61 protein-coding genes, 5 tRNA genes and 1 pseudogene (2 of these 67 only partly in view) are annotated in these 54,452 nt (G+C 59.1%); 26 read left to right on the top strand and 41 right to left on the bottom strand.

What is annotated here, in order from left to right:
• A protein-coding gene (locus AC19YS_RS18995; RefSeq protein WP_200625321.1) for a GNAT family N-acetyltransferase crosses the window boundary here: on the top strand, positions 1 to 480 show its 3' portion. Its footprint begins 42 nt before the window's first position; only the last 480 of its 522 coding nucleotides appear in the window; its start codon lies off the left edge, out of view; it ends in the stop codon at positions 478 to 480.
• 187 nt (positions 481 to 667) lie between these two features.
• Positions 668 to 931, top strand: coding sequence for a hypothetical protein (locus AC19YS_RS18990; protein WP_179677586.1), 264 nt, complete (start codon positions 668 to 670; stop codon positions 929 to 931).
• Positions 932 to 969: 38 nt separating this feature from the next.
• On the opposite strand, the gene AC19YS_RS18985 is transcribed toward AC19YS_RS18990, so the two are convergent.
• Positions 970 to 1,224, bottom strand: a complete 255-nt coding sequence (locus AC19YS_RS18985; RefSeq protein WP_200625322.1) for a hypothetical protein — start codon at positions 1,222 to 1,224, stop codon at positions 970 to 972.
• 118 nt (positions 1,225 to 1,342) lie between these two features.
• Here AC19YS_RS18985 and AC19YS_RS18980 point away from each other — a divergent pair.
• From AC19YS_RS18980 to AC19YS_RS18955, 6 genes and pseudogenes are all read left to right on the top strand, one after another.
• Positions 1,343 to 1,870 (top strand): annotated as a pseudogene (locus AC19YS_RS18980) (DNA cytosine methyltransferase); the annotation flags it as partial.
• A 249-nt stretch (positions 1,871 to 2,119) separates the two neighbouring features.
• A complete protein-coding gene (locus tag AC19YS_RS18975; protein ID WP_500602386.1) occupies positions 2,120 to 2,431 on the top strand; it encodes a hypothetical protein in 312 nt (103 codons plus the stop codon).
• Between the two features lie 3 nt (positions 2,432 to 2,434).
• Entirely contained in the window at positions 2,435 to 2,839 is a 405-nt protein-coding gene (locus tag AC19YS_RS18970) for a hypothetical protein (protein WP_500602385.1), read from the top strand.
• Between the two features lie 49 nt (positions 2,840 to 2,888).
• Positions 2,889 to 3,743 carry a DNA-methyltransferase gene (locus AC19YS_RS18965; protein ID WP_500602384.1) on the top strand — a complete coding sequence of 285 codons (855 nt, stop codon included), beginning with the start codon at positions 2,889 to 2,891 and terminating at the stop codon, positions 3,741 to 3,743.
• Between the two features lie 49 nt (positions 3,744 to 3,792).
• Complete coding sequence (locus AC19YS_RS18960; RefSeq protein ID WP_500602383.1) at positions 3,793 to 4,470, top strand: hypothetical protein; 678 nt, start codon at positions 3,793 to 3,795, stop codon at positions 4,468 to 4,470.
• Between the two features lie 352 nt (positions 4,471 to 4,822).
• Positions 4,823 to 6,019, top strand: a complete 1,197-nt coding sequence (locus AC19YS_RS18955) for a tyrosine-type recombinase/integrase (RefSeq protein WP_500602382.1) — start codon at positions 4,823 to 4,825, stop codon at positions 6,017 to 6,019.
• A gap of 69 nt (positions 6,020 to 6,088) precedes the next feature.
• Here the strand turns inward: AC19YS_RS18955 and AC19YS_RS18950 are convergent.
• The 9 genes from AC19YS_RS18950 to thrS all read right to left on the bottom strand — a co-directional run bounded on the left by AC19YS_RS18950 (position 6,089) and on the right by thrS (position 13,545).
• A tRNA-Pro gene (locus AC19YS_RS18950) sits at positions 6,089 to 6,165 on the bottom strand.
• Positions 6,166 to 6,255: 90 nt separating this feature from the next.
• Entirely contained in the window at positions 6,256 to 6,612 is a 357-nt protein-coding gene (locus tag AC19YS_RS18945) for a MerR family transcriptional regulator (protein WP_003174972.1), read from the bottom strand.
• A complete protein-coding gene (ihfA, locus tag AC19YS_RS18940) occupies positions 6,593 to 6,895 on the bottom strand; it encodes an integration host factor subunit alpha (protein ID WP_002553164.1) in 303 nt (100 codons plus the stop codon). The genes AC19YS_RS18945 and ihfA overlap by 20 nt, the downstream gene beginning before the upstream one ends.
• Positions 6,896 to 6,898: 3 nt before the next feature.
• Positions 6,899 to 9,277 (bottom strand): phenylalanine--tRNA ligase subunit beta, encoded by a 2,379-nt coding sequence (pheT, locus tag AC19YS_RS18935; RefSeq protein WP_200625365.1) that lies wholly within the window; start codon positions 9,275 to 9,277, stop codon positions 6,899 to 6,901.
• Positions 9,278 to 9,303: 26 nt separating this feature from the next.
• Entirely contained in the window at positions 9,304 to 10,320 is a 1,017-nt protein-coding gene (gene pheS / locus AC19YS_RS18930) for a phenylalanine--tRNA ligase subunit alpha (protein WP_003192486.1), read from the bottom strand.
• A 109-nt stretch (positions 10,321 to 10,429) separates the two neighbouring features.
• The gene (gene rplT / locus AC19YS_RS18925; protein WP_053257052.1) at positions 10,430 to 10,786 is read right to left on the bottom strand and encodes a 50S ribosomal protein L20; all 357 of its coding nucleotides are present in this window, start codon (positions 10,784 to 10,786) and stop codon (positions 10,430 to 10,432) included.
• 30 nt (positions 10,787 to 10,816) lie between these two features.
• Positions 10,817 to 11,011 (bottom strand): 50S ribosomal protein L35, encoded by a 195-nt coding sequence (gene rpmI / locus AC19YS_RS18920; protein ID WP_002553160.1) that lies wholly within the window; start codon positions 11,009 to 11,011, stop codon positions 10,817 to 10,819.
• Positions 11,012 to 11,071: 60 nt separating this feature from the next.
• Positions 11,072 to 11,623, bottom strand: coding sequence for a translation initiation factor IF-3 (gene infC / locus AC19YS_RS18915; RefSeq protein WP_015884933.1), 552 nt, complete (start codon positions 11,621 to 11,623; stop codon positions 11,072 to 11,074).
• Positions 11,623 to 13,545 (bottom strand): threonine--tRNA ligase, encoded by a 1,923-nt coding sequence (gene thrS / locus AC19YS_RS18910; protein ID WP_119742672.1) that lies wholly within the window; start codon positions 13,543 to 13,545, stop codon positions 11,623 to 11,625. Before thrS ends, infC begins: the two co-directional genes overlap by 1 nt.
• Positions 13,546 to 13,914: 369 nt before the next feature.
• Here thrS and AC19YS_RS18905 point away from each other — a divergent pair, with 369 nt between their 5' ends.
• Positions 13,915 to 14,226 (top strand): hypothetical protein, encoded by a 312-nt coding sequence (locus tag AC19YS_RS18905; RefSeq protein WP_106580537.1) that lies wholly within the window; start codon positions 13,915 to 13,917, stop codon positions 14,224 to 14,226.
• A gap of 292 nt (positions 14,227 to 14,518) precedes the next feature.
• A complete protein-coding gene (locus tag AC19YS_RS18900) occupies positions 14,519 to 14,731 on the top strand; it encodes a cold-shock protein (protein ID WP_003234260.1) in 213 nt (70 codons plus the stop codon).
• A 74-nt stretch (positions 14,732 to 14,805) separates the two neighbouring features.
• On the opposite strand, the gene AC19YS_RS18895 is transcribed toward AC19YS_RS18900, so the two are convergent.
• Complete coding sequence (locus AC19YS_RS18895; protein ID WP_106580536.1) at positions 14,806 to 15,126, bottom strand: I78 family peptidase inhibitor; 321 nt, start codon at positions 15,124 to 15,126, stop codon at positions 14,806 to 14,808.
• A 143-nt stretch (positions 15,127 to 15,269) separates the two neighbouring features.
• Positions 15,270 to 15,575, bottom strand: a complete 306-nt coding sequence (locus AC19YS_RS18890; RefSeq protein ID WP_106580535.1) for a hypothetical protein — start codon at positions 15,573 to 15,575, stop codon at positions 15,270 to 15,272.
• 161 nt (positions 15,576 to 15,736) lie between these two features.
• Here AC19YS_RS18890 and AC19YS_RS18885 point away from each other — a divergent pair, with 161 nt between their 5' ends.
• A complete protein-coding gene (locus AC19YS_RS18885) occupies positions 15,737 to 15,949 on the top strand; it encodes a hypothetical protein (RefSeq protein ID WP_106580534.1) in 213 nt (70 codons plus the stop codon).
• A gap of 33 nt (positions 15,950 to 15,982) precedes the next feature.
• Here AC19YS_RS18885 and AC19YS_RS18880 read toward each other — a convergent pair whose 3' ends face one another.
• From AC19YS_RS18880 to AC19YS_RS18850, 7 genes are read right to left on the bottom strand one after another with little or no spacing between them, the layout of a single operon-like run.
• Positions 15,983 to 17,011 carry a nucleoside hydrolase gene (locus AC19YS_RS18880; RefSeq protein ID WP_106580533.1) on the bottom strand — a complete coding sequence of 343 codons (1,029 nt, stop codon included), beginning with the start codon at positions 17,009 to 17,011 and terminating at the stop codon, positions 15,983 to 15,985.
• 26 nt (positions 17,012 to 17,037) lie between these two features.
• A complete protein-coding gene (rbsD, locus tag AC19YS_RS18875; RefSeq protein ID WP_106580532.1) occupies positions 17,038 to 17,442 on the bottom strand; it encodes a D-ribose pyranase in 405 nt (134 codons plus the stop codon).
• Positions 17,439 to 18,356, bottom strand: a complete 918-nt coding sequence (gene rbsK / locus AC19YS_RS18870; RefSeq protein ID WP_200625366.1) for a ribokinase — start codon at positions 18,354 to 18,356, stop codon at positions 17,439 to 17,441. The genes rbsD and rbsK overlap by 4 nt, the downstream gene beginning before the upstream one ends.
• Positions 18,357 to 18,379: 23 nt before the next feature.
• Entirely contained in the window at positions 18,380 to 19,402 is a 1,023-nt protein-coding gene (locus AC19YS_RS18865) for a LacI family DNA-binding transcriptional regulator (protein WP_200625367.1), read from the bottom strand.
• 3 nt (positions 19,403 to 19,405) lie between these two features.
• A complete protein-coding gene (locus AC19YS_RS18860; protein WP_106580529.1) occupies positions 19,406 to 20,383 on the bottom strand; it encodes an ABC transporter permease in 978 nt (325 codons plus the stop codon).
• Positions 20,380 to 21,933 carry a sugar ABC transporter ATP-binding protein gene (locus AC19YS_RS18855; protein WP_106580528.1) on the bottom strand — a complete coding sequence of 518 codons (1,554 nt, stop codon included), beginning with the start codon at positions 21,931 to 21,933 and terminating at the stop codon, positions 20,380 to 20,382. The genes AC19YS_RS18860 and AC19YS_RS18855 overlap by 4 nt, the downstream gene beginning before the upstream one ends.
• A gap of 57 nt (positions 21,934 to 21,990) precedes the next feature.
• Positions 21,991 to 22,950, bottom strand: a complete 960-nt coding sequence (locus AC19YS_RS18850; protein WP_214247834.1) for a sugar ABC transporter substrate-binding protein — start codon at positions 22,948 to 22,950, stop codon at positions 21,991 to 21,993.
• A 494-nt stretch (positions 22,951 to 23,444) separates the two neighbouring features.
• On the opposite strand from AC19YS_RS18850, the gene AC19YS_RS18845 reads away from it, so the two are divergent.
• From AC19YS_RS18845 to AC19YS_RS18835, 3 genes are all read left to right on the top strand, one after another.
• On the top strand, positions 23,445 to 24,533 hold the full coding sequence (locus AC19YS_RS18845) for an asparaginase (RefSeq protein ID WP_106580526.1): 1,089 nt from the start codon (positions 23,445 to 23,447) through the stop codon (positions 24,531 to 24,533).
• Positions 24,534 to 24,689: 156 nt separating this feature from the next.
• Positions 24,690 to 24,941, top strand: a complete 252-nt coding sequence (locus AC19YS_RS18840) for a DUF1654 domain-containing protein (RefSeq protein WP_106580525.1) — start codon at positions 24,690 to 24,692, stop codon at positions 24,939 to 24,941.
• Positions 24,942 to 24,945: 4 nt separating this feature from the next.
• Positions 24,946 to 25,635, top strand: a complete 690-nt coding sequence (locus AC19YS_RS18835) for an endonuclease (RefSeq protein ID WP_200625369.1) — start codon at positions 24,946 to 24,948, stop codon at positions 25,633 to 25,635.
• Between the two features lie 29 nt (positions 25,636 to 25,664).
• Here the strand turns inward: AC19YS_RS18835 and AC19YS_RS18830 are convergent, their stop codons facing one another.
• On the bottom strand, positions 25,665 to 26,045 hold the full coding sequence (locus AC19YS_RS18830; protein WP_200625370.1) for an SPOR domain-containing protein: 381 nt from the start codon (positions 26,043 to 26,045) through the stop codon (positions 25,665 to 25,667).
• Between the two features lie 247 nt (positions 26,046 to 26,292).
• Here AC19YS_RS18830 and csrA point away from each other — a divergent pair, with 247 nt between their 5' ends.
• The 3 genes from csrA (at position 26,293) to AC19YS_RS18815 (ending at position 27,351) form a co-directional block, all read left to right on the top strand.
• Positions 26,293 to 26,487, top strand: a complete 195-nt coding sequence (csrA, locus tag AC19YS_RS18825) for a carbon storage regulator CsrA (RefSeq protein WP_003192511.1) — start codon at positions 26,293 to 26,295, stop codon at positions 26,485 to 26,487.
• A 209-nt stretch (positions 26,488 to 26,696) separates the two neighbouring features.
• Positions 26,697 to 26,960: a hypothetical protein gene (locus AC19YS_RS18820; RefSeq protein WP_200625371.1), complete on the top strand. Its 264-nt coding sequence runs from the start codon at positions 26,697 to 26,699 to the stop codon at positions 26,958 to 26,960.
• A gap of 94 nt (positions 26,961 to 27,054) precedes the next feature.
• Positions 27,055 to 27,351 (top strand): hypothetical protein, encoded by a 297-nt coding sequence (locus AC19YS_RS18815; protein WP_500602381.1) that lies wholly within the window; start codon positions 27,055 to 27,057, stop codon positions 27,349 to 27,351.
• A 36-nt stretch (positions 27,352 to 27,387) separates the two neighbouring features.
• On the opposite strand, the gene AC19YS_RS18810 is transcribed toward AC19YS_RS18815, so the two are convergent.
• The gene (locus AC19YS_RS18810; RefSeq protein WP_106580520.1) at positions 27,388 to 28,065 is read right to left on the bottom strand and encodes an HAD family hydrolase; all 678 of its coding nucleotides are present in this window, start codon (positions 28,063 to 28,065) and stop codon (positions 27,388 to 27,390) included.
• 215 nt (positions 28,066 to 28,280) lie between these two features.
• Here AC19YS_RS18810 and AC19YS_RS18805 point away from each other — a divergent pair, with 215 nt between their 5' ends.
• From AC19YS_RS18805 to AC19YS_RS18790, 4 genes are all read left to right on the top strand, one after another.
• On the top strand, positions 28,281 to 29,051 hold the full coding sequence (locus AC19YS_RS18805; protein WP_200625373.1) for an alpha/beta fold hydrolase: 771 nt from the start codon (positions 28,281 to 28,283) through the stop codon (positions 29,049 to 29,051).
• Positions 29,052 to 29,162: 111 nt separating this feature from the next.
• A complete protein-coding gene (locus AC19YS_RS18800; RefSeq protein ID WP_119742650.1) occupies positions 29,163 to 29,423 on the top strand; it encodes a DUF2790 domain-containing protein in 261 nt (86 codons plus the stop codon).
• A 42-nt stretch (positions 29,424 to 29,465) separates the two neighbouring features.
• On the top strand, positions 29,466 to 30,137 hold the full coding sequence (locus AC19YS_RS18795; RefSeq protein WP_106580517.1) for a heavy metal response regulator transcription factor: 672 nt from the start codon (positions 29,466 to 29,468) through the stop codon (positions 30,135 to 30,137).
• Entirely contained in the window at positions 30,134 to 31,534 is a 1,401-nt protein-coding gene (locus AC19YS_RS18790; protein ID WP_119742648.1) for a heavy metal sensor histidine kinase, read from the top strand. Before AC19YS_RS18795 ends, AC19YS_RS18790 begins: the two co-directional genes overlap by 4 nt.
• Positions 31,535 to 31,815: 281 nt before the next feature.
• Here the strand turns inward: AC19YS_RS18790 and pcp are convergent, their stop codons facing one another.
• The 5 genes from pcp to AC19YS_RS18765 all read right to left on the bottom strand — a co-directional run bounded on the left by pcp (position 31,816) and on the right by AC19YS_RS18765 (position 36,047).
• On the bottom strand, positions 31,816 to 32,460 hold the full coding sequence (gene pcp / locus AC19YS_RS18785) for a pyroglutamyl-peptidase I (RefSeq protein ID WP_500602380.1): 645 nt from the start codon (positions 32,458 to 32,460) through the stop codon (positions 31,816 to 31,818).
• A gap of 8 nt (positions 32,461 to 32,468) precedes the next feature.
• Positions 32,469 to 33,419 carry a DUF979 domain-containing protein gene (locus AC19YS_RS18780; RefSeq protein WP_500602379.1) on the bottom strand — a complete coding sequence of 317 codons (951 nt, stop codon included), beginning with the start codon at positions 33,417 to 33,419 and terminating at the stop codon, positions 32,469 to 32,471.
• Positions 33,416 to 34,132, bottom strand: a complete 717-nt coding sequence (locus tag AC19YS_RS18775) for a DUF969 domain-containing protein (protein WP_500602378.1) — start codon at positions 34,130 to 34,132, stop codon at positions 33,416 to 33,418. The genes AC19YS_RS18780 and AC19YS_RS18775 overlap by 4 nt, the downstream gene beginning before the upstream one ends.
• A 241-nt stretch (positions 34,133 to 34,373) precedes the next feature.
• The gene (locus AC19YS_RS18770; RefSeq protein WP_500602377.1) at positions 34,374 to 34,799 is read right to left on the bottom strand and encodes a GNAT family N-acetyltransferase; all 426 of its coding nucleotides are present in this window, start codon (positions 34,797 to 34,799) and stop codon (positions 34,374 to 34,376) included.
• Positions 34,800 to 34,844: 45 nt separating this feature from the next.
• Complete coding sequence (locus tag AC19YS_RS18765) at positions 34,845 to 36,047, bottom strand: ROK family transcriptional regulator (protein ID WP_500602376.1); 1,203 nt, start codon at positions 36,045 to 36,047, stop codon at positions 34,845 to 34,847.
• Positions 36,048 to 36,256: 209 nt separating this feature from the next.
• Between AC19YS_RS18765 and AC19YS_RS18760 the strand changes: the two genes are divergently transcribed.
• The 4 genes from AC19YS_RS18760 to AC19YS_RS18745 all read left to right on the top strand — a co-directional run bounded on the left by AC19YS_RS18760 (position 36,257) and on the right by AC19YS_RS18745 (position 41,218).
• Complete coding sequence (locus AC19YS_RS18760) at positions 36,257 to 37,660, top strand: APC family permease (protein ID WP_106580510.1); 1,404 nt, start codon at positions 36,257 to 36,259, stop codon at positions 37,658 to 37,660.
• Positions 37,661 to 37,668: 8 nt separating this feature from the next.
• Positions 37,669 to 38,679 carry an ROK family protein gene (locus AC19YS_RS18755; protein WP_500602375.1) on the top strand — a complete coding sequence of 337 codons (1,011 nt, stop codon included), beginning with the start codon at positions 37,669 to 37,671 and terminating at the stop codon, positions 38,677 to 38,679.
• A 2-nt stretch (positions 38,680 to 38,681) separates the two neighbouring features.
• Positions 38,682 to 39,713, top strand: coding sequence for an SIS domain-containing protein (locus tag AC19YS_RS18750; protein ID WP_500602374.1), 1,032 nt, complete (start codon positions 38,682 to 38,684; stop codon positions 39,711 to 39,713).
• Between the two features lie 149 nt (positions 39,714 to 39,862).
• Positions 39,863 to 41,218: an MFS transporter gene (locus AC19YS_RS18745; protein ID WP_500602391.1), complete on the top strand. Its 1,356-nt coding sequence runs from the start codon at positions 39,863 to 39,865 to the stop codon at positions 41,216 to 41,218.
• 262 nt (positions 41,219 to 41,480) lie between these two features.
• Here the strand turns inward: AC19YS_RS18745 and AC19YS_RS18740 are convergent, their stop codons facing one another.
• Both AC19YS_RS18740 and AC19YS_RS18735 read right to left on the bottom strand, forming a co-directional pair.
• Positions 41,481 to 42,506 carry an acyltransferase gene (locus AC19YS_RS18740; protein WP_500602373.1) on the bottom strand — a complete coding sequence of 342 codons (1,026 nt, stop codon included), beginning with the start codon at positions 42,504 to 42,506 and terminating at the stop codon, positions 41,481 to 41,483.
• Between the two features lie 294 nt (positions 42,507 to 42,800).
• A tRNA-Val gene (locus AC19YS_RS18735) sits at positions 42,801 to 42,877 on the bottom strand.
• Positions 42,878 to 43,061: 184 nt separating this feature from the next.
• Here AC19YS_RS18735 and AC19YS_RS18730 point away from each other — a divergent pair.
• Complete coding sequence (locus AC19YS_RS18730; protein ID WP_169367225.1) at positions 43,062 to 44,345, top strand: NAD(P)/FAD-dependent oxidoreductase; 1,284 nt, start codon at positions 43,062 to 43,064, stop codon at positions 44,343 to 44,345.
• Between the two features lie 158 nt (positions 44,346 to 44,503).
• Here AC19YS_RS18730 and AC19YS_RS18725 read toward each other — a convergent pair.
• The 13 genes from AC19YS_RS18725 to AC19YS_RS18665 form a co-directional block, all read right to left on the bottom strand.
• Positions 44,504 to 44,580: transfer RNA gene (locus AC19YS_RS18725), tRNA-Asp, on the bottom strand.
• A 105-nt stretch (positions 44,581 to 44,685) separates the two neighbouring features.
• Positions 44,686 to 44,762, bottom strand: a tRNA-Asp gene (locus AC19YS_RS18720).
• A gap of 55 nt (positions 44,763 to 44,817) precedes the next feature.
• A tRNA-Val gene (locus tag AC19YS_RS18715) sits at positions 44,818 to 44,893 on the bottom strand.
• Positions 44,894 to 45,000: 107 nt separating this feature from the next.
• Positions 45,001 to 45,765, bottom strand: a complete 765-nt coding sequence (locus AC19YS_RS18710) for an SDR family oxidoreductase (RefSeq protein WP_106576690.1) — start codon at positions 45,763 to 45,765, stop codon at positions 45,001 to 45,003.
• Positions 45,766 to 45,776: 11 nt separating this feature from the next.
• Positions 45,777 to 46,988 (bottom strand): O-succinylhomoserine sulfhydrylase, encoded by a 1,212-nt coding sequence (locus tag AC19YS_RS18705; RefSeq protein ID WP_500602372.1) that lies wholly within the window; start codon positions 46,986 to 46,988, stop codon positions 45,777 to 45,779.
• 65 nt (positions 46,989 to 47,053) lie between these two features.
• A complete protein-coding gene (gene purF, locus AC19YS_RS18700; protein ID WP_500602371.1) occupies positions 47,054 to 48,559 on the bottom strand; it encodes an amidophosphoribosyltransferase in 1,506 nt (501 codons plus the stop codon).
• Positions 48,560 to 48,600: 41 nt separating this feature from the next.
• Positions 48,601 to 49,158: a CvpA family protein gene (locus AC19YS_RS18695; protein WP_003192538.1), complete on the bottom strand. Its 558-nt coding sequence runs from the start codon at positions 49,156 to 49,158 to the stop codon at positions 48,601 to 48,603.
• Between the two features lie 254 nt (positions 49,159 to 49,412).
• Positions 49,413 to 50,084 carry an SPOR domain-containing protein gene (locus AC19YS_RS18690; protein WP_119742634.1) on the bottom strand — a complete coding sequence of 224 codons (672 nt, stop codon included), beginning with the start codon at positions 50,082 to 50,084 and terminating at the stop codon, positions 49,413 to 49,415.
• Positions 50,068 to 51,375, bottom strand: coding sequence for a bifunctional tetrahydrofolate synthase/dihydrofolate synthase (folC, locus tag AC19YS_RS18685; protein WP_500602370.1), 1,308 nt, complete (start codon positions 51,373 to 51,375; stop codon positions 50,068 to 50,070). Before folC ends, AC19YS_RS18690 begins: the two co-directional genes overlap by 17 nt.
• Positions 51,372 to 52,292 carry an acetyl-CoA carboxylase, carboxyltransferase subunit beta gene (gene accD, locus AC19YS_RS18680; protein ID WP_106576687.1) on the bottom strand — a complete coding sequence of 307 codons (921 nt, stop codon included), beginning with the start codon at positions 52,290 to 52,292 and terminating at the stop codon, positions 51,372 to 51,374. The genes folC and accD overlap by 4 nt, the downstream gene beginning before the upstream one ends.
• A gap of 243 nt (positions 52,293 to 52,535) precedes the next feature.
• A complete protein-coding gene (locus AC19YS_RS18675; protein WP_448209083.1) occupies positions 52,536 to 53,168 on the bottom strand; it encodes a phosphoribosylanthranilate isomerase in 633 nt (210 codons plus the stop codon).
• Positions 53,169 to 53,232: 64 nt separating this feature from the next.
• The gene (gene truA / locus AC19YS_RS18670) at positions 53,233 to 54,057 is read right to left on the bottom strand and encodes a tRNA pseudouridine(38-40) synthase TruA (protein ID WP_106576685.1); all 825 of its coding nucleotides are present in this window, start codon (positions 54,055 to 54,057) and stop codon (positions 53,233 to 53,235) included.
• Between the two features lie 234 nt (positions 54,058 to 54,291).
• Positions 54,292 to 54,452, bottom strand: partial view of a FimV/HubP family polar landmark protein gene (locus AC19YS_RS18665; protein ID WP_200625572.1) — the 3' portion only. Its footprint extends 2,434 nt past the window's final position; 161 of the gene's 2,595 nt are visible here — the last part of the coding sequence; its start codon lies beyond the right edge, outside the window; the stop codon is at positions 54,292 to 54,294.

Genomic DNA, 54,452 nt, shown 5'->3' with positions numbered 1-54,452 from the left:
CTCCAAGACATCGGCATAGCGACCTACAAAGAGCACTTTTCTGATATCTGGACCGCGGAAGGAATAGAGAACTTCCTAAGCGAGGACTTTTCAGTTTCTGAACTGCAGAAATCTATCGGATCACCTATCAATCATTGCTGGTTCATTGCGCTTAACGAGGAAGACCAGGCCGTAGGTTTTTCGAAGGTCAACTGGTCTAAACCAATCCCAATGTCTGATCAGGTTGGCGCCGAACTCCAAAAAATTTACTTCCTCAAATCTCAGGCTGGCAAGGGCCATGGGAAGCAGCTTCTCCAGTTCATTCACGACTCGGCGCAGAACCGCAATGAAGGCTTCATATGGCTGGACGTACTGAAGAGCAACTCAAACGCGCAGCGCTTCTACGAGAGCTTCGGATTCAGGGCGCTGGGCGAAATCCCCTTCAGTACCGACATAGCCGAAATCGGGATGGTCGTTATGTGCCGTAAGCTTTCCCGGTAGGCACGTTCGATTGCCTCCCAGTCGGGTTGCTTGATTGTCATCGCTTTCTCTATCTATTTTTTAAATTCGGGACATCACGTACTTGAATTGATCTCAGATAGAAATCAACAATCAGCTCGACGCCGACAAACTAGTGACGCCAAGTGTTTGTCAGGTTATTGATTCATAAATCATTGAGAGAAAAACCATGATTCCAGAAGTCGGTATTTTTAGCTTTTTGATCGCAGCCGCTTTCGTCGTGCTCTATCTGTTCGCGCGACAGGTGCGCCGCGGTGTGGCTTATGCGAACCGCACCGAGGCCCCAAGGGAGCGGGCTGGGATTTACTGTGTAGTCGTTGCACTCATGGGCTTCATAGTCGGCAGCCTCTATCAACCGTTGCATGAACGCGGCGCAGCCTGCATTGAAGCCTCGCAACCCGTGGTGCAATGCGTGTTGTTTCAAACCCGCTAAATCAGTTCTATAGCGTGCCGCACTTATCTGCGGCACACCTACCCTTCCCCGCTATCCAGCAGCACATCAATCAGCTTCTGCTCACCCAGGCGCATGGCACCCAGGCATTGCAGGTCATCGCACTTAGGGCCGAGGCCGAACACAGTGACCTCTCCCTTCGCGCCGATCAGCGTCAAGGCGCCCACGGTGCACTCGGGATGCTCACCGGTGTCCAGGTCATCGGCGATCTTGCGCAGGGTCTTGGCGGCGTCGCGCCAGTCTTCCCGCTTGAACTCCAGAACCTTGACGGTCATTCGGCCACCATCTGGTGGGTTTGTGCATGTGCGTGGCCGTGGAGCAACCCAACGATCAGGCCTTGCGGAAGCCCAGCGTTCTTCGCAGCGTCTACAGCCTTGGCGATGGCGCTACCAGCCCGCCTCTACCATCTGCCAGTCGGGAGCCAATCAGCGCCTGGCCACTGCATACCTGGTGAAGTACTACGGGTGTGACAAAGGCGGTGTTTCGCTGACAGAGCCGATGCACACGCTGCCGACAAAAGACCGCATTGCCCTAGTCGAAGTGGTGCAGGTGCCGGATACGTTGACGCCTGAGCAAATGGAAGGCGCCCGCCGCTGCGCCGCCTTCATGCATGAGCATCTGCCTGAGCATTTCAAGGAGCCCGCCGAGATGATCATGCTCGGCGGTTATGTGCTGGTGGATATCACATTGCGTATGCTGCAGCCGCCTGAACTCAAAGCAGCCCAGGGCTTCGACAAGGACTACATCATTGATCGTGGCCTGTTCGTTGACCCGGTGACCGGCGCCGAGCAGTGGCAGCCGATCAACAAGACGAATCAGGTCAGGCTGATCGGCAACAGCGTCTGTCCAGACGAAGCAGAGGCGCTGGTACGAGCCAACGCCGCCGACATCATTGAGCTTTACCAGCGTCTTGCCGCCTAGCTTATGTAAGTAATGACCACCACGGGTAAGAGTTAAGCCATTCTCCAAACTGATAAAGCATTTTGATCACTTGATCCGAAATTAGCTGCAGCAACAATCCTTCGAGAAACATATACATCTGTGAGCCTCTGGTATCAGTGTCCAGAGAGATGTTTTACATCGAGCTATAAGACTCAGCTGCTTGACCAAGTAAAAATACAGTCCCCCTCCCCCTTTAAAGTCAGCCGCTATAGCGGCAAGGACGAAGTCATGACTACTGAAAACCAAAACCCTGAGTTCGAACTGAACGGCTCCCAGCCTGCGCCACTTCCATTGCTCGCCTTCGCGGTCGGTGACTGCGATTGGGTTGCGGCTGTCGATGAGGCTGGTGCGCGTCGGGTGCTCGAAGAAATGAACGGTGAAGAGCCTGGCGCCTATGACGACTGGGACGCAGAGCTGGTCAGTGCTGAATGGCTCGACAAGCCTTGGTGCGACGAAGATGACCGCACGAAGATCGTCGGCACTTTGCGTGAATTGCTGGCAGCCGCCACTGAGCCGGCATACCTCGCCGGGACGGAGTAAGTCATGAGCCGAAGCGGATATAGCGATGATTGCGGCGGATGGGATCTGATCTGCTGGCGGGGCGCCGTGAAGTCGGTGCTGAAGGGAAGGCGCGGCCAGGCGTTCCTTGTCGAGCTGCGTGACGCGATGGATGCAATGCCAGATAAGCGTTTGATCGCCGACTCACTTCAGGCCGAGGGGGAATTCTGCACCATCGGCGTAATTGGGGCGAAGCGCGGAATTGACATGGCCGTTCTTGATCCAGACGACCGAGAGGCCGTAGGCGAAGCGTTCGGCATCAGCCCTGCCATGGCGTCAAAAATTGTTTTCATGAACGACGAAGGCAGTTGGCAGGCAGAAACGCCGGAACAGCGCTGGCAGCGTATGCGTACCTGGGTCGACTCAAATATTCAGCGGGTGACGCCATGATCGCCACCCCCTGGTTCGCCTACGTCTTCATCTACAAGGGGCCGAGGCCATGAAACAGCATCGGATATTGATCGGCGACTGCATTGAGTCGATGCGGACGATGCCAGACAAGTCGGTTCAGATGTGCGTGACCAGCCCTCCCTATTTCTGGCAGCGAGACTACGGAGTGGTTGGTCAGATGGGCCAGGAAGAAACACCAGAAAAATTTGTCAGCGCGCTAGTGTCTGTATTTTCAGAGGTTCGGCGGCTGCTGAAGGATGACGGTGTGGTCTGGCTAAACCTTGGAGACAGCTACTACAGCGGAAACGGCCAACCAACTGGGTCTGATCCGCGCAGTCCTTCACGCGACTGGATGAGGACCAAGGTGCGCCCGCTTGACGTTCCAGGCCTAGGATATCCAAAGAAGCCACTACTTGGCATTCCATGGATGGTGGCGAAAGCTCTTCAGGCCGATGGCTGGACTATAAGGGCCGATGTTATATGGTGCCGCGATACTGCGTTTTCAGAGCCTTCCGTCAAGGATCGGCCCTACAGGCAGCACGAGTACTTGTTTCTTATAAGTAAGTCCCGGCGGTATTGGTTCGACCGCTCAGCGCTTCCCGAGGAAAGCGTATGGCATATTCCACACGAACGGGGGGTCAAGGGGCACAGCGCAGCATTCCCCAAGGAACTCGCCAGGCGATGCATTTTGTCAGGCTGCCCAGAGGGCGGTACCGTTCTTGACCCTTTCGGCGGTGCCGGCACTACGGCGGTGGTCGCCATGCAGGAAGGTCGCAAATCGATCCTGTGCGAACTGAACCCGGAATATGCCGCAATGGCTGAACGCCGGATCGCGGCCGCCTGGCTCGACGGCGCGGCGCAGATGGATGTCTTTCGCGACACCGCGCAACACCCAGCAGCCTAACCCCAATCCCCCTACATGCCTGCCGGTGAGCGGCGGGCGAGGTATTCCCATGCTCAAAAGTATTGATCTGGAAAAACTCGAGAATCTGGCAAGCGCTGCTACTCGCGGCCCGTGGACCTACTGTTCAAACGAGGATCAGCTCGGCGAGTACGTTTGCGAGTTGACACGCGGCGACGGCGAAAAGTCGGATTTTTCAGTAGGCACCAGAAACGACTGGGGCCAAATGAAAAATCCGGAGTGGAACGCAATGTTCATCGCCGCTGCAAACCCGTATGTAGTTCTGACACTGGTAGCTGAACTGAAAGCTTTGAGAGCGGCAGCCGCACCTGCTGGCGACCTCAACCCTGTTCTGGACGTGATGCGGAACACGGGCCTGGGCATTGACGGCGACAACGCCTACAAACGCGACTTGTGCGACGCGATTGTCGGGGCCCTGGCCATGGGCGCTCAGAACACCAACCCGCCACCAGTGGATCACTGGGGCCAACGCTTTTGGGATATCGGCCGGGAGGAACGCGCCAGCAGCGAGCAACTGCTGAAAGCTCTCATGGCGGTCACCCAGATAGCGGGCGAATGCGAACAGATCGCCAGCAACTACAGCGGCACCATCGACGGAATCTTTGAGCACGGCGGCGACGACCACGAAGACCCGAGCTGCGCGATCTTCCATCGCCTGTACTACGCCATGTTCGACGCGCGAGCCGCAATCAAGAAAGCCACGACCTAACCCACCTTCTGCCGCCCAGCGCGGCAAGGACGCCCCAAACCAATAAATCCACCCGGCAACGGCGTGGCGAGGCATTTCCTATGGCCAACACAAAGTTAGCGCCGGTCCTAGAGACCGCTCCCCGCTTCATCCGGGCGATGCACGCACCCGCTTACCTCGGTATGTGCAGGGAAGAATTCAAGAACACGGTTCGCCCCCACATCCGCGAATTCCCTATTGGAAAACAGGGCGTTGCCTTCGACCGGCATGAGCTTGACCAGTGGGCCGACGCCTATATCGAAGCCATGGCAATTGAAAAGCAGGCAGAACAGGACAACAATCCGCCCCGCAGTGGGCGCCAAGGCGCAAAACAATGGCGCGAAAAACAATGTCGGGCCTCTACCAGAGGAACGGGATTTGGCACATCGACAAAGTCGTCAGAGGTAGCCGACTTCAGGAAAGCACTGGAGCAAGCGAAAGGGAGGAAGCCGAGCAGTACCTGATTCATCGGCTGGAAAAGCTGCGGCAGGAAAAAATTTACGGCGTGCGTCAGGTGCGAACCTGGCGCGAGGCAGCCACGCGGTTCTTGGTCGAGTTCAAAGACCAAGCGTCGATCGGCCTTTCCGCCTCCCATATCGAACAGCTTGATCCGTACATCGGGGATCTGCCAGTAACGCACATCGATGACGGGACATTGGCCACATTCATCCGTGACCGGCAGCGACCGAGCAAGACGGACAAAGGGAAGGTCAAGCCAGGCGTATCCAACAGGACGGTAAACATTGCCCTGCAACGAGTCGTCAGGATCTTGAACCTATGCCACCGCAAGTGGCGCGATGCTGAAAAACGGCCATGGCTGGAAAGTGTGCCGATGATATCAATGCTTGAGGAGAAGAAGTCGAGTCGTAAGCCCTACCTTATGTCATGGGAAGAACAGGCTCTTTTGTTCCCTGAGCTGCCCGACCACCTGTTGAGGATGGCCCTCTATAAGGTGAACACGGGTTGCCGGGAGCAGGAAGTGTGCAAGTTGCGATGGGATTGGGAAATACGGGTGCCGGACCTGAACACCAGCGTGTTTCTGATACCTGCCGGATTCGGCGGGCGGAGTGAAAAGGCGGGGGTAAAGAACGGAGATGAGCGCCTGGTGATCTTGAACAAGGTGGCGATGTCCATCATTGATGGGCAGCGCGGCCTGCACCGAGACTTGGTGTTTCCGTACGGGCAGCCAGATCAGTTCGGTCCAACAGCCATACACCGAATGAATGACTCGGCCTGGAAGAAAGCCAGAGTGCGCGCAGCGGACAGTTGGGAGAAGGTCCACCAGTCGCCAGCACACCCCGGATTCAGGTCGATCCGGATTCACGACTTGAAGCACACCTTTGGTAGAAGGCTACGTGCAGCGAGCGTGACGGAGGAGGATCGGAAAGCGTTGTTGGGGCATAAGAACGGCAGCATTACGAGCCACTATTCTACCCCGGAGTTGCAGCACTTGATTGAGGCTGCGAACAAAGTGTCGGCAACTGACTCTCGTGGGCCAGCGCTGACAATCTTGAGGAGGAAGTTGGGATGATCCCCCGCAAAAGTCCCTACACGTAAAAAAGCCGAACTGGCTAGAGTTCGGCTAAGTCACTGTAAAATATGGTCGGGACGGAGTGATTCGAACACTCGACCCCTAGCACCCCATGCTAGTGCGCTACCGGACTGCGCTACGCCCCGACTAGGCGTGTTACTGGGTTCGCTTCGCTACGAAGCGATCCGGAATATACCGCAAGCTTTTGAAATGTGGAAGTATTTTAAAAGCCGACGTTATTTCTTCAAAACCACCAGCACATCTTCGAGTTCGGAGATCATCTGGCGGATCAGTTGCTTGTATTGGGTGGTGTCGTCTTTGGCTTCATCACCGGACATGCGCTGACGCGCGCCACTGATGGTGAACCCCTGGTCGTACAGCAACGCACGGATCTGTCGGATCATCAGCACATCCTGGCGCTGATAATACCGACGGTTCCCGGTGCGTTTGACGGGGTTGAGTTGAGGAAACTCCTGCTCCCAATAGCGCAGCACGTGCGGCTTGACCGCACAAAGCTCGCTGACTTCACCAATGGTGAAGTAGCGTTTGCCTGGGATGACGGGTAGTTCGTCGTTATGACTTGGTTCCAGCATAAGCCTCAACTCGGGCCTTCAACTTCTGCCCTGGACGAAAGGTGACCACACGGCGAGCCGTGATCGGGATTTCTTCTCCCGTTTTTGGATTGCGGCCAGGCCGCTGGCGTTTGTCCCGCAGGTCAAAATTGCCGAAACCGGACAATTTGACCTGTTCGTTGTCTTCCAGAGCGTGCCTGATTTCTTCAAAAAACAGCTCGACCAATTCCTTGGCCTCGCGTTTGTTCAGACCCAGCTCTTCGTACAGACGTTCCGCCATCTCAGCTTTCGTCAAAGCCCCCATACGTCACTTCCTTAACGTGGCGTTCAACCTTTGTTCGAGCGAGGTGAGGATATTTTGTGTCGTGGTATTCACCTCATCGTCATTAAGAGTGCGCGATGGATGCTGCCAGGTCAAGCCAACTGCAAGGCTTTTTCTATGCGGATCAATGCCTTTACCCTGATAGACGTCAAATAGCCTGAGGTCTGTCAGCCATTCCCCTGCATTTTCACGGATTACATCCAGAACGGCAGTGGCGGCGACTTCGCGATCGGCGATCAGGGCCAGGTCACGACGCACTTCAGGGAAGCGCGACAACTCGCTGAATTTAGGCATCTTGCCCGACGCGACTTCCGCCAAGACTAGCTCAAAAACGAACACCGGACGGTCCAGACCGAGGGTTTTCGACAACTCCGGATGGATGGCGCCTACGTAGCCCACCAGGCGCCCTTCGCGTTCGATACGCGCAGTCTGGCCCGGATGCAACGCTGGGTGGCTGCCCGGCACGAACGTGAAATCGTCGAGCGCGCCAGCAAAGCCCAATACCGCTTCCACGTCAGCCTTGACGTCGAAGAAGTCCACGGCGTCGCGGCCTTGGGCCCAGCCCTCAGGCAGGCGGCTGCCGCACACCACGCCAGCCAGCATCGGTTCTTGTTTCAGGCCGTCGAGTTGGCCGACAAAACGCAGGCCGCTTTCGAACATGCGCACGCGGTCTTGCTGACGGTTCAGGTTGTGGGACAGTGCCTTTACCAAGCCCGGCCACAACGACGAACGCATGGCCGCCATGTCGTTCGAGATCGGGTTGGCCAACAGCAGTGGCTCGACGCCAGGGTTGAACAACTCGAACTGTTTAGGATCGATGAAGCTGTAGGTCACCGCTTCCTGGTAGCCACGGGCGACCAGCAGGCGACGCAACTCCGGCAAGTGCGCACGGGCCTCAGCTTTAGGCTGCGGCGCCAGGCGTGCTTGCGGGTAGCGAACCGGCAGGCGGTTGTAGCCATACAGCCGGGCCAGTTCTTCGATCAGGTCAACTTCCAGGCTGATATCGAAGCGATGGCTTGGCACTTCAACGTGCCACTGCCCTTCCCCGCCCGCGGTAATGCTCAGGCCGAGAGCCGACAGCAGCTGCTCGATTTGAGCCGGATCAATCACCAGGCCGAGCATTTGCTCGACGCTCTTGGCGCGCAGGGTGATCGGAGCAACGGACGGCAGGTGCTGCTCGCTCACGGTTTCGGTGATCGGGCCAGCTTCGCCGCCGGTGATTTCCAGCAGCAGGCCAGTGGCGCGCTCCATGGCTTCACGGGCCAGCTTCCAGTCCACGCCACGCTCGTAGCGATGCGAGGCATCGGTGTGCAGGCCGTAGGAACGGGCCTTGCCGGCGATGGCGATCTGATCAAAGAACGCGCTTTCGAGGAAAATATCGCGAGTGGTCGCGGACACACCGCTGTGCTCGCCACCCATCACGCCGGCAATGGCCAGGGCGCGGGAATGATCGGCGATCACCAGGGTATCGGCGCGCAGGCTGACTTCCTGGCCGTCGAGCAAGACGAGCTTCTCGCCTTCTTCGGCCATGCGTACGCGGATGCCGCCATTGATTTCGGCGAGATCGAACGCGTGCAGCGGTTGGCCCAGCTCCAACATCACGTAGTTGGTGATGTCGACGGCAGCGTCAATGCTGCGTACGTCGGCGCGGCGCAAGCGCTCAACCATCCACAGCGGGGTTGGTTTGGACAGGTCGACGTTGCGGATGACACGGCCGAGGTAGCGTGGGCAAGCGTTTGGCGCCAGCACTTCGATCGGGCGTACTTCCTCGTGCACGGCAGCTACTGCGGCAACCACAGGACGGGTTACCGGAGCGTTGTACAACGCACCTACTTCGCGGGCCAGGCCAGCGAGGGACAGGCAATCGCCGCGGTTCGGGGTCAGGTCGACCTCAATGCTGGCGTCTTCAAGCTCCAGGTAGACACGAATGTCCTGGCCTACTGGCGCGTCGGCCGGCAGTTCCATCAGGCCGTCGTTGCCCTCGCCCACTTGCAGTTCAGCCTGGGAGCAGAGCATGCCGTTGGACTCAACGCCACGCAGCTTGGCTTTCTTGATCTTGAAGTCGCCTGGCAGTTCGGCGCCGATCATGGCAAACGGAATCTTCAGGCCCGGGCGCACGTTAGGCGCTCCGCACACGACCTGGAACGTCTGCGCGCCATCACTGACCTGGCACACACGCAATTTATCAGCATCCGGGTGCTGCTCGGTGCTCAGCACCTCGCCTACGACCACGCCGCTGAAAACACCGGCGGCCGGCGTTACGCTATCGACCTCAAGGCCGGCCATCGACAGACGAGCAACCAGCTCGTCGCGATCTACCTGCGGGCTTACCCAGCCACGCAGCCATTGTTCACTGAATTTCATCCTGCTCTCCTAAAGATTCGTTACGACTAGCGAAATTGCGCGAGGAACCGCAAGTCGTTGTCGAAGAACAGACGCAAGTCGTTCACGCCGTAACGCAGCATGGCCAGACGCTCAACGCCCATGCCGAAGGCAAAGCCCGAGAACTCTTCCGGGTCGATCCCGGACATGCGCAGCACGTTAGGGTGAACCATGCCGCAGCCCATCACTTCCAGCCAGCCGGTCTGCTTGCAGACGCGGCAGCCTTTGCCGCTGCACATCACGCATTCCATGTCGACTTCAGCGGACGGCTCGGTGAACGGGAAGAACGAAGGACGGAAACGCACCGCCAGCTCTTTCTCGAAGAACACCCGCAGGAATTCTTCGATAGTGCCTTTGAGGTCGGCAAAATTGATGTCGCGATCAACCAGCAGGCCTTCGACCTGGTGGAACATCGGCGAGTGGGTGATATCCGAGTCGCTACGGTACACACGGCCTGGGCAGACGATGCGGATCGGCGGCTTGTTCGCTTCCATGGTGCGGACCTGTACCGGCGAGGTATGGGTGCGCAACAGCATGTTTGCGTTGAAATAGAAGGTGTCGTGCATCGACCGGGCCGGGTGATGGCCTGGGATGTTGAGCGCCTCGAAGTTGTGATAGTCGTCTTCGACCTCAGGGCCTTCGGCAATGCCGTAGCCGATGTGGGTAAAGAACTGCTCGATACGTTCCAGAGTCCGGGTGATCGGGTGTAGACCGCCCGAGGCCTGGCCACGGCCAGGCAGGGTCACGTCAATGGACTCGGCGGCGAGTTTGGCCGCAAGATCGGCCTCCTCGAGCGACGCCTTGCGCGCATTGAGAACCTCTGTGACACGCTCCTTGGCAACGTTGATCAGCGCACCGACTTGCGGACGCTCTTCAGCCGGCAAATTCCCCAGGGTCTTCATCACCTGAGTCAATTCACCTTTCTTGCCAAGGTAGTGAACCCGGATTTGCTCCAGGGCATTTACATCTTCAGCGCTTTGCACAGCCTCAAGGGCTTGAGCGACGAGCGCGTCCAGGTTTTCCATGTACAGACTCCAGATACAAAATAGGGGAAGAGCTTGAAGGCTCTTCCCCTATTTATGACGTTTACCACCGTGGGCTACAGGAGTAGCCCACGGTGACTGTCGGGGGTACTTAAGCCAAGGTGGCTTTAGCTTTCTCGACAATCGCAGCAAACACCGCTTTATCGTTCACGGCCAGTTCAGCCAGAACCTTACGGTCGATTTCGATGGACGCTTTTTTCAGGCCAGCGATGAAACGGCTGTAGGACAGACCGTTAACACGAGCACCAGCATTGATACGAGCGATCCACAGAGCGCGGAACTGACGTTTTTTCTGACGACGGTCACGGTAGGCGTATTGGCCTGCCTTGATTACCGCTTGCTTGGCAACACGGAATACGCGCGAGCGTGCGCCGTAGTAGCCTTTAGCGAGTTTCAGAATTTTTTTGTGACGTTTACGGGCAATGACGCCACGCTTTACACGAGCCATGAGTTACTTCCTCTAGTCTTGATCCAAAAATTAACGAAGGCGCAGCATGCGCTCGACTTTTGCCACGTCAGACGGATGCAGCAAGCTGCTACCGCGCAGTTGACGCTTACGCTTGGTCGACATTTTGGTCAGGATGTGGCTCTTGAAAGCGTGCTTGTGCTTGATACCGTTAGCAGTTTTCAGAAACCGCTTAGCAGCACCACTTTTAGTCTTCATCTTTGGCATGTTCGGATACTCCGCATTCAGTTGATAAACATAATCAGAAGGCCTGCCGTGCCCTGTTGATTACTTCTTCTTTTTCGGGGCGATGACCATAATCAGCTGGCGTCCTTCCATCTTAGGATGCTGCTCGACGGAACCGTACTCCAGCAGGTCAGCTTCAACCCGCTTGAGGAGTTCCATCCCCAGCTCCTGGTGGGCCATCTCACGGCCGCGGAATCGCAAGGATACCTTGGCCCTGTCCCCATCACTCAGGAAACGTACCAGGTTGCGCAGTTTTACCTGGTAATCCCCTTCCTCCGTCCCTGGACGAAACTTGATTTCTTTTACTTGAATCTGCTTCTGGTTCTTCTTCGCTGCGGCAACCTGCTTCTTCTTCTCGAAGATCGACTTGCCGTAGTCCATCACCCGGCAAACGGGTGGGATTGCATCGGCGGAGATTTCCACCAGGTCCAATTTGGACTCTTCAGCAATACGAAGCGCTTCATCAATCGAGACGATGCCAATCTGCTCGCCGTCAGCGCCAATTAACCGAACCTCGCGTGCCGAGATATTCTCGTTGATCGGGGCTTTCGGTGCAGCTCGTTTATCTTGTCTCATTTCACGCTTAATAATAATTACTCCGAATCTGGGCGACCACGCCGGGAAACCGCTTGCGCGAGGAACTCAGCGAACTGGGCGACGGGCATCGAGCCCAGGTCAGCACCTTCACGAGTACGCACAGCGACAGTCTGCATCTCGACTTCCCGATCTCCGATAACCAAAAGATAGGGAACCTTGAGCAAAGTATGCTCGCGGATTTTAAAGCCGATCTTTTCATTTCTCAAGTCGGACTTGGCACGAAATCCGCTTTCGTTGAGAGTTTTTTCAACTTCAGCTGCAAAATCTGCCTGTTTATCAGTGATATTCATGATCACTGCCTGAGTCGGAGCCAGCCACGCAGGGAACGCACCCTCGTAGTGCTCGATCAGGATTCCGACAAACCGTTCGAACGAGCCAAGGATCGCTCGGTGCAACATAACCGGGTGTTTGCGGCTGTTGTCTTCGGAGACGTATTCGGCTCCCAAACGGATCGGCAGGTTAAAATCGAGCTGCAAAGTACCACATTGCCAGACACGACCAAGACAATCTTTCAGCGAGAACTCGATTTTCGGACCGTAGAAGGCGCCCTCACCCGGCTGCAAATCGTACGCAAGGCCCGCGCTGTCTAGGGCGGCGGCCAGTGCAGCTTCGGCGCGATCCCACAGCTCGTCGGAGCCGACGCGTTTTTCCGGACGAGTGGACAACTTCATTTCGACTTCGGTGAAGCCGAAATCGCGATAAACGTCCATGGTCAGCTTGATGAACGCGGCGGATTCAGCCTGCATCTGCTCTTCGGTGCAGAAGATGTGGGCGTCGTCCTGGGTGAAACCGCGCACGCGCATAATGCCGTGCAGTGCACCCGACGGCTCGTTACGGTGGCAGGCACCAAACTCGGCCAGACGCATCGGCAACTCGCGGTAGCTCTTCAAGCCCTGGTTGAACACCTGCACGTGGCATGGGCAGTTCATCGGCTTGATGGCGTAGTCGCGGTTTTCCGACTGAGTGGTGAACATGTTGTCGGCGTAGTTGGCCCAGTGCCCGGACTTTTCCCACAGGCTGCGGTCTACGACCTGCGGAGTCTTGATCTCCAGGTAGCCGTTTTCGCGTTGAACCTTGCGCATGTACTGCTCAAGCACCTGGTACAGGGTCCAGCCGTTCGGGTGCCAGAACACCATCCCAGGCGCTTCCTCCTGGAGGTGGAACAGGTTCAGGCGCTTGCCGATCTTGCGATGGTCACGTTTTTCGGCTTCTTCAATGCGCTGGATGTAGGCCGCCAGCTGCTTTTTGTCAGCCCAGGCAGTGCCGTAGATGCGCTGCAGTTGCTCGTTCTTCGCGTCGCCGCGCCAGTAGGCGCCAGACAGCTTGGTCAGCTTGAACGACTTGAGGAAGCGCGTATTCGGCACGTGCGGGCCACGGCACATGTCGACGTATTCTTCGTGGTAGTACAGGCCCATCGCCTGCTCGTCCGGCATGTCTTCCACCAGACGCAGCTTGTAGTCTTCACCACGCGCGGTGAACACGTCGATCACTTCGGCGCGCGGCGTGACCTTCTTGATTACGTCGTAATCTTTTTCGATCAGCGCATGCATGCGCGCCTCGATAGCGGCCAGGTCGTCCGGAGTGAACGGACGCTCGTAGGCGATATCGTAATAGAAGCCTTCATCGATGACCGGACCGATCACCATTTTTGCGGTGGGGTACAGCTGTTTGACCGCATGGCCAATCAGGTGCGCGCAAGAGTGGCGAATGATCTCCAGCCCCTCTTGATCCTTGGGCGTGATGATTTGCAGGCTGGCGTCGCTGGTGATCAGGTCGCTGGCGTCAACCAGCTTGCCGTCGACTTTGCCGGCTACGGTGGCCTTGGCCAGGCCTGCACCGATGGAAGCGGCGACTTCGGCTACAGATACCGAATGATCGAATGAACGTTGACTGCCGTCGGGAAGAGTAATAGTTGGCATGGCGCCTCCTCTCCTAGTGGTGACCCCTACCAAAGGTCACGTGGGTTGGGATGAGCCAGTACAAGATCCAACACCAGGCCGTTCAATGATGAACGCCTGCCTTACAGCGGCAGGAGCCTTTCGGCCAACCGATAATCGAACCAGAGTGACTGGAGTGAGCTAAAAAGAACATGGCAAGGCGGCAATTTGGCACGCCTGTAAATAGCCAGGCCGAGGATGCTAGCACAGATGAACGGTCATAGCGCTGGCGCCGCCTTTCTGAAAAGACAAATTCCAGGCTTTATAGGTGCAAAAGTGAACTTGAGCTGTACGCCATGCCTCAAACACACCGAGAATCGCTGTTCGTCCTCGACCCAAAGGAGCATCCACATGATGCGTTTCACCTCGACCCTCGCTCTCGCTGCTTCCCTGGCCTTCCTGTCGCTCGGCGCCCAGGCAGCCGCCCCATCGAACTGGCCAACCGGCGCTCGCGACAACTTCATCAAAGATTGCAGTTCGGCAGCCCAGCAAAGCGTGGACGCCAAAACTGCCAAAGACCATTGCGAATGTGGCGCTGACAAGATCAACGCCGAATTGAGCACCGCTGAGATCAAGGAGCTCATGACCAACCAGAACGCAGATCCGGCGCTTAAGAACAAAGCTGTCGCGGCTATTTCGTCCTGCAAAGTCGTGAAGAAATAATCAGAACGATCACTGATCAGACGGCCGTCGCGCTGAAAAAACAGCCCAAAAATTGCCATTTCGCACAAATTACGCAGCTTTTACGGCTTTTTTTAACAGCTGATATTTCGCACCAAAGCCCCGTAGATCGGGGCTTTCAGCCAGCCCAGGCAGTAAATGCAACGCTATTGATTAGCAAACAATGCCTTGGGGGGGCTCCCAAGTCGAACATTTCGACTATGATAGCCAAGTGTGCCCAGTTGGCCTGAGCAGCACAGCACTACTGAAAATATATGTTTCTTGGAGATACACCATGTCTAATCGCCAAACCGGCACCGTTAAATGGTTCAACGATGAAAAAGGCTTCGGCTTCATCACTCCTCAAGGTGGCGGTGACGACCTGTTCGTACACTTCAAAGCTATCGAAAGCGACGGTTTCAAAAGCCTGAAAGAAGGCCAAACCGTTTCCTTCGTGGCTGAGAAAGGCCAAAAGGGTATGCAAGCTGCACAGGTTCGCGGCGAGTAATTCTCCGCTGAGCTAAAAAAAACCCCGTCCATGTGACGGGGTTTTTTATGGGCGCTACAAAAGCCGCGAAGTTCTTAGCCGCAGTTGACTCGTGTGATCACCAGATTGTCATCGGTGTTCAGGTTCAGGCGGTCGGAACGGTATTCCAGGGTGATCATGTCATTAGGCTTGAGGATACGTGCGTTCTGCGCACCGGCACGTGTACGCGCCTGTTCCAGCAATTGGGGCGAGGCTTTCTGGCCGATCGCGAACTCGGCGGCCTTAGCCTCACAGCGGCTATGACCGGCATCGGCCACGGCGGCGTCTTTGGCTGGCTCAGAGGTACCCGGGGTGCTGCAACCCGCCAACGCGAATGCTGCCAACAAAGTACCGAATGATGCGAGCTTCCAAGGCATGAAGCCTCCTATGATAAAAATGGACAGAGATCGTGCGACAGCGATCCGGGGGATTGGTTTCAAGACGTGAATCGCCCGCGGGCAAGTCTGCCTGACTCAGGCCGAGCATTCGCTCGGTCAATCGTCACCAGATATGAATGTATTCAGTAGATGTCGATGTAGTCGAACGGTGGGTTCGGCCAATTCTGCTTGAGCGCGTTGAATATCTGCATGACCCAGACTTCATCACTGGCCGCCACGTTACCGACATAACCGGAGCCTTTGGCCCAGGTCTCAAGGCGAAACAGCAAGCCGGCGATATCAGTGCCGCCCACCACGCCTGACGAAATGTAGGCAATCCCGGCCTTGGTCACACGCAACTGGGTATGCTCGTCATCGCTGGCGCTGGCCAGCAACTGACGAACAGCTTCCAGCGTCAGGTTCTCGGGGTTGTTCAAATCGATCTGCACCTGGCGTTCCCCGGCAATTAAACAGAGGCACAGTGTCGCACAGCACATGACTCATGCCTAAGTAGCAGTGCCAAACGCTGCCCAAAAATGGTTAACTGCGCCGGTAAGAGCCGCGTTTTAGCGCACTGCCCAGTACTTCCAACTCCGCGAGCCCCCCCCCCATGACCACTGTTACCCTCCAAGCCGACATCAAAGCCAAGTGGCCCCAAGGACAAAGTTCCTACAGCCCCGGAAGCCCGGAGGAGTTGGCAATCATCGGAATCGACCTGCTGGTCAAGGAACTCGGCACTCGGGCTGCACAGGCCTTCATCGGTCAGGTATTCGAAAAATACCCGGCCGATCACATGGGCGCACACAACCCCGAGCGCGAATAAGAACCGGCCGGCGAACGCCGACCGGCCTACACATTACTTCAGACGCGCCAGACGCTCGGTCAGCAGATCGAAGAAGCCCTGAGCATCGCCGTTCTCGACCCAAAAGGCATTTTTCGGCTGCTTCAGGCCGTCGTACCAATCGACGATGGTCTGGCCGAAGGTCGGGCCTTCACGGCTGTCTACCACCACATTGACTTCACGGCCGCTGAACAGCTCAGGTTTGAGCAGGTAGGCAATAACGGTAGCATCGTGAACCGGGCCGCCTGGAATGCCGTAGTGCTCCATATCGCCTTTGACGTATTCATTCAGAATATCGCCGACAACCTTGCTCGCGTTGTTGTTGATATCGGCGATTTGCTTGAGGCGCGCCTCACTGGTCAACACCTTGTGGGTTACGTCCAGTGGCAGGTAAGTCAACTTGACGCCGCTTTTGAGCACCACCTCAGCCGCAATAGGGTCGGCAAACAGGTTGAATTCGGCCACCGGCGTGATATTGCCGCCATTGAAATGTGCACCGCCCATCACCACCACTTCCTTGATGCCTTGGGTGATTTCCGGAGCCTGGGTCAACGCCAGCGCCAGGTTGGTCTGAGGGCCGAGCATGGCGATGGTAATGCTGTGGGGCTTGGCGGTGCTCAGGGTCTTGATCAGGTAATCAACGGCATTGCCTTCGGCCAGGCCTTTTTTCGGCTCGTGCACGGTGACGCCCGAAATACCCTCTTTACCGTGAATATTCTCGGCGTAGATCGGTGTGCGCAGCATCGGTTTTGGCGCCCCTGCGTACACCGGGATATCCTCGCGCCCTGCCCATTCGCGGGCCAGGCGCGCATTGCGAGAGGTTTTGTCGAGGCGCACGTTACCGGCGACGGTGGTCAGCGCACGAATATTCAATTCCTGTGGAGAGGCCATTGCAAACAGCAAGGCCACTACATCATCAGCACCCGGGTCGGTATCGATGATCAGGTCGATTTTTTCCGCCGCGTGGGCGCTGGCTGCTGTGAGCGCGGACAAAAGCAGGACACTCCGAAACAGGTTTTTCAGGGATGGAAGACCACGTTGCATGAAACACTCCTTGTCGTAGGAAAACTCTAGAAGGTTACGCCGGAGACCAGCGCGATATTGCAATAAGGCTGGCACTCGCCGGTGCGCACGACGGCGCGAGCCTTGCGGCTCAGTTGCTTGAACTCTTCGTGGCTGACCAGGCGTCGTTCGCCCAGGGCTGCCTGCTCGGTCAGCGTGTTGAGTTCTGTGAGTGCAGGCGGTTGCTTGAGCAGGATTTCTTCGGCCAGCACGTGGCTTTCCACCTGCATCTCGCTGAGCACAATGCGCAGGGTGCTGATGAAGTCAGGAATGCCTTGGGTCAGCGCCAGGTCGATCAGCTCGACACCCGGCGGCACGGGCAAGCCGGCATCGCCGATCACCAGAACGTCACCGTGACCGAGAGACGCAATCACACGCGACAGGGCAATATTGAGCAGCGGTGTCTTTTTCATGAGGGCACAGAACCTTGAACGTCATGCAGCTTGGGAATAGAGGGTTGCGCACCGGCGCGAGTCACAGACAGTGCTGCGGCCACCTGACCAAAGCGGATGGCCTCGGCTTCGCTCTTGCCATTGGCAAGCGCGGCGGCAAACCCACCGACAAAGGTGTCGCCCGCCGCCGTGGTGTCCACCGCCTTGACCTTGGGCGCCACCAGATGCTCAAAGCCGTGGCCATCGGCAAACAATGCGCCCTGGGCACCGAGGGTGATGATGACCTTGCCCGCGCCTGCCTTGATCAACTGCGTCGCAGCCACTTTGGCACTCTCAAGAGAGTCGACCGTCACGCCGCTTAAGGCGGCGGCTTCACTTTCATTGGGAATCAGGTAGTCAATCGAGGCGTACCATTCGGCCGGCAAAGGGCCGCTGGCGGGTGCCGGATTGAGGATCACCGTCTTGCCCAGTTCACGTCCGCGCTTGAGCGCCTGACCCACCGTGTCCATCGGCGATTCCAGCTGGCAGACGATGACGTCGGCGGCCTGCAACACTGCGTCAGCCTGTTGTAACGAGGCTGGCGTCAGCGCGCCGTTGCCGCCGGCCACGATTACAATTGCGTTCTGACTACTGTCATCCACCACAATCAAGGCCACGCCGCTGGAGCCGTCTACCGTGCTTACGGCCTGGCAATCAATGCCTTCCACCACCAGCGCATCACGCAATTGGGCGCCGTAGGCATCAGTGCCAACACAGCCAATCATCGCCACATCAGCGCCCAGACGCGCAGCAGCCACCGCCTGGTTGGCGCCCTTGCCGCCGGGGACGGTAGAGAACGTTTGGCCGATCAGGGTTTCACCGGCACGCGGCAACCGACTGGCGCGGGTGACCAAGTCCATGTTCAAGCTGCCTATTACCACTACTTTTGCTGGCATACATCAGTACTCATCAATTCGGTTCAGCGGTATTGGGCGAACACACCGGCGACCGGTGCGGTTGACTCACGCAAAACAATACTCGGCGTCACGATACGTTGATCGATCGGCAGTTGGGGGGTTGCAATTCTTCGCAGCAAAAGCTCGGCCGCCGTTTCGCCCAGTTGCACGATCGACTGCCCGACCGTGGTCAGCGCCGGATATACGTAACGGCCCATTTGAATGTCATCGAAACCAATCACCGACAAATCGCCGGGCACGCGAATATTGCGCTCTGCCGCAGCACGCAACACGCCAAAACCGATCATATCGTTACTGGCGAAGATCGCGCTCGGTGGATTGTCCGCCAGCAACTGCACGGCTGCGGCATACCCGCCGGTGCTGGTGAAGTCGCTCTCTTGAGTGCGATTGACCGCCACTTGCACACCCGCCTCACGCAGCGCCCGTTGATACCCCGCCAGACGCATTTGCGCCACGCGGGTGTGGCCGGGGCCGCCAATGCAGGCGATGTCGCGATGACCCAGTTCAAGCAAGTGCCGGGTCGCCAGGTAGGCGCCCTCCTCGTGGTCGATGCGCACCAGATCGACATCGATACCATCCAGCGCACGGTCGACGATCACCATAGGCGTGCGCACCGCGCTCAAGCCAGCGGCGAGGCCACTGTCGTCGCCTCCCACCGAGGTCACGATCAAGCCGTCGACGCGCTTTTCGAGCAACACGCGCAAGTAGCTGCGCTGTTTTTCAGCGTTGTCGTCGGAGTTACAGAGGATCACGCAGTAACCATTACGCTCGCAGTAATCCTCGATCCCGCGGGCCAACTCGGCAAAATAAGGGTTGAGGCTGTTCGGCACCAATAGGCCGATGGTGGCGGTGGTCTTGGCCTTAAGCGATCGCGCGACCGCACTGGGCACATAGTCGAGCTGCTTGATCGCCGCTTCGACCTTGATCCGCACAGGCTCACTCACCGGCCGCGTCTTGTTCACCACGTGTGACACAGTGGTGTAGGAAATACCCGCAAGCGCTGCCACATCCTTGATCGTTGCCATGGCTCAGCCTCGCCGACTGGCGCGCTGGCTGCGGTAAGTGTCGAGGACCACGGCAATCACGATCACCGCACCGGTGATGATGCGTTTGGTGGGCTCCGTAGCGCCGATCTGCGCGAGGCCTGCGGCCAGTACCGAAATGATCAACACACCGAAAAAGGTGCTGATAACCGAACCGCGCCCGCCCATCAAACTGGTGCCGCCGATCACCACAGCGGCGATCACCTGCAGCTCCAGGCCGGAGCCGGCATTCGGGTCCGCCGCTTCCAGGCGCGAAATCTGGAACAGTGCCGCCACACCGGCCAACAGCCCCATCAGGCTGAACACCAGGATTTTGTAGGGTTTGGGATTGATCCCGGCCAGGCGCACGGCCTCTTCGTTGGTGCCGATGCCGATCAGGTAGCGACCAAATACCGTGCGCGTCAACACCAACTGAGCGGCAATGATCACCAGTAAGGCAATGATGAACGACGGCGAAATCCCGAAGGCAACCGGGTTCGACAGCCAGGCAAACGAATCACCGATATAGGCGGTACGCGAGCCGGTCATTTGGTACGCCACACCACGCGCCATCTCCAGCACACCGAGGGACACAATAAACGATGGGATTCGCCAGGCCACGGTGATCGAGCCGGTGATGGTGCCAGCCACTGCCGCACAGCCCATGCCCAGCAACGCTGCCGGGAGCACGCTCCAGCCCCAGCCGAGAATCGCCACGCTGACCGCCGACGCGGCCAATGCCAGCACCGAGCCAACCGACAGGTCGATGCCACCGATAATCAGGATGAAGGTCATGCCCACCGCCAGTACCATCAAGTCCGGTATCTGGTTGGCCAGGGTGCTGAAGGTGTCGTAGGACAGGAAGTGATCGCTCAACACTGAGAACAGCGCAATCATCGCCAGCAAGGCACCGGCCAGGCCCAGGTAAGTGCCCAGGCCGTAGAAGTTGCCGCCGGTTTTACCCGGGGAATGTGTGGTTTTCATGGGGTATCCCTAAGCACTGCGTCGTTGAGCAGCGCGTCACGTTTTTGATAGCCGGCAAAGGCGGCGGCGAGCAATTCGTCCTGGGTCCAGCTGTCGCGCTCGAAGGTTTCGATCAGGCGCCCGGCGGACAGCACACCGATGCGGTCACAGATCAGCATCAGCTCCCGCAGGTCGCTGGACACCACCACCAGCGCTTTGCCCTGGCGCGTCAATTCGCCGAGCAAGGCATAAATGTCGAACTTGGCACCGACGTCGATGCCTCGGGTCGGCTCATCGAACAGCATCACCGCGCAATCGCGCTCCAGCCAACGGCCGATCACGACTTTCTGCTGGTTACCGCCCGACAGCTCGGACACCAACTGCGCCGGACTGGAGCTGCGGATGCGCATGGCGTCGATCTGGCGCTTGGCCAAGGCGGTTTCATCGCGGCTGTTCACCACGCCACCGCCGGAAATTTCCGGCATGTTGCCCAAGGCAATGTTGGCGCTGATCGACTGGGTCAACAGCAGGCCTTCACCCTTGCGGTCTTCGGTGATCAGGGCAATGCCATGGCCGACCGCATCTACCGGGGAGCGAATGCTCACCACGTTGGCCGGCGAGCCCAGAGCGACGGTGCCGCTGTCCGCCAGGTCCGCGCCGAAGATCAGGCGCAGCAGCTCAGTGCGGCCGGCGCCGATCAGGCCGGAGATGCCATAGATCTCACCGGCGCGCACTTCAAAAGACACATCACGCACCTTGTCCGAGCGGGTCAGCCCTTTCACGGTCAAGGCCGGGCCGCCGATAGTGCGCGGGCCCAGGTCAATTTTTTCACCCAGCTCGCGACCGACCATCAGGGTGACCAGTTGCTCACTGTTGTAGTTGGCCATCGGCTCGACGCAGACCAGTTTGCCGTCGCGCAATACCGCAATACGCTGGGCAACACGGGCCAGCTCTTCGAGCCGGTGTGAAATATAAATGATCGCCACGCCCCGAGCCTGCAGGCGGGTGATTTGTTCAAAGAGCATTTCGACTTCACGCGCGGTCAGCATCGCCGTGGGTTCATCGAGGATCAGTACGTGGCAGTCGCCGATCAGGTTGCGGGCGATTTCGACCATCTGTTGATGGCCAATGCCCAAGGTGCCAACCAAGGTATCCGGGTCGATCGCATCCAGGCCGACCTGAGCCATGGCTTCGATCGCGGCTTTGCGCAGCTGTTTGCGGCTGATCCATCCACACTTGCTGGGCAGGTTATCCAGGAACAGGTTTTCGGCCACGGTCAGTGTGGGCAGCAGGTTGAGCTCCTGCATGACCATGCGCACGCCCAGCTCTTCAGCCTGGGTGCGGCTGCCGGGACGGTAGTCCTGACCATTGAACTGCATGTGCCCGGTGGTCGGCGTGACCAGCCCGCCGATAATTTTCGACAGGGTACTTTTACCCGCGCCGTTCTCACCGGTCAGCGCCAGCACTTCCCCGCGGTTGAGCGTCAGGGTGATGTCGGACAGAACCGGTTGGGCATAGGTCTTGCCGATACCGCTGACCGAGAGGACAGCGTTCGGGGCGGAAGATGACATAGGAAAATCTCCAGGCGCCCACTCAGGACGAGCGGGCGCTGTTGGGTGCTGCCAGGATTACTTCTTGAGGACGAGTTCGACCGGGGTTTCGATCACGCCGTCTTTGGCATCGACTTTCTCACCCTTGACCAGCTTGAGCGCGTTCTGGATACCGAACACGGCTTGCTGGGCGGCAGCCTGGTCAGCGGTCGCGAGCACACGGCCATCTTGCAGCATTGGTTTGATGGCTTCGATGTTGTCGTAGCCTACGACCAGCACTTTGCCGGCTTTGCCCGCAGCGCGTACGGCAGAGACAGCGCCCAAGGCCATGTTGTCGTTACCCGCCAACAGTGCCTTGAGGTCCGGGTATTCGCTCAACATGGCGGAGGCGACTTTCTGACCCTGGTCGATTTCCCAGTTGCCCGACTGAGTAGAGACGATCTTCATGCCGGCAGCGTCCATCGCGTCCTTGTAGCCTGCGGTGCGCTGCTGCGCGTTGGTGGTGGTCGGGACACCTTCGATGATGCCGACCTTGTCACCCGCGGCCAGTTGCTTGGCCAGGTAGTCACCAACCAGCTTGGAGCCTTTACGGTTATCCGGGCCTACGAAAGGAATATCGAGGTTTTTGCTTTTCAATACATCCGGATCAAGGCGGTTGTCGATGTTGACGACCTTGATGCCCGCATCGGAAGCTTTCTTCAACACGGTGACCAACGCCTTGGAGTCAGCCGGGGCGATTACGATGGCGTTGACTTTGGCGAGAATCATTTGGTTGACGATATCGATCTGCGCGCTGGTATCGGTTTCGTTCTTGATACCGTTGGTGATCATGTCGAAGTCGGCAGCATGGTCTTTCTGATAGGACTTGGCGCCATCCTGCATGGTGACGAAGAATTCATTGGCGAGGGATTTCATCACCAGGCCGACCTTGGGTTTGGTGGCGGCGTCGTCAGCAAAGGCAGAGGAAAGAGGTAGCGCAGCGGATGCAGCGGCAAGCACAGCGACAGCAAGAAGACGTCCAGCAAATGGCAGCTTCATGGGTTCACTCCGATCTTATGATTATTGTGAGCAACGCTTGCACGGCAGACCGTCTCGCAAACGTTTGCGTTAGCCAAACTATGAGAACCTTGTCGAGATTTGTCAACGGGTGAAAAACGCCTTTCATCCAAGCCCACTGCTACCTGCCATTACGCTATTGGATGGATGCGATTAAACATCGCCCTCGCCCGTCCGTTCTCTAAAACGACAGCCTGTGACTCTAATGTCATACGCAACCCGTCGATAAACCCTCCTGGCTTTCGGACAACCGAACACGGTACTGCCTTCCCGTTCGGAAAGCCGGACGAACGAGCTTTCACGTCATCTGAAATATCTATGAATACTGTTTTAAATCAATGCCTTAATTTATAAAAACGAACACAATCAGCTTGGTACAAATCCTGCTCTTTCCTGGCACCTCGCGGCGTTCAGAACCGCCCGGGTGTTCTAGATGAACCTGCGACCGCACTCATCAAAAACCAGAGAGAAAAATAATGAAATCTGCACTGAAGTCTTTTGTTCCGGGCGCACTCGCCCTTCTGCTGCTGTTCCCCGTTGCCGCTCAGGCAAAGGAAGTTGAAACCAAGACCAAACTGTCCAATGTGGTGATTCTTGCCACCGGCGGCACTATTGCCGGCGCTGGCGCCAGCGCTGCCAACAGCGCCACTTATCAGGCGGCCAAGGTGGGCATCGAGCAATTGATCGCTGGTGTTCCTGAGCTTAGCCAGATTGCCAATGTGCGCGGCGAGCAAGTGATGCAAATTGCGTCCGAAAGCATCAACAATGAAAACCTGCTGCAACTGGGTCGCCGTGTTGCCGAACTGGCCGACAGCAAGGACGTCGACGGCATCGTGATTACGCACGGTACCGACACCCTCGAAGAAACCGCCTACTTCCTGAACCTGGTGGAAAAAACCGACAAGCCAATCGTGGTGGTCGGCTCGATGCGTCCGGGCACCGCCATGTCGGCGGACGGCATGCTCAACCTGTACAACGCCGTCGCCGTCGCCGGCAGCAAGGATGCACGCGGCAAGGGCGTGCTGGTCACCATGAACGATGAGATTCAGTCGGGTCGTGACGTCAGCAAGATGATCAATATCAAGACCGAAGCGTTCAAGAGCCCATGGGGCCCGTTGGGCATGGTGGTTGAAGGCAAATCCTACTGGTTCCGCCTGCCGGCCAAGCGCCACACACTGGATTCTGAATTCGATATCAAGACCATCAAAAGCCTGCCGGACGTTGAAATCGCTTATGGCTACGGCAATGTGAGCGACACCGCCGTCAAGGCCCTGGCTCAGGCTGGCGCCAAAGCCATCATCCATGCCGGCACTGGCAATGGTTCGGTGTCTTCCAAGGTCGTCCCTGCCCTGCAGGAGCTGCGCAAACAAGGCGTACAAATCATTCGCTCGTCCCACGTGAATGCTGGTGGTTTCGTGCTGCGTAACGCCGAACAGCCTGACGACAAGTACGACTGGGTGGTTGCCCATGACCTGAACCCGCAGAAAGCGCGGATCCTGGCAATGGTTGCGTTGACCAAGACCCAGGACAGCAAAGAGCTGCAACGGATGTTCTGGGAATATTGATATCTGGTAACACTGTGGAGGCGGGTTTACTCGCCTCCACTTTCCCTTGAGACTTCCCCGCTACAACTTCCCCGCGAATGTCCTGAGTTTTAAGCAGTTGCGAAATTCCTTATAGTTAAATACTGTATGCACATACAGCAAACTAAGGAATGCTCCGTGGCAAAGTCTTCTTCCGCAGCCCCAACTCCGCCTGATGCTTACGCACGCTTGGCCGTTCGCGTGCAAAAAATCATCAATTCGACCAATGCCCAGAAAGCCAAGGCAGCCTTGATCTTCCGTTTACCGGAAGAGCCGGAAGATGAATGGGCGCGCTTGCTGGAAGAAATTGCTGAGAACGACAACGTCACCCTCGCTTATCGGGACGACGGTGGCGTGCAGATTTTCTGGGTTGTGCCGAAGGAAGATTGATTCAATGAGTGTTCGCTTTACTGCTTTGTTTTGTCTGTTTTTTGCCGTTACCGCCAACGCCCAGGCGCCTCGTACCTTCAGCGAGGCCAAGAAAGTCGCCTGGAAGCTCTATGCCCCACAATCCACAGAGTTTTACTGCGGCTGTAAATACACCGGCAACCGGGTGGATTTGAAAGCCTGCGGGTACATCCCACGCAAAAATGCCAACCGTGCCGCACGCATCGAGTGGGAGCATATCGTTCCAGCCTGGCAGATCGGACATCAGCGCCAATGCTGGCAGAACGGTGGACGCAAGAACTGTACGCGCCGCGATGATGTGTTCAAGCGTGCAGAGGCCGACTTGCACAACCTGGTGCCGAGCATCGGGGAGGTCAATGGTGACCGCAATAACTTCAGTTTCGGTTGGTTGCCGGTGCAAACCGGACAGTACGGTTCCTGTTTGACCCAAGTGGACTTCAAGGCAAAAAAGGTCATGCCACGCCCGTCCATTCGCGGAATGATTGCCCGGACCTACTTTTACATGAGCAAACAATATGGCTTGCGCCTGTCGAAACAGGACCGCCAACTGTATGAAGCCTGGAACAAGACTTACCCGGTACAAACCTGGGAACGCCAGCGCAACCAGACCGTGGCCTGCGTGATGGGTCGGGGCAACGAATTTGTCGGCCCGGTTAACCTCAAAGCCTGTGGTTGAAGGCGGGAGAGGCTCCCGCCCGCTTTTGGTTACTGCGCAACCTTGTGTTCAATTACCTGCGACTCGGTGTCATTTTTCTTGGCGCGCGCCAGTTTTTCGGTCAGCTGCGCTTGCTTGGCTTCGGCTTCGGCCTTACTGGCGAACGGCCCCAGCAAGACATCGTCCTTGCCGTCTGTTTTAACGATATAAAAGCTAAACCCATGTTCCAGCAACCAGGCGGTCAAGTCAGTGATTGCCTGGAGCTTATGGTCCGGCGGGCCAACCCGCACGTCCCACTCCTGAGCGGCAATCGCGCCGGTATCTGGCTGGCTTTCAGTCACGGCAGGCTTGGCCTTGGGCGCTTCGACAGGTTTGCCTTCACCGCAACCGGCCAATGCCAACACCGCAATTGCCATCGCTACTTTACGCACTGCCCTGCTCCTTTGAGGATAAAGAGGCAACTTTATCATTCACTGTCTATTCTGGCCGTCATAAACGTTGGCTTAAACAATGCGAATGATGTATCGCAGACCTGTATGATGCCGCCATGGGAATTAATGTCGCCTCTATGCGTCCTAAAAGAGGCAGTCACAGGGAAGCGCTTAGCAGTAAGCTACACACATCCGACATCTGCCCTGTCTGAAACATGTGTCCTTAAAAGTAATCAAGGAGAAGTCCATGCTTATACTCACCCGCAAAGTCGGTGAAAGCATAAACATCGGTGATGACATCACGATCACCATTCTGGGCGTCAGCGGCCAGCAAGTACGAATCGGCATCAACGCACCCAAGGACGTTGCCGTGCATCGCGAGGAGATTTACCAGCGCATCCAGGCTGGCCTGACGGCTCCGGACAAAAACCAGACTCCTTGACGCACTCTCAGTAGCCAGCCCTTTCGTTCACTGTAACGGCTGGCGAAGACCCTTCAAGCCTGCTCGCCTCTCTTGCGTGAACAGCTCGCTTTGCGCCTCGCGCTTCGCCCCAAGATGAAACTGTCTTGACGACTGGAACTTGTTGCGTAATCCACAGCCGAATCTTCTGACTATTATCCTGCCGTCCGAGTGCATTCAGGAGCACGTCGATGAGGCCTGCCGCCCCCAAGCCCCTAGTTTCCAAGTCCTGGTGGATCGTCCTGCTGATAGGGCTGGTCTTCGTGACGGTGGGTTATGGCCTGAGATACGAAATTGAAAGTACCAGCGCCTCCAGTGGCAGCTCTTGGCCGGATCTGGCGCTGTTTCTCTGCGCTTACCTGTTTGCCTTCTGCCTCAAGCCTATTCAGAAGGCGATTCTGCGCAAGTTATGCCAACGCGCGGCCCAACGAACGCACCACAAAACTGCACGATGAAGCCTCCTTGCGGGCAATCAGATCACCGGTATTTACAGTGTCGCGGCAAGACCTATGCTTGGGCTTGCAAGGTCAGTATTAAGGGCTGAAACAGATGGATACCCTGAGTAAATCCGAAATCGAAACTGCGCTGGCGGCCCGCCTGCCCAGTTACACAATCGCCTGCACACTGCACGCTGACGGCACATTGTCGGCTGTTCTCAGCGGCCCTGAAACTGACCACTTTGCAATCACCGGCATCGTCCGCGCGCACTATCGCGGCGCAGAAGCGATAGCCCGGCTGGCGAACGAAATCCTCAGGGAAATGGTGATGTCCCGGCAGGGCCTTCGCAGCAGCCGACTGCACGCCCTACCGGAAAACAGCGTAAGGCCGAACACACCTGACAGCTGATAAAACCTTGGCCATAACGCGGTTGGCTTTCGCGTATCAAGCCACGGCGATCGATAAACGCAACAAACCATCGTCGTTACGATGCACGCGCACCTGCTCATACCCCTCAATCGACGTATGTACCGTGGCCATCGGCTGCAAGTGCGTCGAAGTCACGACTACCACGTCAGCCCCCGCCGCCTCCGCGGCGCGAATCCCCACCGTCGCATCCTCGAACACCAGGCAGTCCTGCACCGGTACGCCCAGACGCTGCGCACCCAGCACATAACAAGCTGGATCCGGCTTGCCGCTGGCGACATCCTCAGCCGTCACCAGCACTGCCGGCGGCGCAATGCCCGCCGCTTGCAGGCGTCGCATCGCCAACTCCCTGGGTGCAGACGTGACCAGCGCCCACTGATCGCCGGGCAAACTGTTCAGAAACTCGACCGCGCCCGGAATCGCGACGACACCCTCGACATCGTTGATTTCCGCCTCGGTTATCCACTGCGCTTCAACTTCAGCGTCCACGCCTGGCAATGCCTGCCGGGTAATCGTATCAATGGCTCGTGCACCGTGAATGGTGCTCAGAAAGGCCGCCACGTCCAGGCCGTGGCGTTCAGCCCAGATACTCCACACCCGTTCGGCGGCGGCGATGGAGTTGAGCAAGGTACCGTCCATGTCGAATAAAAAGGCGCGGTAACGCTGGGTAAAGGCGGCTGGACCTTGAATAGACACTGTGGGATTTCCTTTTTATCGGTAACAAATGCTGACCCCGATGCAATCTACGGATCACGTTAACACTTGTAAACGCTGCGGAGCACTGCCCTCCCCCTTTGCATTACAAGCTTGTAATGAAGCTGTAAGTCTTGTCAGCACCCTCACTTCATACAGTGGAGTCGTCAGTCACCCACACCGGGTGACACACCTGCACACTGATGAAGGGCCGCACGATGAAACCTGCAAGCACACTCTGCCTGATCGCCGCCAGCTTGTTGATGCTGGGCACCGCTACCGCCATGGCCGGCACCGTCGCACCGATCAAAGCCAACAACGTGGTCCTGGTACACGGCTCCTGGGCGGACGGCTCGAGCTGGTCCGAGGTGATCACCCGCCTTCAGGCCGCCGGCCTGCATGTCACCGCCGTACAGAACCCGCTGACCTCGGTGGCCGATGACGTCGCCGCCACCAACCGCGTACTCGATCAACAGGACGGTCCTACCGTACTGGTCGGCCATTCCTACGCCGGCACCGTGGTCAGCGACGCCGGCGCGAACCCGAAGGTCAGCTCCCTGGTGTATGTGGCAGCCCGCGCGCCGGACGCCAATGAAGACTTCGTCGCGCTCTCTGCCAAATACCCAAGCATGCCGGTGCGAGCCGGCGTTGAAGAGCACGACGGTTACCTGACCCTGAACCAGGACGCTTTCCTTAAGTATTTCGCCGCCGACGTGCCCCGCACCAAGGCACTGGAGCTGTATGCCGTACAACAACCGATCACCAAAACGCTGTTCAGTGGTCGCACCGTGAATGCCGCCTGGCACACCAAACCGTCATGGTACGCCGTGTCGAGCAATGACCAGACCATCAACCCGGATCTGGAGCGCTTCCTCGCCAAGCGCATGAACGCCACCACCATCGAGCTGCCTTCGAGCCACTTGTCGCTGGTGTCCCACGCCAAGGAAATCACTGACCTGATCCTCGAAGCGTCCGGTCGCCAGCCTTGAATCCGTTGATTACGAACTTGTCATGATCCTGTTGGTTGGCTGTTTGGGGCGCCTGGTTACTGTGAACTCACTGCCAATCCCGGCAGCCGACCCTTTAAGAGAACTACTGCCATGAAACTGTTTATTCTGGGCTTCGCCGCACTGCTTGCCACCGGTTCTGCATTTGCTGCCGACGCCCCTTCCGCCCCCAACGTGATCCACGACAAGACCGGCTTCTTCGTGCACCTGGACGTCGACAAAGTGCTGTCGAGCACCGACACCTACGGGCAGTGCGGCATCGTCCCCGCTCGCCTCGATTACCTCGACCACCAGGGTCGCGAACATGTGCTGGACTACCAAGTACAGGGCATCGGTTGCGCCAGTGACAATTGATCGGGCTACACTTGCGCCACGCACAGAACCAGGGCACTTCCCATGCATATCCTCGTAGTCGAAGACGAACCCAAGGCCGGCAACTACCTGCTCAATGGGCTGCAGGAACTGGGTTACTCCGTGAGCCTCGCCCGTGACGGTGTGGACGGGTTGCACCAGGCGCTGGAAACGTCATTCGACGTGATCGTGCTGGATGTGATGATGCCGAAAATGGACGGTTGGGAAGTGCTGCGCCGCCTGCGCAAGGAGGCCGACACGCCGGTACTGTTTCTCACCGCCCGCGATGACATTGCCGACCGCATCAAAGGCCTTGAACTGGGTGCCGACGATTACTTGATCAAACCGTTCTCCTTCGCCGAACTGGTCGCGCGTTTGCGCACCTTGACCCGCCGCGGCCCGAGCCGCGAAGAAGAACAGCTGCACATCGCCGACCTGCAAATCGACGTGCTCAAACGCCGTGTCACCCGCGCCGGCACGCGCATTACCCTGACCAATAAAGAGTTCGCCCTGTTGCACCTGTTCGCGACCCATCAGGACCAGGTGCTGTCACGTTCGATGATCGCCTCGCGCGTCTGGGACATGAACTTCGACAGCGACACCAATGTAGTCGACGTCGCCGTGAGGCGCCTGCGCCTGAAAATCGACGACCCGTTCCAGCTCAAGTTAATCCACAGCGTGCGGGGCATTGGCTACCGCTTCGACACCCAGCCATGAACAGCCGCCGCCACTACTCGCTGACCCTGCGCCTGGCGCTGATCTTCGCCCTGCTCGCTTTTGCCCTGCTGGCCACCCTGGGCGTAGCGCTGTACCGCGAGCTTGAGCGTGAACTGATCAAGCGTGACGATGCCGCGCTGATCTATCGCGCCGACCAGTTGCGCAACCTGCTCAATGACAGCAACACCCTGGACCTGATCAAGACCAAGCCGGAACTGTTCCAGAACATGCTGGGCAACAGCGAGTCGGTGCTGAGTATCGCGGCGCCGGGGCAGAAGCCGCTACTGCTGGTCAATCCGGGCAACATCGAAATGCCGAACGTAACGCCCGTGCCAAAGGACCATGAGCTGGGATTTTCCGACGTGCACCACTTACCTGGTGTAAACGGCGTACCCTTCGCCACCGTGGCCGCCTCGATTGATTCCGGAGATTTGGGAAGCCTGCAAGTCACCACGGGACGCTTGATGACCGAACGCACCGCCATGCTTGCCAGCTATCGCCTGAGCGTATTTATCCTGGCCAGCATCGCGGCAATTATCCTCGCCCTGGTCGGTTACCTGCTGGTCTACCGAGGCCTGCTGCCGCTGCGGCGCCTGGCCAAACACGCCCAAGGCATCGGCGTGGGCAACCTTGCCGAACGACTCGACAGCCACGGTGCACCGAAAGAACTTCTGCCGATGATCGACTCTTTCAACACCATGCTCGAGCGACTGGCCAAGGGCTTTGTGCAACTGGGCCAGGTGTCCACCGACATGGCCCACGAACTGCGCACGCCGATCAACAACCTGCTGGGCGAAACCCAGGTCGCGCTCCAGCAGAGCCGCAGCATCGAAAGCTATCAGCAATTGCTGGCCTCCAATGTCGAAGAGCTCGAGCGCCTGGCACGGATGCTCGACAACATGCTGTTTCTCGCCCGCACCGATCCGGCCAGCGCCTTGCGCCAGCGCCAGGAGCTCAATGCGGCGGATGAGGTGCAACGCATGGCTGATTACTTCGAAGGGTTGGCGAGCGATGTGAATATCAGCATCCTCGCGCAGGGCGAAGGTGTGATCTGGGCTGAACCGATGCTGCTGCGCCGGGCGCTGGCAAATCTGTGTGCCAATGCCATCAAATACGGTGCACCCGGTTCGGAGCTGGTGATTCAAGCCACGCCAAACGCCGAAGGCATCCGGCTGAGCGTCATCAATCAGGGAGAAACCATCCCTGCAGAACACCTGCCCAGGCTGTTCGAACGGTTTTATCGGGTGGACGAATCGCGGGAGCGCTCGGCCCAATCCAACGGGCTGGGTTTATCGATCGTCGCCACCATCATGCAGCTGCATAACGGCCGCTACAGCGTCACCAGTGAAGGCGCATTGACATGTTTTGAGCTGATTTTTCCGAGGCGGGAACACTGAGCAGTGCGTGCCAGAAGCCTGCTGTTATTTTGCACAGTTTTGTAGGTCGCAGCCGTCCCCATCTGCCTCTACTCTCGCCCGGAGCGCTCTCTCGGATCATTCAAAACAGGTATCACGCTTTGGTGAACAAACCGCATCAATCAGGCGGCGCGAGACGCTGACTCAGGGCAGAGCCGGTGCAGGTAATAACGGAAATTCTGCTATGGAAAAACGCTTGGGTTTACTGGAAAAAGGACTGCTGACATGAAAGAGAAGCTGATCGCCATTTCAAACAGGGCAGGTCAGCTGACCTGCCCACCGGTTTGCACGATATCCACCGGCGTGTCCCACGCCGTCTGTAGCGCAACCCGCAAACCTTCAACCATTGTCACCAGCGCCATCGAGGGCTGCGCCGCACCAGAAACCTGCTCCGGCAGGCTGGGGGGCACGTGAATAAAGCCACTGCGTATCGCCGTGCCGGCTAGGGCATACTGCAACAGGTAAAACACCTGATTACACACAAAGGTCCCCGCCGTCTGTGAAACCGACGCCGCGATCCCGGCCTCGCGCACAGCCTTGACCATCGCTTTGATCGGCAAGGTCGTGAAGTAGGCGGCCGGCCCTCCGACCACCACTGGGGTATCGACCGGTTGTGCCCCCAAATTGTCAGGGATGCGTGCGTCGTTCACGTTGATCGCCACCCGCTCCATGGAGAAATCGCTACGACCGGGGGCGAGGCCTGTGGCAATCACCATCACCGGGTCAAATTCAGCGATCAATCGCGTCAGGCACGCCCCCGCCGTGGCAAACGCACAGGGCAGTCGACGCGCGACAATGTGCACGTCTTCACTCAGTCGCACGCCGTCCAACTGGCGCGAGGCCTCCCAGGACGGGTTGATCAGGTCCTGGTCAAAGGGCTCGAAGCCCGTCAGCAACACAGTTTGCATTTTTGGCCTCACATCAACAGGTAGAGCAGCACGATATTGACCACCAGCATCATCAACGCAGTCGGCAGTTGAGCCTTGATCACCGCGTTTTTGTCTGGCAACTCCAGCAACGCCGCCGGGACGATATTGAAGTTGGCAGCCATGGGCGTCATCAACGTACCGCAATAACCGGAGAACATGCCGATCGCCGCCATCACCGCCGGGTTGCCGCCATACACACCCACCAACACCGGTACGCCGACACCGCCGGTCATCACCGGAAACGCCGCAAAACCGTTACCCATGATCACAGTGAACAGCGCCATGCCCAACACGTAGACCATCACCGCCACCCACTTGAAATCGAGGTTGATGTAGGAAGTGGTGACATGTGCAACGGCCGTGCCCACCCCGGCTTCATTAAACAATAGCCCCAGCATTGCAAGCATCTGCGGCAGTACCATGGCCCAGCCGAGAGCCTCGGTCAGGCGTCGGGATTCACGCAAGGCTTGCACCGGTGTGTCGCGGGTCAGCCAGCAAGCCAGGCCGAGGGCGATCAGACAGCCGATACCCAAGGATACAAAGGTGGTGTTTTTCGGGTCCAGCAGCGGTACGCCGCCGATCTCGGTGTGTTTGAGCAACACCGAGCCAATCACGGTGGTCAGGGGAATGGCCAGCGCGGGAATAAACAGTTTATGCCCCAGGCGCCCGGCACTCGCGCGGGAGGCCTTGTCATGCAGTTCGGCGGGCTTGCCGCGGCCGACGCCACCCAAGCCTGCGATCAGCGCCATCACCACCACGCCAACACCCATGACCACCGACGGCAAGCGCTCCCCCACCAGGAACGGCACAGCAAACAAGAGCCAGAACAGCGCAGTCGACCAGCGTTTGGGATGGGTGCGATCCAGCAGGACCATTCCCGCAGTTATCAGCAATAGCACACCGGCAAGCCAGTACAGGTACTCAATGGAGATGATCATTGTGCAGCCTCCACCGGCGTGGCGGCGGGCGTCATGTCGCGTGTAAGCCTGCGATCAAACCGGTGCAGGCGAATGGCATGGATGATAAAGGCGCAAATCGCCGTCGGGATGCCCCACACGGCAATGTGCAGTGGCTCCACATCAATCCCCGAACCCAACAGGAAGGTGTGCATCAGCGCGATCGCACCAAAGGCGACAAAGATGTCTTCACCGAAAAACAGCCCGACGTTATCGGTTGCCGCACACATGGCCAGCACGTTGTGGCGCAACCTGTCCGGCAGCTTGCCGTAGCGTTTCTCCGCCGCCCCTTCAGCCATGGGCGCCAGCAGCGGCCGCACCATTTGCGGATGGCCGCCCAGGCTGGTCAGGCCCATCGCGGCGGTGGACTCGCGCACAAACAGGTAGATGATCAACAGGCGCCCCACTGTGGCTCGCTCGAAACGCGCGATCCAGTTTTGCGCATGCAAGCGCAGGCCATGGCGCTCCAGCAGGCCAATGACAGCCAGGGGCAATAACAGGATCAGTTGCAGCGCGCGGGTCTGAAGGAAACCTTCGCCCATGCTGGCGAGGATTTTTTCCAGCGGGAAGTGAGCTGCCAGCCCGGTGGCGATGGCGGCGGCGGTAACCACCAACAGCGGATTGAAGCGCAAGACGAAGCCAACCACGATGACAAGTACGCCGATCAACGGCCATAGGTTCACAACAGTTTGCATGACGGAGAGGTCCTTGAATGCGCGCTGCGGCGCCATTACAGCAGGATGTGAACCAAGGGTTCACAGCATGAAAGTGGCATGCAGCCCGGCGCGGTTTTTATTGTTGACCCGATAGGTCGAGCGTCAGTGGCGGCAACTTTGCTGCCTGGGGGCGGGAGGTGTCCAACAAGAAAAATTGTTGCTGCAAACCAATAAATTTTGTGGGTGATTGGCGCCGGGCGAGCCGGCGCCGTACGAAGATTCAGCCGAGGCGTTTCTGGAAAAAATGCCGCTGGTGACCCGCCGGGTAATCAGCAATATGGCCAAATTCACTGAAGCCCAGCTTTCGATAAAACCCCGGTGCCTGAAAGCTGAAGGTGTCCAGCCAAATGCCAACACATTGCCGTTCACGGGCCAGGTCTTCGGCGGCGCGCATCAAACACGTGCCGGTACCTTGGGTACGCATCTGATCCGGGATGCTCAACAGCTCAATGAACAACCACCCGTAGGAAATTTTTCCATAAAGGCCACCGACAACGTCTTGCGTGGCGGGGTCTCGCAACAAAATCCCGACGGTTTCGAACGCCATGTTGCCCGTGTGACCAAGGTTGTACGCCCTCAGCGGTTTGAGGATGGCCTCACGCTCCTGCGCCGTTACGTCGAACGACACTTCCATTGCCACTTCCATAACGTGCTCCCTGGTATGAATTGAGTCGGCGGCCAGTATGCAGCCTTACTGCGGCTTGAGCAGCGCCTCGTAATCCGGGCTGATCTCCGCCAGGATCATCAAGGCTGCCGCCCCCAATGCCACTGCGTCCTGCCCTGCGGCCCCCATTTGAATGCGCGGGTACCGGCGATCGGCACGGCTACTGACGGAACGGCTCAATGGCTCAAGGCGGGCTATCAGGCGGGCAAGGATGGCCTCAGGCAAAAAGCCGCTGATCAGGATGGTCTGCGGGTCAAGCACTGACTCCAGGATGTTGATCGCCTGGCGCAACGCCGGCGCCGCCTCCGCCAGCCAAACCTCTACGTTTGCGTCCAGCGCCTGATCGTTGGCGTCCCACGTGCAAAGGTCGTGCTCGGCCGGCAGCCCCAGGTGCTCCAACAGTGCGGCAATGGAGATGTAGCGCTCCAGGCACCCTTGGTTACCGCAGGAACACGCCTTGCCACCCGGAATCACCGTCATGTGCCCGATCTCACCAGCATTGTGCCAGTGGCCGGAATACAGGCGGTTATCCAGGTACAAACCGGCACCAAGACCGCTGCCGATAAACAGGTGCACAAAATTCGTCAGCTCGCTGGCGATGCCATACAGGCGCTCACCCATGGTCGCCGCCGTGGCATCGTTTTCTATCAGTACCGCCAGGCCGGTTTCCCGCTGCAAGCGCTCAGCGATATCCGGCGCGTCCCAGCCGGACATCGCCGTCGGCCCGACCGCCGTCATGCCTTCGACACTGAAAGGGCCCGGCAGGGCAATGCCCATACCCAGGAAGCGCCCGGCCGGCCTCTGCTGCCGAAAACCTTTCACCGCGTCCAGCACCAACGGTAATGCCTGCTCGAACGTTGGGTAGCTGACGGTCAGCGTGACTTGAGCCACCGTCTGCCCAAGCAGATCAAGCAGCACGCCGATGATGCGGTGCTGTTCGATATGAAAGCCGATGGAATAGCCACCGTCGGGGTTCAGCGACAACGGCACCGGCGGTTGGCCTCGCCCACCCTTCTCGGCCGCATGAGCCAGCAGGACGCCTTCTTCGTGCAACTCGGTGACGATATTGGAAATGGTCTGCGCGGTCAGCGAGGTGAGCCGCGTGAGGTCGGCGCGGGTCAGCCGGCCGTTCTGGCGGATGGCCTCGAGAATCACCCGACGGTTGTGCAACCGGGCGTGTTCGGCATTCGTGCCGGTGGTGAGCGTGCGTTTGTTCTGAGGCGTTTTCATGGGCGGATAATCCGCGCAGCCGATTAATTAAATCAAGTTGAATTAATACTCTTGCTGTGGTTTTCTAAGCGCCTCGGTCTCTCGCACCCACTGCGAATGCCGGTTACGCCCCATAACAATAATGACGGGTCGACAGCACCCTCGATGGCAAGCAGCCCCCTTTGCACTCTGCCCTCACGCGCCTGTCACTCGAACAAGAGGTCGTCCCCATGAGCACGCTGACACCCGTTGACCCGGATTTACCCAACAGCAAACGCAAAATCGGTCTATTCCCCGCCATCACCCTGAACATGAGCCAGATGTGCGGCGTGGGCCCCTTTATCACCATCCCGGCAATGATCGTAATCATGGGTGGCCCACAGGCCTACCTGGGCTGGATCCTTGGCGCCCTGCTGGCCCTGTGTGACGGGCTGGTCTGGGCCGAACTCGGCGCGTCATTGCCAGGTGCCGGCGGCACTTATGTTTATCTGCGTGAGGCGTTCGGCAAACGAACCGGCAAGCTGCTGCCGTTTCTGTTCGTCTGGACGGCGATGCTGTTCATTCCGCTGATCATGTCCACCGGCATCATCGGATTCGTGCAATACCTGACCTGGTTTTGGCCCGACATGAGCCAGACCGCCGGCAACCTGATCGGCCTGGTGGTGATCTGGCTGATCATCGTGATGCTGTGGCGCAAGATCGAGTCCATTGCCAAGTTGAGCATCGTGTTGTGGGTGATCATGCTGATCAGCATCGGCGCGCTGATTGCCGCCGCACTGTCCAATTTCCACGCCGACCTGGCGTTCACCTTCCCCGAAGGCGCGTTCAACCTGGCCGACAGCGGTTTCTGGTTTGGCATGGCCGGCGGGTTGACCATCGGCATCTATGACTACCTGGGTTACAACACCTCGGCGTACCTGGCCGGTGAAGTCGAACAACCGGGCCGGGTGATTCCCAAGTCGATCATTCTGTCGATCGTCGGCATCCTGGTCATCTACCTGGTGATGCAAGTCGGCGTATTGGGCGTGGTCGACTGGCACCGCATGCTCGACCCCGAATCCGCCGCCTACAAGTCGGTAGCCTCGGTGGTACTCAGCGAAACCTGGGGCAGTACGGCCGCCGGGATCGTCACCGTGCTGATACTGATCACCGCAGTCGCCTCGGTATTTGCCGGCTTGCTCGGCGGCTCCCGCGTGCCCTTCGAAGCCGCCAAGGACAACGTGTTCTTCAACGCCTTCAGCAAGACCCATCCCAAGCATGAGTTTCCTACCTGGGGCATCTTGAGCATGGGTGCGCTGACTTCCGTGGGCTTCATGATCGGGCGACTGACCGATTTGAATACCCTGATTCAACTGCTGACCACGGTGATGATCCTGGTGCAGTCAGTGGCACAGATCGTCTCGTTGCTGGTGCTGCGCAAAACCAAACCGCACCTGGCCCGGCCTTACAAAATGTGGCTCTACCCGGTGCCTGCGCTCATCGCGCTGCTGGGCTGGGTGTATATCTACATGGCGTCCAACCACAACGCGCCCGGCGCCTACCCGATCCAATGGTCGCTGGTCTGGGTGCTGGCCGGCAGCGTGGCTTATCTGTTCTGGGCGCGTGTTCAGCGACTATGGCCCTTTAACAAGTGATTAACGCAATGCATGAATCAGTCAGATCAACGGGCGCTACGGCGCCCCGGCAAGGCTTGCTGCTGGCGATTGACGTGGGCGGCACCAAGACTCAGGTCGCCTGCTACGACACCGCCCGCCAGCGCATGAACACGCGGATTCTCGCCACCCATGCCGACGGTTTGTCCGGCACGCCCGCCCTGCATCGCATCCTCGCGGCCGCGCGCGATTGTGTGACCGAATGGGGCAACGCCCCGGTGTTGAGCGTGGCGGCGGTATTCCCCGGTGTGGTGCGCGGCCCGACGTTGCTGATGGCGCCCAACACACCGGGGTTCGAAGGGCTCGACCTGCACTCGTCGATTGCCCAAGCATTCGGCAACGTCCCCGTGAGCCTCGATAACGACGTCAAGGCCGGCGCCCTGGCCGAAGTGCGCTGGGGGTCGCTGGCGGGTATTGATAACGCGATCTACCTGAACCTCGGTACCGGGCTTTCCGCTGCAGCCATCGCCAATGGCAGGTTGATCCGTGGGCATAACGGCGCAGCCATGGAAATCGGCTACCTGCTGTCGCCGTTTCTGAACCCGGAGCACCCTGATCAATGGGCGACCTATCAGAGCGGCAACGCACCGCTGGAGGAGCTGTTCTCCGGCAATGCCCTCAGCCAGCTGGCGGGTGACATGCTGGGACACGGGCATCACGCCCAGGACCTGTTTACCAGCGCTGACCCCGCCGTGCGCAAGGCCTTGGCGCTGCGCATCGCCGCTTGTACGGTGCACATCGCCAACCTCGCCGTGGCGCTGGACGTCGAGCGTATCGTGATTGGCGGCGGCCTCTACCGCCAGGCGGCGCTGTTGGCGCCGTTGATCGAAACGCTGATCCAGCGCGCGGTGCCCTTCCCACCCACCCTCGCCGCTGCGCACTTCACCCACGATGCGCCACTGTGGGGCGCCTTGAGCATGGCGATGGACGCGTCCGGGCTGAACGCCCTTGCGCAGCAACTGATCGCGGCCGGCAAGACCCTCGACGCGCCAGGAGTTTAATCATGTCATTGATGTTGAGTGAGACCTTGTCCATCCCGGCGATCGTGCAGCGCATGCTCGAGGATGACAGCGCGATCCGTGCGCTGACCCGGCAATGGGCGCAGACGCTGCCCGAGTTGATGATCACCGTCGCGCGCGGCAGCTCCGACCATGCCGCCGCGTATTTCAGCTATGCACTGATGAGTCAGGTCGGCATCCCCACCGTGTCGATTCCCCTGTCACTGGTCAGCTTGCAACAACCGCCGCTGCGCTTGAAGAACAGCTGGGTCGCGGCATTTTCCCAGTCCGGCAAAAGCCCCGACCTGATTGACAGCGTGCATTACCTGCATCAGCGCGGCGCGCACTCGGTGGCGCTGGTCAACACCGCCGGCTCACCGCTGGCGGCCATGAGCGAGCATGAAATCCTGCTGCCTGCCGGCCTGGAACAGAGTGTGGCCGCCACCAAAAGCTACGTGGCGATGTTAATGGCCGGCGCCCAGGCGGTCGCCAGCCTGGCAGATGCGCTGGCCATCGACACCGGGCTGAGCGAGGCTCTGCAACACTTGCCGGGCCATCTGCATAACGCTGCTGCCGAGGACTGGTCGCCACTGCTTGGCATGCTCACAAACGCCGACAAAATGATTGTGATCGGTCGCGGCGCCGCGTTGCCGATAGCCCAGGAGGCCGCGCTGAAACTCAAGGAAACTTCCGGCATCCAGGCTGAAGCTTTTTCCAGCGCGGAAGTGCGCCATGGCCCGATGGAGATCATCGAAGAGGGCTACCCGGTGCTGGTCTTCGCGCCCAGCGGCCCGGAGCAACCGGGCACCCTGGCTTTTGCAGCGGAAATGCGCGCCCGCGGTGCCCGCGTGTTGGTGGTGGCGCCGCGCGGTACGGTTTGCGAAGGCCTGTTGCCCAGCGTGCCGACCGCACATGCGCTATTGGAGCCCTTCACGATGATTCAAGGGTTCTATCTGAGCGCAGCGCTGCTGGCTGTGATGCGCGGGCGCAATCCGGATCAGCCGCGGTATTTGAAGAAGGTGACGCAGACGCGGTAATTCGAGCGTGCGGGCCCAGGGCTGACCCGGTATTGTCGAGTGCGATCGACCTTCACTGAAAAAGGCCACTGCCGGTGACTTCATCCGTTACACCTGTTTCAAGCGTGCAGACCCGTTTGATCGCCCTGGTGGTCGCCGTGACCTTTTTCATGGAGAACCTCGATGCCACCGTCATCGCCACCGCCTTGCCCACCATGGCGTCGGCGTTCGGGGTCACGGCGGTCGACATGAATATCGGCATCACCGCGTACATTCTTGCCGTGGCGATCTTCATCCCGCTGTCCAGTTGGATCGCCGACCGCTTTGGCGCACGTCGGGTGTTCGCCGCTGCGATCATCATCTTCACCCTGGCTTCGCTGCTTTGCGGGTTGAGCCAGAGCCTTGAGATGTTCGTGATCGCCCGCGTGCTGCAAGGCGTGGGCGGTGCGCTGATGGTGCCGGTGGGGCGCCTGGCGGTGCTGCGCAATACCGACAAAAAAGACTTGGTGAACATGATTGCGGTGATCACCTGGCCTGGGCTGGTCGCGCCGATTCTAGGGCCGGTGGTGGGTGGTTTGATCGTGACCCACGCAACGTGGCCGTGGATTTTTTACGTGAATCTGCCTCTGGGGATACTGGCCCTGGTTGCCGCCTTGTGGCTGGTGCCCAAGGGGCGCGAGGCCAGCGTACGGCGATTTGACGCCAAAGGCTTTGTGCTGCTGGCCGGTGCGTGTGTGGCAGTGCTTGGCGGGCTGGAATGGCTGGGCAACCAGACCAGCGAAACGCTGATCCCGGGTTTTGTACTGGTGGCCACGGGCACGTTACTCGCGGCATGGGCCGTGCGTCATTGCCGCCAGCATGCTGAACCGTTATTACCGCTTCAGACCCTGTCCATCGGCACCTTTCGCGTGAGTATTCTTGGCGGGTCGCTGTTCCGTCTCGCCATCAGCGCCCTGCCCTTTCTGCTGCCCCTGTTGTTTCAAGTGGGTTTCGGCCTTTCTCCGGTGGATGCCGGCTTGCTGGTGCTGGCGGTGTTTGCCGGCAACCTGGCAATGAAACCCTTCACGACGCCAATCATGCAACGCTTCGGGTTTCGCCCGGTGCTGCTGATCAATGGCGCCATTGGCGTCGCATTGGTTGCCGCCTGCGCCTTGTTCACGGTGCAAACGCCGTTGCCGCTGATGGCGGCCGTGCTGTTCGTGGGTGGGCTGTCACGGTCGATGCAGTTTACTTGCTACAACTCAATCGGCTTCGCCGACGTCCCCAAGGCGCGGATGAGCGAGGCGTCGGCGCTGTTCAGCATGGCGTTCCAGCTGGCGATGGGTCTGGGGGTTTCCATGGCGGCGCTGTTGCTACGGGCGTCGATGGCCGTGCAAGGGCACGCCGTGCACGCGGCCGTCGGGGACTTTCGGGTGGCCTTCGTGGGCGTGGCGCTGCTTGGGCTCGTGGGATTGATTGACGTGTATCGTTTACCGGTGGGCGCCGGGGAAAGCGTGCTGAATCGCGCCAAAACGACGGGACCGTGAAGAATCCTGTTCCAGACCTATACTCAAATGAGCGGTGGCGCGTTTTGCGCACCGCTCACGGCAGTATTGCCGACCAAGAGGTAGCCGCTATGTACGCCGGACAAATGAATATGACGACAACAAATGGTGAAATACGCTGCCAGATGGTTGTTCAAATCATCTGCCTGTTGTCGGTTGCCACGCTGTTCTGCTGACCCATCAGTAATGCCTTTCAACCTCCGCTGCGCATAACCGCGCGGGGGCCGCATTCGCGCTGAGAATCTTAAATAATATGCCTCAAGGGTGTGAACAGGCGCGCAATGAATATCGGCACAAGTGTGATGAGGAAGACAGAGAAGACCAGCGCGGGAATTATCCAGAGCATCGAATGCCCTTCGATCAAAGGCCCATAGACGATGCTCAGTCTATTCATCACAAAGATATGCAAGCAGTACACACCCAGGGTAGAGCCCGCCAGAACATTCAAGACCTTGGCATGTCGGGCCAGGCGCGCGCCTAGTTCAACAAACAGGCGAAAGCCGAAAATAGAGCCGACCACGACAAAAGGCGAAAGGTAAGAGAAAAACAGTTGATTGGGCACGCCGTCGCGCAACGACAACCCATACGTGGCCAACGCTGTGCACACCGCACAAATCAGAAATCCTGCGGCATCCACAAGTACGGTGGGCGCTTGCTGCGTCTGTATTCGATCAAACACGTAAGCCCCGAGAAACACGAACCCGCTTAAACCTGCAAAGGACGACAGCCCGTATACAGAGGCCAGATCACCAACACCCGGATAAAAATAAGTCACCAACGGAATAACGCTGGCAACAACAAACCAGATGGATAAATAGATGAGTTTTTCCGCGTCGGTGGAATGTCGGTAGATCTTGGCCATGAACGGAATAAACAGGTAGATCCCAACCAGCGCGTATAAGTACCACAGGTGAAAATAAGCAGGGCCCTTGAACACCGAAACCATCGAGGCACTTAACCCGCCGTAATCACCCGTCAACCGCGTCTTCCACAGCACATAGAACACCGACCAGAAGATCAGCGGCGGGATAATTCTGATAAAGCGCTTTGTATAAAACGCCTTTACCCCTTCTTCTCTGCCAAGCAACAGCGCACCCGACAACATCAAGAAGAGCGGCGCACACGACCGGACGAGGGAGTCATACGCATTGAAATAAGCCCAGTCATGACCGAACGCAGCAACCCCGGTTGCGCAAACATGAAGAACAACGACCATGAAGCAAGCGATGATGCGGGTGAAGTCCAGTCCAGCACTCAGTTCTTTTCTCATTGTTCTTTTCGCGACCCTGTCACGCCACATTCGCTGGCAGCGTGATCAAGTCCGTCTGTTTTTGCGCGCACGAGAATAGCACGACGCCGCTCACTCGAACGCGCCCACACCGGTATAGGCTATTTTGAGTAAACCTCAACCACGTCCACGCAGCATGTGATCAGTACCGATGCACTCAGGGCAATTTGAACAAGAAGGCGGGCACCGGACGGGGCATTGGTAAATCGCAGGCAACAAAAAAGGGCCCACCTTTCGGTGAGCCCTTCCAGACCGCCCAGCAGAGCGGATTTTGTTTGGTAGGCGCGATTGGACTCGAACCAACGACCCCCACCATGTCAAGGTGGTGCTCTAACCAACTGAGCTACGTGCCTGCTGTGAGGCGGCATTCTACGGAATTCCGGAGGGGTGTCAACATCTTTTTTGCAGCTAACCCTATGAATATGCGAATTATTTATTTGCGCCGGGTGCACCGGTGATTTTCGGGTGGCTGGCAGGCAATTTTCAACTCAGGTAGGATCGGCGCACTCGTAAAAAATATAAAACAGAGGTTCCAGGATGGCGAACACCCCTTACCCCCAGTCGTATTACGCCGCGTCCGCGAATGCGGTTCCGCCTCGCCCGGTACTGCAAGGTGACGTCGAAACCGATGTGTGTGTGATTGGCGCCGGCTACACCGGCCTTTCCAGCGCGCTGTTTCTGCTGGAAAACGGTTTTCGCGTCACCGTGCTGGAAGCCGCCAAGGTGGGGTTTGGTGCGTCGGGCCGTAACGGCGGGCAAATCGTCAACAGCTACAGCCGCGACATCGATGTGATCGAGCGCAGCGTCGGCCCCAAGCAAGCGCAGCTGCTGGGGCAGATGGCGTTTGAGGGCGGCAGGATCATTCGCGAGCGCGTGGCCAAATATCAGATCCAGTGCGACCTGAAGGATGGCGGCGTGTTCGCCGCCCTCAACAGCAAACACATGGGCCACCTGGAATCGCAGAAACGCTTGTGGGAACGCTACGGGCATACGCAACTTGAGTTGCTGGACGAACGCCGTATCCGCGAAGTAGTGGCCTGTGACAACTACGTCGGCGGCCTGCTCGACATGAGCGGCGGGCACATTCACCCACTCAACCTCGCGCTGGGCGAAGCGGCGGCTGTTGAATCTTTGGGCGGCACGATTTACGAGCAATCGACTGCGGTGCGCATCGAGCGCGGCGCGAACCCGGTGGTGCACACCGCCGAAGGCAAGGTCAGGGCCAAGTTCATCATCGTCGCGGGCAACGCCTACCTGGGGAACCTGGTGCCGGAGCTGGCGGCCAAATCGATGCCTTGCGGCACACAGGTCATCACCACCGCCCCACTGGGTGATGAACTGGCCAAGACGCTGCTGCCGCAGGATTATTGCGTCGAAGACTGCAACTACCTGCTCGACTACTACCGCCTCACCCGCGACAAGCGCCTGATCTTCGGCGGCGGCGTGGTGTATGGCGCACGTGACCCGGCCAACATCGAAGCGATCATCCGCCCGAAGATGCTCAAGGCCTTCCCGCAGCTCAAGGACGTGAAAATCGATTACGCCTGGACCGGCAATTTCCTGCTGACCTTGTCGCGCTTGCCGCAGGTGGGTCGCCTGGGCGACAACATCTATTACTCACAAGGCTGCAGCGGCCATGGCGTGACGTACACGCACCTGGCAGGCAAGGTGCTGGCGGAGGCACTGAGAGGTCAGGCGGAGCGTTTTGATGCGTTTGCCGACCTGCCGCACTACCCGTTCCCGGGCGGGCAACTGCTGCGCACGCCATTTGCGGCGCTGGGCGCCTGGTATTACGGGTTGCGGGACAAACTGGGGTTCTGACCACGCAGTGGGAGCCGGCTTGCCGGCTCTTGCAGCCGAAAGCCAAATCGCAGAAACAAAAAACCCCGGTCTCTCGACCAGGGTCTTTGCTATCGGATCAAAGTCAGCCTAAGGCTTTCTTTGTGCTTCAAGGCGTTCAGTGGGCCTTGAGGCAGATATGGCGCAGCGGACGGGACTCGAACCCGCGACCCCCGGCGTGACAGGCCGGTATTCTAACCGACTGAACTACCGCTGCGTATCGCTTGACCGGCTGAGCGTAAACCCTCAACCGTCTTTAAACATCTGATCGATCAGCCTGGGCTGTTCAATCTCAAGCTCGACATGTCGAACCTGGAAAATATGGCGCAGCGGACGGGACTCGAACCCGCGACCCCCGGCGTGACAGGCCGGTATTCTAACCGACTGAACTACCGCTGCGCGTCGGTGCAACCTTTAACGTTGCGTCCTGCCCTAGGGCAAAACTCTCAAGAAGTGGTGGGTGATGACGGGATCGAACCGCCGACCCTCTGCTTGTAAGGCAGATGCTCTCCCAGCTGAGCTAATCACCCTTTGCTTCGTTGAGGCCGCGAAATTTACGCAGGTAGCGGACCTAAGTCAATAGCCTGCTTGAAGTTTTTCTGAAAAAGACAAAATTGCTTCAAGACGGCTATCTGCCCTACTCGCTGTAAATCATCTTCTTGCTCATGCCACCGTCCACCACAAACTCTTGCCCGGTGACAAACCCCGCCTGGCGCGACAGTAACCACGCCACCATCGCCGCCACGTCTTCCACCGTACCCACCCTGCCCGCCGGATGCTGGGCATGGTCGGCATCCGTCAACGGCTCGGCACGCCGGGCCGCCGGATCACGCGCATCGATCCAGCCGGGGCTGACGGCATTGACCCGCACCTCCGGCCCCAGGCTCATGGCCAAGGCATGCGTCAGGGCCAGCAGGCCGCCTTTGCTCGCCGCATAGGCCTCGGTGTCCGGCTCCGACTGACGCGCCCGGGTCGATGCCAGGTTGACGATGGCACCGCCATGGGCACGCAGGTACGGCGCGCAGTGCTTGGCCAACAGCATCGGCCCACTGAGGTTCACCGCAAGCACGCGGTTCCAATACGCCAGGTCGAGGCTTTCCAGGGTGATATTGCGCGGGTCGGCCACCGCCGCGTTGCACACCAACGCGTCCAGCCGCCCGAACTGCCCCAGTACTTCCGCAACACCCTGGGCCACTTGTTTTTCGTCGGCAACGTCCATGGTAATAAACCAGGCATTGTCGCCCAGCACCTTGGACACCTTGGAGCCGCGCTCGCGGTCCAGGTCGGTCAACACCACTTGCCAGCCTTCGCTGATCAGCCACGCCGCGATCCCGAGACCAATGCCCCGCGCCGCGCCGGTCACCAGTGCGACGCGGCCGTTACCGACCGCCGCAGCATCCATGGACCACTCGATCACAAGGCCGCCAGCCCGCGGGCCAGGTCAGCCTGCAAGTCGGCCACATCTTCCAGGCCCACCGCGATGCGGATCAGGCTGTCGCGGATGCCGGCCGCTTCGCGCTCTTGCGGCGCCAGGCGACCATGGGAGGTGGTGCTTGGGTGCGTGATCGTGGTCTTGCTGTCGCCCAGGTTGGCGGTGATGGAAATCAAGCGAGTGGCGTCGATAAGGCGCCAGGCGCCCTCTTTGCCGCCCTTCACTTCGAAGCTGACCACGGCGCCGAAACCGCGCTGCTGGCGTTGAGCCAATTCGTGTTGCGGGTGGCTCTTGAGGCCGGCGTAATGCACTTTCTCGATGCCATCCTGCTGCTCCAGCCACTCGGCCAGGGCCTGGGCATTGGCGCAATGGGCCTTCATGCGCAGGCTGAGGGTTTCCAGGCCCTTGAGGAAGATCCAGGCGTTGAACGGGCTCAGGGTCGGGCCGGCGGTGCGCAAGAAACCCACCACTTCTTTCATCTGCTCGCCACGCCCAGCCACCACGCCGCCCATGCAACGGCCCTGGCCGTCGATGAACTTGGTGGCCGAGTGCACGACGATGTCTGCGCCCAGCTTCAACGGCTGCTGCAATGCAGGCGTGCAGAAGCAGTTGTCGACCACCAGCATCGCGCCTTTGGCGTGCGCCACTTCGGACAATGCGGCGATGTCGACCAACTCGGCCAGCGGGTTGGACGGCGACTCGACGAACAGCAATTTGGTGTTGGCCTTGATCGCCGCGTCCCAACCGGACAGGTCTGCCAGCGGTACGTAGTCCACTTCAATACCGAAGCGCTTGAAGTACTTCTCGAACAGGCTGATGGTCGAACCGAACACACTGCGTGATACCAATACATGGTCGCCAGCGCTGCACAAGCTCATCACAACGGCGAGGATGGCCGCCATGCCGGTCGCCGTGGCCACCGCCTGCTCAGCGCCTTCGAGGGCCGCAATACGCTCCTCGAACGCACGGACGGTCGGGTTGGTGTAGCGCGAGTAAACGTTGCCTGGCACTTCACCGGCAAAACGCGCGGCGGCGTCGGCGGCGGTGCGGAACACATAGCTGGAGGTGAAGAACATCGGGTCACCGTGCTCACCTTCCGGGGTGCGGTGCTGGCCGGCGCGCACAGCCAGGGTATCGAAAGCTACGCCATCGAGGTCGCTGTCCAACCGACCGGCATCCCATTCCTGACTCATGCTGCGACTCCTTACTCAATTCTTTATTTAAGATACAAAACCGGCCCCTCAGGGCCGGTGTTTACTCAGTTGTTGTACAGATCGATGATCGCGCTGACCGCCTGGGTCTTGATCTTCGACGAGTCGTTGCGCGCCTGCTCGATCTTATTCAGGTAGGCCTCGTCGACATCGCCGGTCACGTACTTGCCGTCGAACACGGCGCAATCGAACTGCTCGATCTTGATCTTGCCGCCGCCAACCGCTTCGATCAGGTCCGGCAGGTCCTGATAGATCAGCCAGTCGGCGCCGATCAGGTCGGCCACGTCCTGGGTCGAACGGTTGTGGGCAATCAGCTCGTGGGCGCTCGGCATGTCGATACCGTACACGTTCGGGTACCGCACAGCAGGCGCAGCGGAGCAGAAGTACACGTTCTTGGCGCCCGCTTCACGGGCCATCTGAATAATCTGCTTGCAGGTGGTGCCACGTACGATGGAGTCATCCACCAGCATCACGTTCTTGCCGCGAAACTCCAGCTCGATGGCGTTGAGCTTCTGGCGGACCGACTTTTTGCGCGCCGCCTGGCCCGGCATGATGAAGGTACGGCCGATGTAGCGGTTCTTGACGAAGCCTTCGCGGAACTTGACGCCCAAATGGTTGGCCAGCTCCAGCGCAGCGGTACGGCTGGTGTCCGGAATCGGGATTACCACGTCGATGTCGTGCTCAGGACGCTCGCGCAGGATTTTCTCGGCCAGCTTCTCGCCCATGCGCAGACGCGCCTTGTACACCGAAACGCCGTCGATGATCGAATCCGGACGCGCCAGGTAGACGTGTTCGAAGATGCACGGGTTGAGTTTCGGCGCCACGGCGCACTGACGGGTGTGCAGCTTGCCGTCTTCGGTGATGTACACCGCTTCGCCCGGGGCCAGGTCGCGGATCAGGGTAAAGCCGAGCACGTCCAGGGACACGCTTTCGGAGGCGATCATGTACTCGACGCCTTCGTCGGTGTGGCGCTGGCCGAACACGATCGGGCGGATGCCGTGCGGGTCGCGGAAACCGACGATGCCGTAACCGGTGACCATGGCCACGACCGCGTAACCACCGACGCAACGGTTGTGCACGTCAGTCACGGCGGCGAACACGTCTTCTTCGGTTGGCTGCAGCTTGCCGCGCTGGGCCAGCTCGTGGGCGAACACGTTGAGCAGCACTTCCGAATCGGAACTGGTGTTGACGTGGCGCAGGTCAGATTCGTAAATCTCCTTGGCCAGTTGTTCAACGTTGGTCAGGTTACCGTTGTGCGCCAGGGTAATGCCGTAAGGCGAGTTGACGTAAAACGGTTGAGCTTCGGCCGAGGTCGAGCTGCCCGCAGTCGGGTAACGCACATGGCCAATGCCCATGTGCCCGACGAGGCGCTGCATGTGACGCTGATGGAACACGTCACGCACCAGGCCATTGTCCTTGCGCAGGAATAACCGGCCGTCGTGGCTGGTCACAATACCGGCAGCGTCCTGGCCGCGGTGCTGGAGGACGGTTAGCGCGTCATACAGCGCCTGATTCACGTTCGACTTACCGACGATACCGACGATGCCACACATGCGACGCAACCCCTACTTAATGAATCTTGACTGAACACTGCTTACTGAGGCGTTTTGGCCGGCAAGAGGTGTTCCTTGAACGGAAGATCAGCGGGTACGCTGATTCCGCTGGCCAGCCACTGACTGCTCCACCCCAGAATGAGGTTCTTGGACCAATCTGCAACCAATAGAAATTTTGGCACGAGTACCGACTCCTGCCACCACGAATCCTGCTGTACCGGCCCCAGGCTCAACAGCCCGACTGCCACGACCACCAGCAACGCGCCACGCGCAGCGCCGAAGGCCATGCCGAGAAATCGATCGGTCCCGGAGAGGCCGGTGACACGTATCAACTCGCCAATAAGATAATTGACCATCGCCCCCACCAGCAGCGTGGCGATGAACATGATGGCGCAGCCCGCGATGACGCGAGCCGAAGGTGTCTCGATGTAACCGGCCAGGTAAACCGACAATGAACCACCGAACATCCAGGCTACGACTCCTGCGATGATCCAGGTCAGCAACGACAGTGCTTCTTTTACGAAGCCGCGGCTTAGACTGATCAAAGCGGAGATGGCGACGATTGCAACGATCGCCCAATCAACCCAGGTAAATGGCACAGTGCAGCCTACGTACGGATAAGGCGGCGCATTTTAGCAGAGCGCCGGGCTGTCGGTAAGCTGTGATTGCGGGTGCTTTGCAAATCAATGGGTTGAGTAGGGCGAAGCCCCCCTCAGGACCACCCAATACAATGTGGGAGGGGGCTTGCCCCCGATAGCGACGGGTCATTATCAGAGAGGCTGACTGACCTACCGCCATCGGGGGCAAGCCCCCTCCCACATTGAGTGCATTCCAAGCTGAAACGGGGGTGAAATCAGCCGCGCTCAGGCTGAAAACGCACCACAAAACCATTCAGGTTCTGCTGGCGACCCAGCAGATCACGCAGGCGATCCGCCTCGGCGCGCTCGATCAGCGGCCCGATAAACACGCGGTTCTTGCCATCGGCACTGCGGATATAAGCGTTGTAGCCCTGAGTGCGCAGCTTTTTCTGCAAGGCTTCGGCGCTCTCGCGATTGGCCAGGCTGGCGAGCTGGATCGACCAAGTGATCGGCAGACCATTGGGATCGATACGGCTTTGACCAACGTCTGGCTTGCCCGGCGCGGCAGGTTGCGGCGCAACCGGCTTGGGCGCTGGCGCCGGCGCGGCCGGTTTGGCGGCAACCACAGGCGCTGCCGGCGCGGGCGCAGGTGCAGGCTTGACCACCGGCACACTCGGCTGCACCGGCATGCTCGGCGCCTGCTGCGCAGCCACATCCGCATCACTCGGCACAGGCTCCTCAGGCAACGCCTGCGGCTCGGGCACCACCACCGGCTCAACCTGAACTTGCGGTACCGTCGGCGCCTGGGGCGCAGCCGGCGCCTCAACAACTACCTGGCGCTGCTCGTCCTGACGCGAAAACAGCATCGGCAGAAAAATCACCGCCAACGCCACCAACACCAGGGCTCCAACCATTCGCTGCTTGTATGCGCTATCCAGTAATGCCATGTGCAGCTTCCTCCGTGGAGCGCCGGGCCAACCACTCTAGCGCCTCGGCAACACAATAAAATGATCCGAACAACAGAATCTCGTCCTCGGCCGTTGCCACCGCACACTGCGCTTCAAGCGCGGCGGTGACGCTTGCATACGACGCCACTGGCGCACCAAGGTTCTGCAAGGCCGTTTCCAATTCGGCGGCCGGCCGACTGCGGGGCGTATCCAGCGGCGCCACCGCCCAAGCCTGCACATCGCCCAGCAACGGCGCAACCACGCCGCCCAGGTCTTTGTCAGCCAACAGCCCGAATACCGCCAGGCGGCGACCCACCGGTGGCGTACGCGACAGGCGTTGTGCCAGGTACTCGGCGGCATGCGGGTTATGCCCCACATCCAGCAGCAGGTTCAGGCGCTTGCCCTCCCACTCGAAGGTGCGACGATCCAGACGCCCGACCACCCGAGTGGCCAGCAATGTCGCGGCAATTTGCTCGGCATGCCACGGCAGATCCAGCAGCAGGTAGGCCTGCAACGCCAGCGCAGCGTTTTCCATCGGCAGGTTCAGCAGCGGCAGATCATGCAGCTCTACCGCCTGCCCGCGCGCATCACACCCACGCCATTGCCAATGTTGAGCACCGATGTCGAGATTGAATTCGCGGCCGCGCAGGTAAAACGGACAATCCAACTCGCGCACCTTGTCGAGCAAGGGTTGCGGCGGGTCCAGATCACCACACAGCGCAGGCTTGCCCTGGCGGAAGATCCCGGCCTTTTCATAGGCCACCGACTCGCGGGTATTGCCCAGGTAGTCGGCATGATCCACGCCAATGCTGGTGACCAGCGCCATGTCGGCATCCACCACATTGACGGTGTCCAGACGCCCACCCAGGCCGACTTCCAGAACAACCACATCCAATTGCGCACGCTCAAACAGCCAGAACGCCGCCAGGGTGCCCATTTCGAAGTAGGTCAGGGAAATTTCGCCGCGCCCGGTATCCAGTGCGGCAAAGGCTTCGCAGAGCTGCTCATCAGTGGCTTCGACGCCATTGAGCTGCACCCGCTCGTTGTAACGCAGCAGGTGCGGAGAATTGTAGACGCCAACTTTCAGCCCTTGGGCTTGCAGCAGCGCCGCGACAAAGGCACAGGTTGAGCCTTTGCCGTTGGTGCCGGTCACCGTGATCACGCGCGGTGCCGGCCGGCCCAACCCGAGGCGGGCCGCTACCTGTTGCGAGCGCTCCAGGCCCATGTCGATGGCTGACGGATGCAACTGCTCAAGGTAGGCGAGCCATTCGCCAAGGGTACGCTGGGTCATAGGTTTGCAGGCACCGGCGGCACAACGATCGGTTCGACTTTAGGCGCGACGTACACAGGCGTCGGCAGGCCCATCATTTGCGCCAGCAGGTTACCCAGGCGTGGACGCAGCTCGCCACGGGCGATGATCATGTCAATCGCGCCGTGCTCCAGCAGGAACTCGCTGCGCTGGAAACCTTCCGGCAGTTTTTCACGAACGGTCTGCTCGATCACGCGCGGGCCGGCAAAGCCGATCAGGGCCTTGGGTTCGCCGACAATCACGTCACCCAGCATCGCCAGGCTGGCGGAAACGCCGCCATAGACCGGGTCTGTCAGCACGGAGATGAACGGAATGCCTTCTTCACGCAGACGCGCCAGTACCGCAGAGGTCTTGGCCATTTGCATCAGGGAAATCAGCGCTTCCTGCATGCGCGCGCCACCGGAGGCGGCGAAGCAGATCATCGGGCAACGGTTTTCCAGCGCGTAGTTGGCGGCACGTACGAAACGCTCACCGACGATGGCACCCATGGAACCGCCCATGAAGGAAAACTCAAACGCCGACACCACCACGGGCATGCCCAGCAACTTGCCGCTGACGGAAATCAGCGCGTCCTTTTCACCGGTCTGCTTTTGCGCGGCGGTGAGGCGATCCTTGTACTTCTTGCCATCGCGGAACTTGAGACGGTCAACCGGCTCCAGGTCAGCGCCCAGCTCGGCACGGCCATCGGCGTCGAGGAAAATGTCGATGCGGGCGCGGGCGCCGATACGCATGTGGTGGTTGCACTTGGGGCAAACGTCCAGGGTCTTTTCCAGCTCCGGGCGATACAGCACCGCGTCGCAGGATGGGCACTTGTGCCACAGACCTTCAGGAACCGAGCTTTTCTTCACCTCGGAACGCATGATCGAAGGGATCAGTTTGTCTACTAACCAGTTGCTCATGCTTTCTTTCTCCAGTACCGGTGGCTTGAACACAGCCCCGCGTATGCCCTTGAGCTAAATTCATATGTGGCGATGACACAGACGGGACGGGGTCAGACGTTCGACCAGCCATTTCCTGCCTGTATCCTCAGCCTTCCAGACAACCCGCAGCGCGGGTTGCCACTACGTTTCCGGGCCTCCCGCAGGCGGCGCCGATGCTGTTTTACACAGTGGTAGTTATGGACGGCGGCAGACTGCGAGCCGTCACATCACACCATTGCTGTTGCGCACCGCTTGCATGAATGCGCGAATCTTGTGGTGATCCTTGATGCCCTTGCCCTGCTCCACCCCACCGCTGACGTCCACGGCGTACGGCCGAACCTGCTCGATGGCGGCTCCGACATTCGCGGCGTTGAGCCCGCCGGCAAGGATAATCGGCTTGCTCAGCCCCTCGGGAATCAGCGTCCAGTCGAATGCTTCGCCCGTACCGCCCGGCACGCCTTCGACATAGGTATCCAACAGAATGCCACGAGCGCCAGTATAGGCAGCACACGCGGCGGCGATGTCATCCCCGGCCTTGACGCGCAGCGCCTTGATATACGGGCGTTGGTAGCTTTCACACTCGTCGGGGCTTTCATCGCCGTGAAACTGCAGCATGTCCAGCTGCACGGCATCCAGGGTTTCGTTGAGCTCGCAGCGGCTGGCGTTGACGAACAAGCCGACGGTGGTCACGAACGGCGGTAACGCGGCGATGATTGCACGCGCCTGCAGCACATTCACCGCCCGTGGGCTCTTGGCATAAAACACAAAACCGATGGCATCCGCCCCCGCCTCGACTGCCGCCAGCGCGTCTTCTATGCGGGTGATCCCGCAAATCTTGCTGCGAACGGCTGACATGTCGTAGAAACCTCAGGGGTTGAACCGAGAAAGTCCCGGATGGTAACAAAAGCTATTCCGGGCGTCAGCCGCCAAGTTCGCTGAAACCTGTGAGGAAGTGTGGCCCGATGAAGCGATCCGGCAATTCGAACTCGTCGCGGTACTCCACGTCCACCAGATACAGGCCAAAGGGATGCGCCGTCACCCCACCTGTGCGGCGGATGCGACTTTCCAACACCTCTTTGGCCCACTCCACCGGGCGCTCGCCGGTGCCGATGGTCATCAACACGCCTGCAATATTGCGCACCATATGGTGCAGGAAGGCGCCAGCGCGGATATCCAGCACGATCATCTTGCCGTGACGGGTCACGCGCAAGTGATGGACTTCCTTGATTGGCGACTTGGCCTGGCACTGGCCGGCACGGAACGCGCTGAAATCATGCACACCGACCAAATGCTGCGCGGCTTCGGCCATGCGCTCGGCATCCAGCGGGCGATGGTTCCAGGTGATTTCCTGGTTGAGGTGCGCCGGACGGATCTGGTCGTTATAGATCACGTAGCGATAACGCCGGGCAATGGCCTTGAAGCGCGCATGAAAATGCGCAGGCATGACCTTGGCCCAAGTGACGCTGACGTCATGAGGCAAGTTGATATTGGCGCCCATCACCCACGCTTTCATCGTGCGCTCGGCCTGGGTGTCAAAGTGCACCACCTGGCCACAGGCATGCACACCGGCGTCGGTTCGCCCGGCGCACATCAGCGACACCGGCGAGTCGGCGACCTTCGACAAGGCGTTTTCGAGGGTTTCCTGCACCGTCAGCACACCCGAGGCCTGGCGCTGCCAGCCGCGATAGCGCGAGCCTTTGTATTCCACGCCCAGAGCGATGCGGTTAAAGCCTGCGGCCGCCATTTCGGCGGCCGCGTTATCTAGATTTGCCAAGAACTGAGAGCCCGATGAGTTGCGCAAAGGCGGCCATTATAAAGGCGGAGCACGCATGAGGGGCGCTTTTGTTGCGAGGCCACGCGCCAAACCAACTGTGGGAGCGGGCCTGTTCGCGAATGCAACGTGCCAGGCGCTCAATCCGCTAACCGACACGTCACGCTCGCGAGCAAGCCCGCTCCCACATTGGCGTTACACTCCTGTTCAGATTTTGCCGAGCATTTCCTTGGCTTCACCGCGCTGGGCTTCATCGCCCTCAGTCAGCACTTCGGACAGAATGTCGCGCGCGCCGTCGGCATCGCCCATGTCGATGTAGGCCTGGGCCAGGTCGAGCTTGGTGGCCACCTCATCGGTGCCAGAGAGGA

It is taken from the genome of Pseudomonas sp. MF08831, assembly GCF_059862645.1.
Note: the sequence above shows the minus strand (reverse complement) of the source record. Positions and strands in the feature narration are given on the sequence as shown.

What these genes read in the sequence shown, in the direction of transcription:
- AC19YS_RS18990 (WP_179677586.1), top strand. Translation starts at nt 668, where the DNA reads ATGATTCCAGAAGTCGGTATTTTTAGCTTTTTGATCGCAGCCGCTTTC.
- AC19YS_RS18985 (WP_200625322.1), bottom strand. Translation starts at nt 1,224, where the DNA reads ATGACCGTCAAGGTTCTGGAGTTCAAGCGGGAAGACTGGCGCGACGCC.
- AC19YS_RS18975 (WP_500602386.1), top strand. Translation starts at nt 2,120, where the DNA reads ATGACTACTGAAAACCAAAACCCTGAGTTCGAACTGAACGGCTCCCAG.
- AC19YS_RS18970 (WP_500602385.1), top strand. Translation starts at nt 2,435, where the DNA reads ATGAGCCGAAGCGGATATAGCGATGATTGCGGCGGATGGGATCTGATC.
- AC19YS_RS18965 (WP_500602384.1), top strand. Translation starts at nt 2,889, where the DNA reads ATGAAACAGCATCGGATATTGATCGGCGACTGCATTGAGTCGATGCGG.
- AC19YS_RS18960 (WP_500602383.1), top strand. Translation starts at nt 3,793, where the DNA reads ATGCTCAAAAGTATTGATCTGGAAAAACTCGAGAATCTGGCAAGCGCT.
- AC19YS_RS18955 (WP_500602382.1), top strand. Translation starts at nt 4,823, where the DNA reads ATGGCGCGAAAAACAATGTCGGGCCTCTACCAGAGGAACGGGATTTGG.
- AC19YS_RS18945 (WP_003174972.1), bottom strand. Translation starts at nt 6,612, where the DNA reads ATGCTGGAACCAAGTCATAACGACGAACTACCCGTCATCCCAGGCAAA.
- ihfA (WP_002553164.1), bottom strand. Translation starts at nt 6,895, where the DNA reads ATGGGGGCTTTGACGAAAGCTGAGATGGCGGAACGTCTGTACGAAGAG.
- pheT (WP_200625365.1), bottom strand. Translation starts at nt 9,277, where the DNA reads ATGAAATTCAGTGAACAATGGCTGCGTGGCTGGGTAAGCCCGCAGGTA.
- pheS (WP_003192486.1), bottom strand. Translation starts at nt 10,320, where the DNA reads ATGGAAAACCTGGACGCGCTCGTCGCTCAAGCCCTTGAGGCTGTGCAA.
- rplT (WP_053257052.1), bottom strand. Translation starts at nt 10,786, where the DNA reads ATGGCTCGTGTAAAGCGTGGCGTCATTGCCCGTAAACGTCACAAAAAA.
- rpmI (WP_002553160.1), bottom strand. Translation starts at nt 11,011, where the DNA reads ATGCCAAAGATGAAGACTAAAAGTGGTGCTGCTAAGCGGTTTCTGAAA.
- thrS (WP_119742672.1), bottom strand. Translation starts at nt 13,545, where the DNA reads ATGCCAACTATTACTCTTCCCGACGGCAGTCAACGTTCATTCGATCAT.
- AC19YS_RS18905 (WP_106580537.1), top strand. Translation starts at nt 13,915, where the DNA reads ATGATGCGTTTCACCTCGACCCTCGCTCTCGCTGCTTCCCTGGCCTTC.
- AC19YS_RS18900 (WP_003234260.1), top strand. Translation starts at nt 14,519, where the DNA reads ATGTCTAATCGCCAAACCGGCACCGTTAAATGGTTCAACGATGAAAAA.
- AC19YS_RS18895 (WP_106580536.1), bottom strand. Translation starts at nt 15,126, where the DNA reads ATGCCTTGGAAGCTCGCATCATTCGGTACTTTGTTGGCAGCATTCGCG.
- AC19YS_RS18885 (WP_106580534.1), top strand. Translation starts at nt 15,737, where the DNA reads ATGACCACTGTTACCCTCCAAGCCGACATCAAAGCCAAGTGGCCCCAA.
- AC19YS_RS18880 (WP_106580533.1), bottom strand. Translation starts at nt 17,011, where the DNA reads ATGCAACGTGGTCTTCCATCCCTGAAAAACCTGTTTCGGAGTGTCCTG.
- rbsD (WP_106580532.1), bottom strand. Translation starts at nt 17,442, where the DNA reads ATGAAAAAGACACCGCTGCTCAATATTGCCCTGTCGCGTGTGATTGCG.
- rbsK (WP_200625366.1), bottom strand. Translation starts at nt 18,356, where the DNA reads ATGCCAGCAAAAGTAGTGGTAATAGGCAGCTTGAACATGGACTTGGTC.
- AC19YS_RS18865 (WP_200625367.1), bottom strand. Translation starts at nt 19,402, where the DNA reads ATGGCAACGATCAAGGATGTGGCAGCGCTTGCGGGTATTTCCTACACC.
- AC19YS_RS18860 (WP_106580529.1), bottom strand. Translation starts at nt 20,383, where the DNA reads ATGAAAACCACACATTCCCCGGGTAAAACCGGCGGCAACTTCTACGGC.
- AC19YS_RS18855 (WP_106580528.1), bottom strand. Translation starts at nt 21,933, where the DNA reads ATGTCATCTTCCGCCCCGAACGCTGTCCTCTCGGTCAGCGGTATCGGC.
- AC19YS_RS18850 (WP_214247834.1), bottom strand. Translation starts at nt 22,950, where the DNA reads ATGAAGCTGCCATTTGCTGGACGTCTTCTTGCTGTCGCTGTGCTTGCC.
- AC19YS_RS18845 (WP_106580526.1), top strand. Translation starts at nt 23,445, where the DNA reads ATGAAATCTGCACTGAAGTCTTTTGTTCCGGGCGCACTCGCCCTTCTG.
- AC19YS_RS18835 (WP_200625369.1), top strand. Translation starts at nt 24,946, where the DNA reads ATGAGTGTTCGCTTTACTGCTTTGTTTTGTCTGTTTTTTGCCGTTACC.
- csrA (WP_003192511.1), top strand. Translation starts at nt 26,293, where the DNA reads ATGCTTATACTCACCCGCAAAGTCGGTGAAAGCATAAACATCGGTGAT.
- AC19YS_RS18820 (WP_200625371.1), top strand. Translation starts at nt 26,697, where the DNA reads ATGAGGCCTGCCGCCCCCAAGCCCCTAGTTTCCAAGTCCTGGTGGATC.
- AC19YS_RS18815 (WP_500602381.1), top strand. Translation starts at nt 27,055, where the DNA reads ATGGATACCCTGAGTAAATCCGAAATCGAAACTGCGCTGGCGGCCCGC.
- AC19YS_RS18805 (WP_200625373.1), top strand. Translation starts at nt 28,281, where the DNA reads ATGAAACCTGCAAGCACACTCTGCCTGATCGCCGCCAGCTTGTTGATG.
- AC19YS_RS18800 (WP_119742650.1), top strand. Translation starts at nt 29,163, where the DNA reads ATGAAACTGTTTATTCTGGGCTTCGCCGCACTGCTTGCCACCGGTTCT.
- AC19YS_RS18795 (WP_106580517.1), top strand. Translation starts at nt 29,466, where the DNA reads ATGCATATCCTCGTAGTCGAAGACGAACCCAAGGCCGGCAACTACCTG.
- AC19YS_RS18790 (WP_119742648.1), top strand. Translation starts at nt 30,134, where the DNA reads ATGAACAGCCGCCGCCACTACTCGCTGACCCTGCGCCTGGCGCTGATC.
- pcp (WP_500602380.1), bottom strand. Translation starts at nt 32,460, where the DNA reads ATGCAAACTGTGTTGCTGACGGGCTTCGAGCCCTTTGACCAGGACCTG.
- AC19YS_RS18780 (WP_500602379.1), bottom strand. Translation starts at nt 33,419, where the DNA reads ATGATCATCTCCATTGAGTACCTGTACTGGCTTGCCGGTGTGCTATTG.
- AC19YS_RS18775 (WP_500602378.1), bottom strand. Translation starts at nt 34,132, where the DNA reads ATGCAAACTGTTGTGAACCTATGGCCGTTGATCGGCGTACTTGTCATC.
- AC19YS_RS18770 (WP_500602377.1), bottom strand. Translation starts at nt 34,799, where the DNA reads ATGGAAGTGGCAATGGAAGTGTCGTTCGACGTAACGGCGCAGGAGCGT.
- AC19YS_RS18765 (WP_500602376.1), bottom strand. Translation starts at nt 36,047, where the DNA reads ATGAAAACGCCTCAGAACAAACGCACGCTCACCACCGGCACGAATGCC.
- AC19YS_RS18760 (WP_106580510.1), top strand. Translation starts at nt 36,257, where the DNA reads ATGAGCACGCTGACACCCGTTGACCCGGATTTACCCAACAGCAAACGC.
- AC19YS_RS18755 (WP_500602375.1), top strand. Translation starts at nt 37,669, where the DNA reads ATGCATGAATCAGTCAGATCAACGGGCGCTACGGCGCCCCGGCAAGGC.
- AC19YS_RS18750 (WP_500602374.1), top strand. Translation starts at nt 38,682, where the DNA reads ATGTCATTGATGTTGAGTGAGACCTTGTCCATCCCGGCGATCGTGCAG.
- AC19YS_RS18745 (WP_500602391.1), top strand. Translation starts at nt 39,863, where the DNA reads ATGGAGAACCTCGATGCCACCGTCATCGCCACCGCCTTGCCCACCATG.
- AC19YS_RS18740 (WP_500602373.1), bottom strand. Translation starts at nt 42,506, where the DNA reads ATGAGAAAAGAACTGAGTGCTGGACTGGACTTCACCCGCATCATCGCT.
- AC19YS_RS18730 (WP_169367225.1), top strand. Translation starts at nt 43,062, where the DNA reads ATGGCGAACACCCCTTACCCCCAGTCGTATTACGCCGCGTCCGCGAAT.
- AC19YS_RS18710 (WP_106576690.1), bottom strand. Translation starts at nt 45,765, where the DNA reads ATGGATGCTGCGGCGGTCGGTAACGGCCGCGTCGCACTGGTGACCGGC.
- AC19YS_RS18705 (WP_500602372.1), bottom strand. Translation starts at nt 46,988, where the DNA reads ATGAGTCAGGAATGGGATGCCGGTCGGTTGGACAGCGACCTCGATGGC.
- purF (WP_500602371.1), bottom strand. Translation starts at nt 48,559, where the DNA reads ATGTGTGGCATCGTCGGTATCGTCGGTAAGTCGAACGTGAATCAGGCG.
- AC19YS_RS18690 (WP_119742634.1), bottom strand. Translation starts at nt 50,084, where the DNA reads ATGGCATTACTGGATAGCGCATACAAGCAGCGAATGGTTGGAGCCCTG.
- folC (WP_500602370.1), bottom strand. Translation starts at nt 51,375, where the DNA reads ATGACCCAGCGTACCCTTGGCGAATGGCTCGCCTACCTTGAGCAGTTG.
- accD (WP_106576687.1), bottom strand. Translation starts at nt 52,292, where the DNA reads ATGAGCAACTGGTTAGTAGACAAACTGATCCCTTCGATCATGCGTTCC.
- AC19YS_RS18675 (WP_448209083.1), bottom strand. Translation starts at nt 53,168, where the DNA reads ATGTCAGCCGTTCGCAGCAAGATTTGCGGGATCACCCGCATAGAAGAC.
- truA (WP_106576685.1), bottom strand. Translation starts at nt 54,057, where the DNA reads ATGGCGGCCGCAGGCTTTAACCGCATCGCTCTGGGCGTGGAATACAAA.